Here is a 57,671-nt window from a genome sequence, read left to right on the forward strand (position 1 = left end):
CCCGACGACACCCCCCGCCTTCCCTTCGTCAGCACCCGGCGCTGGCCGAATGACCGGACGGTACCCACCCCTCGCCCTGCGGCTGCGTTGATGACGTGCATCGGGGGATATGTGGCGGCGGGCCAGTGAGTTCCCGGCCCCCACACGGCGTCTTCAAATACCAAAACGGCCAAGCCAAATACCCAAACATCCCGCGCCGCATACCGTTCGACCAAAAATGCGCTGATTCACAATTGATTTAGAAGTGAAATGAAATGGCCGACGCTTAATTTTTGTTGCCAAGTTAGCATAAAATAACGCCGGGTTAGACTGGTAAAGCGTTTTTTTGCTTTACGATTACGTGATTTACCAAAATAAAAGGAATTCTATCGTCATGGCGCGAATTATTGTGGTGACGTCTGGCAAAGGCGGCGTGGGGAAAACAACCACGAGTGCCAGTTTCTCATCCGGTTTGGCCATGCGTGGTCATAAAACAGCGGTTATCGATTTCGACGTCGGCCTGCGCAACCTGGATCTGATCATGGGTTGCGAACGTCGCGTGGTCTACGACTTCGTCAATGTCATACAAGGCGAAGCCACTCTCAACCAGGCGCTGATCCGCGACAAGCAGCTTGAAAACCTGTTTGTGCTGCCCGCGTCCCAAACGCGCGACAAAGACGCCCTGACGCAAGACGGCGTCGAAAAAGTGCTCAACGACCTCAAGGGAATGGATTTCGAATACATCGTCTGCGATTCGCCGGCCGGCATCGAAACGGGCGCCTTGATGGCCGCTTATTTTGCCGACGATGCGCTGGTGGTGACCAACCCCGAGGTGTCTTCGGTGCGCGATTCCGATCGCATACTGGGCATCCTGTCGGCCAAGTCGCAGCGCGCGGTCAAAGGCGACGACCCCATCAAAGAGTTCCTGCTCCTTACCCGCTACCACCCCAAACGTGTCGCCGACGGTGAAATGCTATCGCTGAAAGACATTGAAGACATTCTGCGCATCAAACTCATCGGCGTGATCCCCGAATCCGAATCGGTCCTGCAGGCGTCGAACCAGGGAATCCCGGCCATCCATATTCGCGACAGCGACGTATCCGCCGCCTACCAGGACGTGGTGGCGCGTTATCTGGGCGAAGACAAGGCGCTGCGCTTTGTCGACTACGAAAAACCAGGCCTGTTCAAACGCCTGTTTGGAGGGAAATAAGATGTCTTTTTTATCGTTTCTCCTCGGACAGAAAAAAACGTCGGCCAGCGTGGCCAAAGATCGTCTGCAACTCATACTGATCAACGAACGAGGCGGCGGGCGCAGCGGCGCACCCGACTTCCTGCCGCAGTTGCAACAGGAACTGGTGGCCGTCATTTCCAAATACGTGAAAATCAATCCTGAAGATATCCAGATAAATCTCGAACATCAGGGCTCTCTTGAAATTCTCGAGGTCAAGATTGAAATGCCACAGGTCGAAGCGCCGGTCTGAATGGGCTTTCCAACGACCTTCGCGGCCGTGATGATTGCGTAAAAAAATGGCACCCACAAGGGGTGCCGCTACATATAGCCGTGAATCCCGTAGCGGCAGCCCTCGTGGCTGCCATCTGCGCAAAAACAAACAGCCCCCATTGGCGACAATCGGGGCTGTTTGAATTCCGGCGTACCTGCTTCCAGGTACGCGGACCGGCGTTATTTATCTGGCGACCGCGTTGCCGATGACACCGCCTATGGCCGCACCGCCAACCGTGCCCAGAACGCCGCCGCCGGTAAGCACGGCGCCCGCCAAGCCGCCCAGGCCGGCGCCCGTTACCGTACTCTTTTGACGATGGCTCATGCTATCCCAGGACGAACAACCCGTCGTGGCAAGCGCCAGTAGGCCGACTGCGGCGAATTTACTGATTGAGCCCAATTTCATTTTTACCTCCAATGCCAATTAATTTTGCGAATTACTAGATGTAAGCTGTAAACGCAGTATTACAGAAGCCGTTGCTGGATACTGTGAGTAGAGGCAAAATTTGTATCAGACGCAAGCGAGAGCCCATTTATTCCATTTCCAAATCGTATTGATGGCAGCCACAAGGGCTGCCGCTACAAAATGACAGGCACAAGGCCTGTCGCTACAAATGCGTACCCGTCGCTCATGTAGCGGCAGCCCTTGTGGCTGCCATGTCAGTGACACGCACGCTTTTGTAGAAACGGATAGGCATCAATGCGATTTAATCAGCGCCAGCACCGCTTTGAAATGCTCGCTGTCCCCGATTTCCAGCCATTCGAACATCGCCATTTCCGACGTCACGACTTCCATTTGATAATGCGCGGCGCGATCGAGCGCCGCCTGCAGATCGGACTGGCGGCGCGAGCCCAGGCAATCGGCCACCAGAATGGGACGCAGCCCCAGCCTCAGCAGCCCGATCGCCGTTTGTAACACGCAGACATGTGCTTCGGTGCCAATTAACAACACCTTCGGGCGCGTCTTGGACAACCGCGCGGCGAAACCGGGCTCGCGGGTGGCATCGAAATGGGTTTTGTGAACGACATGCTGTATGAACGGCAACAGCTGCGGCGCGGTCGCACCGATTTTGTCGGCGCAATGCTCGGTGGCCAGGACCGGCACACCCAGTAGACACGCGGCCTGCGCGAGCGACTGAGCGCGGGCCAGCACGTGCTGGCCATCCCGTATGGCAGGCAGCAGCCGGGCCTGCATATCGACCACCAGCAAAAGCGAATCCGACACGGCCAGGCACGGCATGGTGTTCCCCCTGCTATTTCAGCGCTTTGTAGCGCAAGCGCTTCGGTTTGGCGCCTTCCTCACCCAAGCGGCGCCGTTTATCGGCCTCGTATTCCTGATAATTGCCATCGAAAAACACCACTTTTGAATCACCCTCGAAAGCCAATATGTGCGTTGCAATACGATCCAGGAACCAGCGATCGTGGCTGATGACCATGACGCAACCGGCAAATTCAAGCAACGCGTCTTCGAGGGCGCGCAAGGTTTCCACGTCCAGATCGTTTGACGGCTCATCGAGCAGCAGAAGGTTGCCGCCCGCAATCAGCGTTTTGGCCAGATGCAATCGGCCGCGCTCGCCGCCCGACAACTTGCCTACCAGCTTGTTCTGATCGCCGCCCTTGAAATTGAAATGCCCCAGGTAGGCGCGCGAACCCATTTCAAACTTGCCAACGGTGAGCAGATCGGCGCCATCGGAAATCGCATCGAAGACCGTTTTATCGTCCGGCAAGGATTCGCGCGATTGGCCGACGTAGGCCGTACGCACGGTTTTGCCGATAATGACGGAGCCCGAGTCGGCCTGTTCATGGCCGGCGATCATGCGAAACAGGGTGGACTTGCCGGCGCCGTTGGCGCCGATAACCCCCACAATGGCGCCTGGCGGCACCTTGAAGCTAAGTGAGTCTATCAACAGGCGATCGCCGTAGCCTTTGCTCACGTTATCGAACTCGATCACCTCGTTGCCCAGGCGTTCGGCCACCGGAATAAAGATTTCCTGCGTCTCGTTGCGCTTCTGATACTCGTGCGACGACAATTCTTCAAAGCGCGCCAGGCGCGCCTTGGCCTTGGCCTGCCGCCCCTTGGGGCTCTGGCGCACCCACTCCAGTTCTTTCTTGATGGTTTTCTGACGCGCCGACTCGGTCGCTTCTTCCTGCTCCAGACGAGCTTCCTTTTGCTCGAGCCAGGAGCTGTAATTCCCCTTCCAGGGGATGCCGTGGCCGCGATCCAGCTCCAATATCCATTGGGCGGCATTATCGAGAAAATAACGATCGTGGGTCACACCCACCACGGTGCCGGGGAATTTATGCAGAAACTGCTCCAGCCATTCGACGCTTTCCGCATCCAGGTGGTTGGTCGGCTCATCGAGCAAGAGCATGTCGGGCTTGGACAACAACAAACGGCACAAGGCCACACGGCGCTTCTCGCCGCCGGACAAATTGCCCACCACCGCATCCCAGGGCGGCAGCCGCAACGCATCGGCAGCGATTTCCATCTGATGCTCGATGTCGTCGGAGCCGCTGGAGGCTGCCGCTGAAATAATGGCTTCGAGCTCGGCCTGTTCGCTGGCCAGTTGATCGAAATCGGCATCCGCATCGGAATAGGCCGCATAGACTTCATCGAGCCGCTTGCGCGCCGTAAAAATTTCGCCCAGACCCGCTTCGACCGATTCGCGCACCGAATGGCCGGGATCGAGCATGGGCTCCTGCGGAAGGTAGCCGATTTTCAGGCCGGGCATAGGCACGGCTTCGCCTTCGATATCCTGATCGACGCCCGCCATGATCTTGAGCAGCGTGGATTTTCCCGAACCATTCAAACCCAGGACGCCGATCTTTGCACCGGGGAAAAAAGAAAGCGAAATGTCGCGCAGAATCTGCCGCTTGGGCGGCACGATCTTGCCGACGCGATTCATCGTGTATACGTATTGAGCCATGAGTAAAAGTCAGTAAAACCGTAAAGGCTTGATTGTAGGCGGTATCTACGAAACAGTCCGTGGCCGGCCCGAGCGCCGATGCGGCAGACCCTGCGCCACCAACACGCCGGCCAGAGCCAGGGCGCCGCCGACCACATGGTAGGAATGCAGTTCTTCTTTTAGAAACACGATGGCGATCGCGGCGGTCAGAACCGGCATGAGGTTCATGAACAGGGTGGCCCGGTTCGGCCCCAGCAATTGCACGCCGCGGATCCACAGCAGCGGCCCAAACAACGACGCGAAAACAGCCGCAAACAGAATCATGGACATGCTCTCAGGCGTCAGGGGCGAAGCCGGATAGAGGAAAAAAATCGGCAGTTGGAAGAGCACGCCAAACACAATCTGCATATACAAGGACAACCACGGCGACAAAGGGATCGACCAGTGGCGCAACAACACGCCGTACAAGGCATAGGCGAACACCGCCACCAGCATCAGGGCATCGCCCGCCCGGATGCCGTGCGTCAGCAGCCGGGAGGGCTCGCCCTGCGCAATCAGTATGAACAAACCCAGCAGCGACAGCACAGCGCCGGCCAGCATCATGCGGCTGGGGCGCTCGCGCAGAATCAGCGCAGCGCAGCCTATGGTCAGCACCGGCATCAGGGACACGATAATTCCCATATTGGTCGCGCTGGTGGTTTCGGCCGCCTTATAACCCAGGTCCTGATTGAGCACCATGGCCAGAAACCCAAGGACGGCCAGGCGTGGACAAAGCGGCCGGATACTCGCCCAGTTGCGCATGAACGACCGCCAGATGAAGGGCGTGAGGAGGAGCCACGCCAAAAACCAGCGATAGAACGAAATAGCGGTGGGTTCGATGACTCCCGCCGCCATCTTGGTAACGATGGTATTGACCGACCAGATCACAACGGCCACAAAGGGATAAAGGAAATAGCGCAGCGGCAACATGAGCGACATAGTAACGCTAGCCGGGCGGGCACAAGAGCCCGCGCTCGCTACAGCGTCGAGCGGCCTTCTTGAAATGTCGCGGCAATTTCGCTTGCCGCATGGCGCAACTGCGGCAGGAAAGTCAGCAGGCTCGCCACCGAGGTTCGTTCTATGGGCGACTGAATCGCCACGGCGGCGCAGGCCCGGGTTTTGTCGAGCATGACCGGCACCGCGATGGCAATCATGCCCGGCATGAATTCCTGGTTATTGAAGCTGACGCGCTTTTTGCGAATTTCGACGAGTTCCTGGCGCAATACATCCAGATTCGTAATGGTCTGAGTGGTATTGCCTCGCAGAGGCAGTTTTTTCAACAGTTTTTCACGCTGCTGCTTGGGCAGGAAGCTTAGGAACAGCTTGCCGCAAGATGTGCAGTGATAAGGCACCCGCGAACCAGGGCTTAACGTTTTACGCAAAGGCCAATTGGCTTCTACCCGGTCCAGATAAACGATATCGTCGCCGCTGGAAATGGCCAAATTGCAGGTTTCCCCGACGGTGTCGACCAATTGCTGAAGAATGGCGCGGCGCGCGGCGGCGGGGCCGGCGGTCATCAGCATATTGACGGCCGCACGGCGCAAGCGCGAAGAACACTCGTACTCGCGGCCAGGGGTATTACGTGTAATGATCCAGGCGCTTTCCAGCTGTTTCAGCAAGCGATGTACGGTCTGTTTGGGCAGCTCGATTTTTTCAACGATCTGCGTCAAGGACAAAGGCTGACGAGCCTCGGAAATAATCTCGATGATGCGAAACGACCGGATCGCGGCCGCGTTGGATTGTGTCGAAGACATACTGCCGCTCCCCCTGAGTCTACAGCGCCAATTTAGTCCCGAAAATTAACTTTTCATAGGTTGACGAACGCCAATAATGGAAAAAACATGAAAATTGAGACGCCGGCGGCTGCCGTCGGCGTAGATTTGTAGTCTCTCAGACTGCAAGGGCGGATGCAAATCGGCGATCTCGCGCATCGCCAGATATTCGGTCGATCATTTCCAGATAAAGGCTGTTCGATGACAACACAAGAATCACTTCGAAAAACGGATGCCGGCACGGTGTCCGAAGTGCAGGCACTGGTGCAGCGCGCACGCGCCGCGCAAGCCCGCCATGTCGAAATGGGCCAGGCGGCCATGGACGATGCCGCGGCCGCCGCGGGCTGGGCAATCATGGAGCCCACCCGCAATCGACAGCTGGCCGAATTGTCGGTGCGAGACACCGGAGTGGGCAATGTCGAGGACAAGGTACGTAAAAATTACCGGAAAACACTGGGCCTCCTGAGAGACCTGCAAGGCATCAGGACGACCGGTGTCATTTCCGAAAATGCGCAAACCGGCATTACCGAAATCGCCCGTGCAGTCGGGGTGGTGGCGGCGATTACGCCCTCGACCAACCCAGCGGCAACCCCCGTCAACAAGATCATCAATGCCCTGAAGTGCGGCAATGCGGTGATCCTGGCTCCATCGCCCAAAGGCTTGAGCACCGCTCGCCTGCTGCTCGATTTCATTCACGCCGAATTCAGAAAATGCGGGCTTTCTCCCGATCTGGTGCAAGCGCTGCCCTCGCCCATCAGCAAGGCCATGACCGCCGAACTAATGCGGCAGGCCGACCTGGTCGTCGCTACCGGATCGGCGGCGAACGTGCGCATGGCCTATACCTCCGGGACGCCGGCCTTTGGCGTCGGGGTCGGGAATGTCGCCTCGATGGTCGACGAATCCGCCGATCTGGCCGATGCCGCCCGAAAAATCGCGCAATCCAAGACCTTCGACAACGCCACCAGCTGCTCATCGGAAAACAGCCTGGTGGTGCTCGACAGCGTCTACGACGCCATGCTGCGCGAGCTCGAAACGTGCGGGGCAGTGCTCTTGAATGCGCAAGAGAAAGAGGTGTTGCAAGGCGTGATGTGGCCCGACGGCAAGTTATCGGGCGCCGTCACCGGCAAGGACGCTACAACGATCGCGCATATCGCCGGACTCGACCGGGTTGCAAAAATGCACCAGGGCCATCCCGCCATTCTGCTGGTGGAAGAACAGGGCTTTGGCAGGGAGCATCCCTTTTCGGGCGAAAAACTGTCTCCGGTCCTGACGGTGTATCGCGCCAAGACCTTCGACCAGGCATGCGCCACCGTCAGGCAAATATACGAATACATGGGAGCCGGCCATTCGGTCAGCCTGCACTCGAAAAACGCCGATCAGGCCATGGCCCTGGGACTGCACCTGCCGGTCGCGCGTGTCATCGTGAATCAGGCGCACTGCCTGGCCACAGGCGGCAATTTCGACAACGGCCTGCCCTTCTCGCTTTCCATGGGCTGCGGCACCTGGGGCGGGAATAATTTTTCGGAAAACATGAATTACCGCCACTATCTGAACATTACCCGCATCGCCCGCGTGATCGCCCCGAACGAGCCCAGCCAGGATCAGGTGCTGGGCGACTATTTCAAGAAATACGGACAATGATGGATTCCCGCAGCTTCCCCGAACTGCTGGCGCAACTGGCACGCAAGCACCCTGAAAAGCCCTATTTCATTTCCACGGATAACGGGCAGGCCTTGTCCTACGGGCAGCTTCACCAGCTATGCAGGAAGCTGGGCGAGCAACTTTCTTCGCTGGGCTTCAAACAAGGCGACAAAGTGTCCGTCTATATGCCCAACAGCGAGCGCACCGCCGTGCTCTTGCTGAGCATCATGGCCCGCGGCCTGGTTGCCAACCCGATCAACCTGCTGTGCCAGGTATCGCAGTTGCGCCATATTCTGCGGCACTCCGACACCCGGCTGATCTTCACGACAAACGAACTGGCCGGCGTCTTGCTGCCCCTATTGGCGGAAATCGATCGCCCCATTCAATTGGTGCTGGTCGATCCGCGTAGCCGCGAATTGCCCGTTTTTGCGGACAACGCTTTGACTGTCGACGATTCTGGCACCCCAGCACCCGTTACCCCGGATATGGACGCCTTGCTGATGTACACCTCCGGCACGACCGGCGTGCCCAAAGGCGTGCTCCTGACACAGGAAAATCTACTGGAAAACGCCCGAAATATCGTTCGCGAACATCGGCTCACGGCATCCGACCGGGTTTTGGGGTCTTTGCCGCTCTATCACATCAACGGCCTGGTGGTGACCATTATTGCGCCCCTGATCCACGAAGGCTCGGTGGCGATGACGGCGCGCTTCTCGGCGGCCAACTTCTGGCGGGACGCCAGCCGCTATCAGTGCACCTGGATCAACGTGGTTCCAACCATTATTGCGTATCTGCTCAATGACCAGACGGACTGCTCCACCCTCGATTTAAGCCGCCTGCGCTTTTGCCGTTCCGCGTCATCGGCTCTGCCGCCCGAACGACACAGGGACTTTGAAAAGCGGTTCGGAATCGGGATTATCGAAACCATGGGCCTGACGGAGACCGCCGCACCGTCCTTCAGCAATCCGTATCCCGCCGATGAAAGGCAAATAGGCAGCGTAGGAAAACCCTCGGGCACACAGGCCAAGGTGGTCGACGATCAAAACCACCAGGTGAAAAACGGCGAGCACGGCGAAATCATCCTGACCGGAAAAAATGTCATGCACGGCTACTACAAAGATCCCGTCAAGACAAAAGAAGCGTTTACACAAGATGGATGGTTGCGCACAGGCGATATCGGCTACCAGGATGACCGCGGTTTTTTCTACGTTACCGGCCGCGCCAAAGAACTGATTATCAAAGGCGGAGAAAACATCGCTCCGCGCGAAATCGACGAGGCCGTCATCAAGCATCCATGCGTGCTGGACGCCGCATCGGTCGGGGCGCCGCATCCCGACTACGGGCAGGACATCGCGGTGTATCTGGTGCTGCGCGAAAACACGACCTTCGACGAGCAGGATATGCGTCGGCATTGCCTCAAAGAGCTGGGTCAATACAAATCGCCCAGCAAATATGTCGTGGTCCAGGAACTGCCGCGCGGCCCGTCAGGCAAGGTACAGCGCCTGAAACTGCTCGATCTGTAGGCAAATCCTTTCAGACCACAAACAGCCACTCCCCACCCTTCACACTGTCCGCCGCCCTGTTGGATGTGGGTGCTCTCGCGGCTTTGTTCATCAATCCGAATCAGACCGTAGAGACACCGTAGCCATGCATTAAAATAGACGTCCTGTCTCTCGTCGGCCCTGACTTTATGCCACATAAACCCGATTCCACACCGTGCTTCACCCCCGACGAACTCGACCTTCTGGGGCGCACCGCCGACGCACTCAGCGCCTACATGGGCAAGGCCGTCCTGGCCGAAGTCATGGATGCCGAAGAAACAGGCTTCGAATGGGTACTGTTCGGCGCGCCGCTGGACGCCAAAGACGAGGCGGAAGACCTCGTCACCGTTCAAATAGGAGGCGCGGGCGCGCGGCTGCTGGGCAACAAAGGCGGCCTGGACATCGGCAGCGACGAGGTCTTCGACTGCGAATACCTCTGGGCGATACAACTATCCACGCTGGAAGGCGTGCGCTTCATCAAGGTCGACCAGCAAGGCGACGAAATCGCCTGGACGGACGACCTGCGCGAAATACTGCCCTTCCACTTAAGCGATGAACCTGTGCCGAACGACGGCGATGGCGACGAACCTGAAGACGATGACGAGGATGACCCTAACGGCGATGAAGGTGATGCCGAAGATTACCCGCCTGGCCCGTCGCGGCGGCTGCATTGACCGGATAGCAGCCCATTCACGGATGGCACCCACAAGGGGTGCCGCTACAAATACCTGCCGGCTGCTCATGTAGTGGCAGCCCTTGTGGCTGCCAAAACCGTTAAGAGCCGAGAGGCATTTATAAAACGACGCCATGCCACCCACAAGGGGTGGCGCTACTTAACGACGAACATCGCCCACGACGCAGGGCAAGAAGGTTTATGCGGCGTAGGGCGGTATATCAAAAGAATGCCGCCTTCAGCGAATGCCACCCACAAGGGGTGGCGCTACGGGGCTCCTACGAACGCCCCCGAAACCGATCGCGGCCATACAACAGCACCCCCACGGGCCACATCGCCACGACCAGCAGGCGCGAACCCAGCCCCGTCAGCGGACGATCCGCCGGCAGCGCCTGCCCCGCCCGCCTCATATGCATCGCAAAACGCGTATAACGCGCGCCCGCACTGAAAAACATCTGCGGCTGATAACGGAACCAGGGCAAACACTTCTCGACCGTATCGTAAGCCAACAGCCAAAGCCCCTGCGCGTGTTGCTGGCTGCTGCGGCCCTCGGCCGACAGCGAATCGGCGCTATCGTAATAAACCCGGAAAACCTGATTGACGAAACGCGTCACATAACCCGCCCGCGCCATCGCGCGCCACACCAGGCTCTCAGGCACGAAACCCGGAATATCTTCCGGAAACGGGAATTGGCGCAGCACCTCGGTCCGCATGCAACCGAACTTTTCACCCTTGACGCGATACTTGAACGTCATATCGAGCGTCGTCGTATCCACGACATCATCAGGAAACATATCGCCCACAATGCGCCCGTCCGGTCGCGCGCACAAGCCCGTAATGGCGACAAAGCGCGAGCGATCTTCGGACGGTATCCCCGACCAAACCCCCGCCATGGTGTCCAGCGCGTTGATATCCAGGCTGTCGTCGCTATCCAATGCAACAATTAGCTCGCCATTAGCCTGCCGAACACCGTGATTGAACGCGGACTTCTTGTGCTGATTGGCCTGCCAGACATAACGGATCGGAAAACTGGCTTCTTGCTGCCACCCCTGCACCAGCTCGCGTGTGCCATCGGTCGACCCATCGTCGACCACCAGCCATTCAAAATCCTGAAAGGATTGCTCGCGCAGCGACGCGTAAACGCGAGCCAGCGTATTGGCCCGGTTATAGGTCGGTGTGAGTACGGTGAAAAGATGGCGCCAGGGGCTGAATGACATACATGGCACCATAGTCATATAATCAATCTACTGTATAAAAAAACAGCTCATCGATTATGAAATGCTACGAACCCTTCAATTTCGGTTCAAGTCCGCGGCCATCCGCTGGCCGTCATGAACGCGATTACGCGCGCTTGACTTTTTCCAGCATTTTGAACACGCCCTTGGGGGCTTTTACGAAAAGACGCTTGAACGCCTTGCCCAAACAACGGCGCTCGAGCGTGTTGCGACGGGTACGTTTGACTTCTGCCATGATGATCTCCGACCTTTGCATAAGAGGTTGCAGTACAGGGGGCTGCAAAGCAAGCAAACCCGCCAATAATGCCACAGTGATTAAACGCACTAGAATGATGAATAGGGCGTTCACGTTTATTGAATTAACCTGCAATTTTACCTGAATATTACTTTTTTGCTTAGAGCCCCTCAGGCCAAAGCCACACCAGAAAGAATCGCGACCCACCCCCATGAGTTCACAAATCCGCATTTTCGGCGCCCGCCAGAACAATCTTAAAAACCTCGATATATCGATCAATACCGGCGAACTGCTGGTGCTGACAGGCGTATCGGGCTCCGGCAAAAGCTCGCTGGCCTTCGACACCCTGTATGCCGAAGGCCAGCGGCGTTATGTCGAGACCTTTTCTCCGTACGCGCGCCAATTTCTCGACCGCATGGACAAACCCCAGGTCGACCGCATAGAAGGGATACTGCCCGCCATCGCCATCGATCAGGTCAACCCCGTACGCAACTCGCGCAGCACGGTGGGCACCATGACCGAGCTCAACGATCACCTAAAGCTGTTTTATGCGCGCATGACCCGCCTGTATTGCCGCGGCTGCGCGGCGGAAGTCCAGCGCGACAACGCCGAGTCGATCCGGCAACAGCTGGCCCGGCGCACCGATCTACAGCAAAAACGCATGGCCATCACCTTTCCCGTGGTGATTCCGGCGAACTTCACCGAAGAGGAAGTGCGCTCCTATCTGGACCAGCAAGGCTACACGCGCATCCATCACGAGGACACCGTCAGCCGCACCGTGCCCGCCGTCAAGGGCAAGAATCGGCGCTCCGAAAAAACCGAAAAACTGCGTGTCCTGCATGTCACCCAGGATCGCTTCCGTTACGGCAATACCGATACGGCACGCCTTATGGAGGCTCTCGACGCGGCCCTCAAGCAAGGCGACGGGCATCTGGCCATCCACGCCTCCGACGACGATGGCCAAAACGAACAGACCCTGCGCTTCAGCAACCGCCTGCATTGCGCCCAATGCAATATCGAATACACCCCCACGCTGCCCAGCACCTTTTCATTCAACTCGCCGCTGGGCGCCTGCGACACCTGCCGCGGGTTCGGACGGATCATCGGCATCGACTACGGTCTGGTCGTGCCCGACGAAAACAAGACGCTACGCGAAGGCGCCATCAAGCCCTGGCAAACCAACAGCTACAAAGAATGCCAGACCGAAATGGAACGCTATGCGCCGGCGGCCGGGGTACGCCTGACCGTGCCATGGAAAGCCCTGAGCGACGCTGAAAGGCAGTGGGTCATCGACGGCACGCCCGACTGGAAAGGCGGCACCAACGCCTGGAAAACCCAGTGGTACGGCGCACAGCGGTTTTTCAACTGGCTGGAGTCGCGCGCCTACAAAATGCATGTGCGCGTACTGCTTTCCAAATACCGCAGCTACACGCCCTGCCCGGCCTGCGGCGGCGCGCGATTAAAGCCGGACGCCACGCTGTGGCGCCTGGGCGATGGCACGGGCGACGACGACAATCGCTATCCACGCTTCATGCCGGTCCATGCCCAATGGACGCGCGAACAGCTCAATGCCCTGCCCGGCCTGGGGGTGCACGACCTGATGCGCCTGCCCATTGATCAGGTGCAGCGTTTTTTTGCCGACATTCATCTGGGCGACTCACTGGATGCCGCGATCGATCTGCTCCTGGGCGAGGTGCGGGCCCGCCTGAAGTTTCTCTGCGACGTCGGTCTGGGCTATCTGTCGCTCGATCGCCAGAGCCGCACGCTTTCGGGCGGTGAGGTACAGCGCATCAACCTGACCACCGCCCTGGGCACCTCGCTGGTCAATACGCTATTCGTCCTGGACGAGCCCTCCATCGGCCTTCATCCGCGCGACATGCACCGCGTCGTTGAAGTCATGCACCGCTTGCGCGCCAATGGCAATACCCTGGTCGTCGTCGAACACGACCCCCAGGTCATGATTGCGGCCGACCGTATCCTGGACATGGGTCCGGGCCCGGGCGAGCGTGGCGGGCAAATTGTGTTTGACGGCACGCCCGGCGAACTGCGCCGCGCCAACAGCCTGACCGGCAATTACCTGGGGGGCCGCCTGCGCGTCGAGGCGCCGCGACCCATGCCCGTAGCGGCCAGCACGCCCAAGCTGGTGCTCGACGGCGTCAACGCCAACAACCTGAAAAACGTGTCGCTCACCATTCCCCTGGGCCGGCTGGTTTGCATCAGCGGCGTTTCAGGTTCGGGCAAATCCACCCTTATCCAGGATGTGCTGTATCCGGCCATACGCAAGCAAATGGGCAAACCCACCGAACCGCCCGGCACCTATGCCCATTTGCTCGGAACCGAGCAAATCGCCGACGTCGTCATGGTCAATCAGGCGCCCATAGGCAAAACCGCCCGCTCCAACCCGGCCAGCTACGTGGGCGCCTTCGACGCCATACGCAAGCTGTTCGCCCAAAGCGCGCTGGCCAAGGAACGGGGCTACACCGCCGGCACCTTCAGCTTCAATAGCGGCGACGGGCGCTGCCCCACCTGCGGCGGCACGGGGTTCGAGCACGTCGAAATGCAGTTCCTGTCGGACGTCTACATCCGCTGCCCCGACTGCGACGGCAAACGGTTTCGCCCCGAAACGCTGGAAGTGCGCGTCGAACACCTGGGCCGCAGCGCCTCCATCGACGAAGTGCTGAACATGACTGTGCACGAAGCGCTGGGGTTTTTCAGCGGCCTGCGCGATGTGCAAGCCGGACTGGCGCCGCTGGCCGATGTCGGGCTGGAGTACCTGCGCCTGGGCCAGCCCGTGCCCACCCTGTCGGGCGGCGAAGCCCAGCGGCTGAAGCTGGCGGGCCACCTGGCCGAGGCGGCGCGCAGCGGCATTTCCTCAGTCAAGCTGGCCAAGAAGGGCAGCCTGTTTTTATTCGACGAGCCCACCACCGGCCTGCACTTCGACGACGTAGCGCGCCTTATGCGCGCCTTCCGCAAGCTTCTGGCGGCCGGCCACTCGCTGCTCATCATCGAACACAATCTGGATGTCATTCGCGCCGCGGACTGGCTGATCGACCTGGGGCCGGAAGGCGGCGATGCCGGCGGCCGGGTGGTGGGATACGGAACCCCCCAAGAACTGATCGACAACCCCGATTCGCACACCGGCCAGGCCTTGCGCGATTACACCAGCGCCATTGTGTATGAAGAAAAATCGCAGCGCGCCCGCCTGCTTGCCGAGCCCCAGGCCGTTTACAAAAATGGCGCAGGAACTGCGCTGCAAGTCGCGGCCAGCCGGCAGCACCCCCACAGCATCGATATCCTCAATGCCCGCGAACATAATCTGAAGGGCATCAACGTCTCGATTCCGCGCGATACCTTCACCGTAATCACCGGCGTGTCGGGGTCGGGGAAATCCACGTTGGCGTTCGACATTCTGTTCAACGAGGGCCAGCGGCGCTATCTGGAATCGCTCAACGCCTACGCCCGCGCCATCGTCCAGCCGGCCGGGAAGCCGGATGTCGATGCCATATACGGCATTCCGCCCACCATCGCCATCGAACAGCGCACCAGCCGGGGCGGGCGCAAATCGACTGTCGCCACCATGACGGAAATCCAGCATTTCCTGCGCTTGTTGTATGTCAAGCTGGGCACCCAGATGTGTCCCACCTGCCATGTTGCGGTCGCGCCGCAAAAACCCGAGCAAATCGTGGCCCAGCTATTGCACGAACACAAGGGCGGACACGTGGGCATACTTGCTCCCCTGGTCTCGGCCCGCAAAGGCTATTACACCGACCTGGCCAAATGGGCCGCAGGCAAGGGCTACACACATTTACGCGTCGACGGCGAATTCATCGCCGTGTCACCCTGGCCCCGCCTGGACCGCTACAAAGAACACACCATCGAACTGCCGGTTGCCGACTTGCTGCTGGACCCGGCAAACGAGCCGGCGCTGCGCGAAGCCATACGCAGCGCGCTCGAGCACGGCCACGGTACCCTGAGCGTACTGCTGGCGCTCAGCAACGGCTCCTCGGGTCCGTTGGCCGAACGGCGCGCGGCAGGCCTGAACCCCGACACGCGCCAGCTGCATTTTTCGGTCAAGCGCGCCTGCCCAAGCTGCGGAACCAGCTTTCCCGAACCTGATCCCAGGATGTTCTCCTACAACTCCAAACACGGCTGGTGCACCAGCTGCTTTGGCACAGGCTTGCAGCTTAGCGGTTTCGACGCCGAGCAAACGGGCGAAGAAACGGCCTGGAACGCCTGGTACGAAGGCGAGGCCGAAGCCTGCCGCAGTTGCAATGGCGAACGCCTCAACCCGCTGGCTCGCGCCTTTCGCTGGCGCGACCGCTCCATCACCGCACTGACAGCCCTATCGGTCGGTGACGCGCAAACCTTTTTTACCGGCCTGATCAGCCAGGGGCGCGAGGCCGACATCACCCGCGACATTTTCACCGAGATACGCGGCCGGCTCGACTTCCTGCAAGAAGTCGGCCTGGGCTACCTGGCGCTCGACCGCGCCGCGCCCACGCTATCGGGCGGCGAAGCGCAGCGCATCCGTCTGGCAGCCCAGCTAGGCTCCAATCTGCAAGGCGTTTGCTATGTGCTCGACGAGCCCACCATCGGCCTGCATTCGCGCGACAACCAGATTCTGCTTAATGCCTTGGGCAAACTCGAAGGCCATGGCAACACCCTGGTGGTGGTCGAACACGACGAGGACACCATACGGCGCGCCTCGCACATCATCGACATAGGCCCGGGGGCCGGCGTGCGCGGCGGCAAGGTCGTGGCGCAAGGCAGCGCGCAAGACCTGATGGACAATCCCGACTCCGTCACCGGCCGATACCTGAAACACCCCCTGCATCATCCCCAGCAGGCGCGACGCCCGGTTGACGCCCACACGCCCATGGTGGAAATCCATGGCGCGCATCTGCACAATTTGCACAATGTGAATGCACGTATTCCCGTGGGCCGGCTGAGCGTGGTGACCGGTGTTTCGGGCTCGGGCAAGTCCACCCTGGCGCGCGACGTGCTGCTCGACAACCTGGCGCATGCCGTTTCCCAGCGTAAAGCACCTGACTGGCACGGCTGCGTCGACATAACCGGCTGGGAGCCCATCGATCGCGTGCTCGAGGTCGACCAGACGCCCATAGGCAAAACGCCGCGCTCCTGCCCGGCCACTTATGTGGGTTTCTGGAACGACGTGCGCCAGCTGTTTGCCAGCACCAGCGAAGCGCGCATGCGCGGCTGGGGCACCGCGCGCTTCTCGTTCAATACCGGCGAGGGGCGTTGCCCCATCTGCGAAGGCCAGGGCCTGCGCACGCTGGAGATGAGCTTCCTGCCCGACATCAAGGTGCCCTGCGACGCCTGCGGCGGAGCCCGCTTCAATAGCGACACCCTGGGGGTCGTCTGGCGTGGTAAAAGCGCCGGCGAGGTGCTCAAGCTCGAAGTCGACGAGGCCATCGGCTATTTCGCCGTCCACTCCAAAATCGCCCGCTCCCTGCAACTGATGCAGGACGTGGGGCTGGGTTACCTGACGCTGGGCCAGCCGTCGCCCACGCTGTCGGGCGGCGAAGCACAGCGCATCAAGCTCGTCACCGAGCTCGTCAAGGCCCGCCTGACCGACGGCGTGATCAAAACCGGGCGCGCATCGCGCATCCCGCATACCTTGTACGTGCTGGACGAACCTACGGTGGGCCTGTCCATGGCCGATGTGGAAAAACTGAACCACGTGCTGCATCGCCTGGTCGATGCCGGCAACACGGTCGTCGTGATCGAGCACAACCTGGATGTCATCGCCGAGGCCGACTGGGTGCTCGACCTGGGCCCGGAAGGCGGTACCGGCGGCGGCCGCCTGGTCATCGAGGGCACGCCCGAAGACGTCATATTGAAGAAGACCTCTCATACCGGCGCCGTCTTGAGCACCTTTATGAATGGTACCCACTGATGCTCTGCCGCTTTGAAAATCGCCTGTCGGGGCAGGCAATTGAACTGCTTGATTTTGTCGAGCGCATCGAAGCGTGTTCGGCGGCCGAACTGCCTGCGGCTTTCGAACAGATTTCAGCGGCACAGCAAAAAGGCTGCTGGGTAGCCCTGCTGCTGAATTACGAACTGGGCGAGTGGCTGGATCCGGCCTGCCTATCGCCCGTCCCGGCCCAACTCGCGAGCCTGGCCGCCATCGGGCGCAAGACGCCCCGTCTCACAGCCCTGGTTTACCGGCAAGCCAACCGTGAGCCGGTGTGGGATGCGCCCTCAAACAGCGAACCGATCCAGCTTGAGTCGCGCCCCCTGATCGCGAAAACCGATTACCTGAAAAACATCGACATCCTGCAAGCCTGCATACGCCGCGGCGAACTCTACCAGGCCAACTACACGTTCCCGATACAACTGCGCACCCAGGCTGCGTTGCGCGACCTGTACCGAACCATTGCCGCGCAGCACCCTACGGCCCACGCCGCCTATATCGAGGATGACGAACGCAGTATTTTGTCGTTTTCCCCCGAGCTGTTCGTTGCCCGCCAAGGCGCCACCCTGACCGTGCGCCCCATGAAAGGCACCGCGCCGCGCCATGGCGATCCAGCGCTGGATCAACGCAGCGGACAAGCGCTTTTACACAGCGAAAAAAATCGCGCCGAAAACCTGATGATCGTGGATTTATTAAGAAACGATCTCGGACGGCTGGCCATACCAGGCTCGGTCAAGGTCGAGGCGCTCTTTACACTGGAACGCTACCCCTCCGTCTGGACCTTGACCTCGACCATTACGGCGCAGGCCCCGAACAAAAGCCTGGAAGATATCCTGCGGGCACTCTTCCCCTGCGGGTCCATCACCGGAGCTCCCAAAATCGCCGCTATGAAAAAAATCCAGACCCTGGAAACCTCACCGCGCGGCATCTATTGCGGCAGCCTGGGGTGGCTGGCCCCCAACGGCGACCTATCCCTCAATGTCGCCATTCGAACCATGGAAATGCCGGCGTCCGGGCCAGGCCTGTTTGGCATAGGCGGGGGCATCGTCCACGACTCCGATCCCGAACTCGAATGGGAAGAGTGCCTGTGGAAAGCACGGATTCTGCGGCTGGGCTCGGCCTCTTCATGGTTGGGAGAATCTTTGTCATGAATACGCCGATCCAACTTATCGAAACCATGCGCGTCGAGCCCGGCCATCGCTTGCCGCTTCTACCCTGGCACCGGCAACGCCTGCAGCGGTCATGCAAGACTCTGGGCTACACCTGGCCTGGCGAAATGCTATTTGCAAGCATCAGCCAACACGTCGAGCGCCTGGATACCCACGTCAGCCATCGCCTGCGTCTGTTGCTCGGCCCAGACGGGCGCTACCTGCTCGAATCCAGCCAACTTCCCGCCACTTCCCCGCCCGTGCGGATACGCCTGAACCACTCGCCACTGCAGGCCGACCCACTCTGGCTGCAACACAAAACCACGCGCCGACCCTGGTATGCCGACGCGCAAAGCCTGCTTGCCCAAACTCCCGGCCTGTTCGACATCGTATTCTGCAACGCACTGGGAGAAATCTGCGAAGGCAGCCGCAGCAATGTGTACGTGCAGGATGCCCACAATGTGTGGCTAACCCCGCCCACCGCCTGCGGTCTGCTGCCCGGCGTACAGCGCCAGATCCTGCTCGATAGCGGTCAGGCAAGTGAAGCGCGCATTACCTGCGACGACCTGCAAAACGCCAGAGCCATCCGCGTCTCCAATGCCCTGCGCGGCTGGGTGGATGCTGTTTTGGATTAACGGCGATGCGAGGCCATTCGCCAGATTTCTGATTGCCGAGGTTTTGTGGCACCCACAAGGGGTGCCGCTACAAATACCAACCGGGAGGTTCTTTAGCGCAGCCGGAAGGTTCTGTAGCGCCACCCCTTGTGGGTGGCAAAACCTTTAACGATTACGACAGTATCCACAAAACGCACCAGCGATCCCCCAAACATCCACCACACGATGCGGGGCTAGAAGAAGGTTCTAGCGAAGGCCAGGATTTTCTAGTCACGATAGAAATAATGCGAAAGGATGGATGCCACCCACAAGGGGTGGCGCTACATGATTCACGAACACGTTTTTAAATCGCATGGCAGCCACAAGGGGTGCCGCTACAGGCTAGCGCTAAACCGGCCTTCAAGCACATAGTGCATGGCCTCGCTGGCGGCCGCCAGGCCCATCGCCGCCGTCACCGTCACCAACGATCCATAACCCGAACACGACAATCCCTGCAAGCCACCAGGCACCGCCTGCGCGTCGCTGTGCAAACCATCTGCTCCGCCCTCATCGGCACCTCCCCCCGCCTGCTCCATCCACAACGTCGGCAGGCGCGCCGGCTGATCGAACCACACAACCCTCACCCCCATCTTCGGAACCCGCCTGCGCGGCTTCCCCGCCTGATCCGAAGCTTTCGGATAACCGTGCTGACGCCGCAAACTATTGCGCAACTTGGCCAGCAACGCATCATTCAAGGCCTGCGACAAATCACTGGCGCGCAAGGCCAGCGGATTCGTTTTACCACCGGCCCCGCCGCACACCACCAGCGGCATACTCCTATCGCGGGCCTCGAGAACCATCGCAATCTTCGCGCTCACCTGATCGGTACAATCCACCAGGAGCGTCACATCGCGCGCCAGCAGTTCACCCACGTTTTCCGGCGTCACAAAATCATCGACCTGCCGCACGCGGCAGCCCGGATTGATCCCGGCGATCCGCCGCGCCATCGCCTCCGTCTTGGCCACGCCCAGCGTATCGGTCAGCGCATGCACCTGGCGATTGATATTGGACTCGGCAACATGATCCAGATCGATGAGCGTCAAAGCCCCCACGCCCGACCGGGCCAAGGCCTCGGCGCACCATGAACCCACACCGCCTATGCCCGCTACGGCAATATGCGCCGCCTGCAGTCCCGCCGCTCCAGGCGGGCCGTAAAGGCGCTCAATGCCGCCGAAGCGGCGCTGCGTATCGATGAAAGAGGTGTCCGGCATGGGATTCAAGGGAAAGATTCAAAAGAACGGCCCACTCCGCAGACCGACAGGCAAAAGTGTACACGCCACGCCATGAGCAACCGAATCCGCAAGCGCCGCGACGGCGCGAAATGGCGACACTCAGGTGCTTTGCAGACGCGCTTGTAGCTCGCCATTGGCAGCCACAAGGGCTGCCGCTACGGAAAGGCACCACCGCTATCGATCCAGGAAGACGCCGGCCTCCATCAATCAGAAATCAAGAGGCACCGACCGCCATCAACCAGAAAATCAGGACTGGCTTAAAATAAGACCCATTCTCACACTGCCGCAATGCCACATCATGAATAACCCGGGCGACCCCAAGCTCGCTTCTGTTCGCAGAAGCTTTCGGCTGCTCACCGACTCCGAGCGCCAGGCGTCGCTGGAACGCAGCCTGACCCACTGGGTTCCCGATCAGGACATCTGGATATTCGGCTATGGATCCCTGGTGTGGCGCCCCGAATTCAACTTCAGCGAACGCCGCCTGGCCGTCCTCCACGGCTATCACCGCGCACTGTGCCTGTGGTCGCGCGTCAATCGCGGCACGCCGGAACAGCCGGGACTGGTCTTCGGCCTGGACCTCGGCGGCTCGTGCAAAGGGATGGCATTCAGAATCGCGGCCAGCGAAGTTCCCGAAACGCTCAAAGCCCTATGGAAGCGCGAAATGCCCAGCGGCGCCTACCTGCCAAAGTGGCTGAATTGCCGTACCCGGGCCGGCCATATCCAGGCACTGGCCTTCATCATGGACCGCCACACCGACGCTTATGTCAACAGCCTGTCCAAAGACCAACTGGTGGCGATCGTGCAGCGTGCTCACGGACATTACGGCCCCTGCACCGAATACGTGCTCGAGACCGCGCAAGCGCTCAAGCACGCGGGCATTCGCGACCGGAAACTCGAAGCCATGGTGCTGCACCTGCAAAGCAGCATCGCCCGGAACAGTTAAACTCACATCCTGCCCCTTCTTTTATTTACCAACATGCCCGTCGCCGATATCCGCCAAAGTTACGAAAAAAATGTGCTGCTCGAGGCATCGCTGGCGGCCACGCCCCTGGAACAGTTCACGCGCTGGTTCAACGAAGCCCTGGCGGCCAAAGTCCTCGAGCCCACCGCTATGACGCTGGCGACCTGCTCGGCCAAGGGCCGGCCTTCGGCCCGCACGGTACTGCTCAAAGGCTACGACGAGCGCGGCTTCGTGTTTTTTACCAACTACGAATCGCGCAAAGGCCACGACCTGGCCGACAACCCCAACGCCTGCCTGCTGTTTTTCTGGCCCGAGCTGGAGCGCCAGGTCAGGCTGGAGGGGAGCATCGAAAAAGTGTCGGGCCAAGAGTCGGACGCCTATTTCAACAGCCGCCCGCTGGGCTCGCGCATAGGCGCGTGGGTTTCGCCGCAAAGCCAGCCCATCAGCCGCGCAGAGCTCGAGGCGCGCGACGTGGAATTAACACAATCGCTGGGCGATCATCCCCCACGGCCACCACACTGGGGCGGCTACCGCCTCAAGCCCGATTATGTCGAATTCTGGCAAGGGCGCCCCTCGCGCCTGCATGACCGCCTGGCTTTCCGGTTAAACGATCAAGCCCGGTGGGTCAGCACCCGCCTGGCACCGTGACAGCTCACCTCAACCCGATGCTGTCAATGACTGCCGAGCCTGCCGATTTCGACGCGCTGTACTTCCGCTCCGCCCTGGGCCGCTTTCCGACCGGGGTGACCGTGATTACGACCGAAGCCCGCGAGGACCACCAACCCATCGGCCTGACGATCAGTTCCTTCAATTCGGTTTCCCTCGATCCGCCCCTGGTGCTCTGGACCCTGACCAAAACCGCGTCGTCGCTGGTGCATTTCCAGCACAGCGAACGCTACGTCATTCATGTGCTTGCGGCCCAGCAGCGGGCACTCGCCAGGAAATTCGCGCGCGGCAGCCAGGCAAGCCGGTTCGAAGATGTCGAGTTGACCCATGCGCCCAATGGCGCGCTGATGCTGGACGACCCCCAGTGCACCGCCTGGTTCGAATGCTATAACCACAGCCAGGTCGAAGCGGGCGATCATTTCATTTTTATCGGGCAGGTAGAACGCTGCCACCGCGGCTCGGGCCAGCCCCTGGTTTATCACGCGGGCGACTTCGACCTGACGCCGTCGGCCAAACCCCTGTCGCGTTTATAACATCAAGGGCTTGCAGGCCTCACAACTTCAAACGGAGTGAACAGCGCGATGACGGCAGACATAGATTGCGTGATTTTGGGCGCCGGTGTGGTGGGCCTGGCGGTCGCCCGCGAAATGGCGCTGGCCGGCCATGAAGTGCTGCTGGTGGAGGCCGCCGAGGCGATCGGCACAGGCGCCAGTTCACGCAATTCGGAAGTGATCCACGCGGGCATCTACTACCCGCAGGGCAGCCTCAAAGCCAGGCTGTGCGTCGAAGGCAGGCAACGGCTCTACGCCTATTGCGTCGAACGCAACATCCCTCACAAGCGCCTGGGCAAGCTCATCGTCGCCACCACACCCGAACAAGCCAAGGGGCTGGCGGCGATCGCCGCGCGCGCCCAACGCAATGGCGTCGACGATCTCTATCAAATCGGCGGCAGTCAGGCACGTGAACTTGAGCCTGAACTGCGCTGCGACGCTGCACTCGTATCGCCATCCACCGGCATCATCGATAGTCATGCCCTGATGCTGGCGTTGCAGGGCGATGCCGAAAATCATGGCGCCCAATGCGTCTTTCATACCCCCTTTGCCAGCGGCGAAGTGCTGAAAAACGGCGAATTCCGCCTGCGTTTTGAAGGCGCCGAAGCCATGGAAATAACGGCGCGCTGCGTCATCAATGCCTGCGGCCTGTCAGCGCCCTCGGTCGCCCGCCGGCTGTCGGGCCAACCCCAGGAACACATCCCGAACGCCTACTTCTGCAAAGGCAGCTATTTCACCCTCTCGGGCAAGGCGCCATTTTCGAGACTGATCTATCCCATGCCTGACAATGCGGGACTGGGCGTACACCTGACTCTGGACCTGGGCGGCCAGGCCAAGTTCGGCCCCGACACGCAATGGATAGCCGACGAAGACTACACGCTGGACCCGCATCGCGGCGACTCCTTCTACGCGGCCGTCAGGCGTTACTGGCCCGCCCTGCCCGATGGCGCGCTAAGCCCCGGATATACAGGAATACGGCCCAAGATTACCGACGCCCATTCGGCCGCCGCCGATTTCGTCATTGCCGGGCCCGCCACGCACGGTGTCAACAATTTGCTCAATTTATTCGGCATCGAGTCGCCCGGCCTGACCTCCTGTCTGGCCATCGCCACCGCCGCGCGCGCCGCGCTTGAACAATCCGCCTCCTGAAGCCTTGCCCATGACCCAGCACGATTATGTACTGACCCTTTCCTGCCCGGACCGAACCGGCATCGTGCATAGCGTATCGGGCTGCCTGCTGGACCTTCACGGCAATATCGTCGAAGCCCAACAATTCGGCGACACGGAAACGCAGCGTTTCTTTCTGCGCGTGCACTTTACGCTGCCCGACCGCACCGACATCGCACAACTGCAAAACAGCTTTACGCCTGTCGCCGAAAAATTCGGCATGCAAGCCCGGTTTTATGACGCCCGGCAAAAATCCCGTGTACTGATCCTGGTCAGCCGCCAGGGGCATTGTCTGAACGACCTGCTATTTCGCACGCACAGCGGGCTATTGCCGATAGAAATCGCCGGCGTTGTGTCCAACCACAACGACTACGCCGACCTGGCCAATTCCTATCACGTGCCCTTCTTCCATCTGCCGGTCACACCCGACACAAAAACGGAACAAGAACAACGGATACTGCAACTCATCGATCGCGAACGCATCGACCTGGTCGTGCTGGCGCGCTACATGCAGGTACTGTCGCACGACATGTGCCAGGCTTTGGCCGGCCGCGCCATCAATATTCATCACAGCTTCCTGCCCGGCTTCAAAGGTGCGCGGCCTTATCACCAGGCCCACGCGCGCGGCGTCAAAATGATCGGTGCAACCGCGCACTATGTCACGGCCGAGCTGGACGAAGGCCCGATCATCGAGCAGGACATCGAACACGTCAATCACGCCCTGACTGCCCAGGACCTCGCACGCGTGGGCAGCGATATCGAATCCATGGTGCTGGCCCGCGCCGTGCGCGGCCACATCGAGCACCGCATCCTGCTGAACGGTCAGCGTACTGTTGTTTTCCGTTAAGGCAAACGGCTGGAGCGTGCCCGAGGAAAAAATGCCACCCACAAGGGGTGGCGCTACAAAAGCACAGTCATTCACCCACCCACAGCCTCCCCCTCACGGCGCGGATCAGCGCCGCCTTCCAGCCCCTGCGGCGTAAACACCACCCCCTGCAAACCGCTCGGGAAATCAACCTCCCGCACATCATGGCCCATCGCCCGCAACCCCGCCGCCAAACCATGCAAATCCGTATTCTTTTCCAGCTCCGTAAAACGATTCCTGCTACCCCGATTCGGCAAATCGATCGCCTGCTGAATATCCAGACCCCGATCAAGCACCCCGCGCAGCGTCTTGGCCACAAAATTGATAATCGCGCTGCCGCCCGGCGAACCTATCGCCATAAACGGCTTGCCATCTTTCAACACAATCATCGGCGACATCGAACTGCGTGGGCGCTTTAACGGCTCGACGCGATTGGCCACCGGCTTGCCCTGCGCATCGACATTGGACAAAGAAAAATCGGTCAGCTGATTATTCAACAAAAACCCGTCGACAAAAATCTTGCTCCCAAAAGCCGACTCGATCGTACTGGTCATCGACACTACATTCGATTGCGCATCCACCACCACAATATGCGTAGTCGACGGAATCTCGGGAGAATCGTCGCGGCCTCGCCGCGCCAGCATATGCGCTGGATCGCCCGGCGGCGCCACGCCAATACTGCGATCGGCGCGGATCAACCCGGCGCGCAAGGCCAAATATTTCGCATCCAGCATCGCATGCACCGGCACGTCCACAAAATCCGGATCAGCCACGTAAAAATCGCGATCCGCATAAGCCAGCTTTCCGGCTTCCGCAAAATAATGCACGGCCATCAAAGAATCGACCGGATAGTGGTCGATAGGCGTATGCGACAAAATCTTGAGCATCTGCATCACCGCCAGCGGACCCGAGCTGGGTGGCGGCATCCCGCACAACTCATACGACTTATACGGCGTGCAAACCGGCGCGCGCTCGACCGCGCGATAACCCGCCAGATCGGCCAGGGTCATATCGCCCGGCACTGGATGATGCGCGATCGCATCGACAATGTCCTGTGCAATCGGCCCAGTGTAAAAGGCATCGGGCCCTTGCTCGGCAATTTTCCGCAGCACCTGGGCCAGTGCCGGATTGCGCAAACGATGGCCGACCGGCCACGCATGCCCATCGGGCTGGTAGAAATAGGCCGCCGCGGCGGGCTGCTGGCGCAGTGCCGTATTCTGTTCCAGCAAGGCGTGCAGGCGCGGCGACACCTCGAACCCCTCTTCGGCCAATTGAATTGCCGGCGCAAACAAAGCCTTCCAGGGCAAATGCCCCTGCTGATTGTGCAGCAAGGCCAAGGCGCGCAGCACGCCCGGCGTACCGACCGAGCGCCCGCTATTGACGGCGTCCCAAAACGGCATCGCCTTATGGCCGCGCATGAATCGGTCGCTGCGGGCCGCCGCCGGCGCCGTTTCCCGGCCGTCGAAGGCGCGCACCCGGTGCTGCCGCGCGTCGTAGCTGACAATGAACGCCCCGCCCCCCAAGCCGGACGACTGCGGCTCGACCAGATTCAATACCCACTGTGCGGCAATCAAGGCGTCAACCGCGTTGCCGCCCTGCTTGAGCATCGCCAGCCCGGCCTCGCTGGCCAGGGGATTGGCGCTGGTCACCATAAAGTGCGCAGCGTGCACGACCTTGTGCTGCACACGCCCGGTGGCTGCCTCCGGATTGATATCCTCGGCCACCATGGCTTTTTGCAGCGGATCGAGCGGCCCTTTGGCCAGCGCAATGCCCGGCGCAAACGCCAGACCCAGCTCGATCGCCAGGCCCAGTACAAACGAACGGAAAAGCACCCGCTTTTTATTCATACCCGCTCTCCCTCCAGCCTGTTTTCCACAATGACATCGCGCAACCACGACTCGAAGGCCTGCAACGGTTCGGACCGCTCATTGTTATCCGGATAGCCAAAAAAATACGCCTCGCGCACCGTCAATCCACCCCCGAACGGCGCCTGCAGACGGCCCGCTTTCAAATCGTCCTGCACCAGAAACCGGGGCATCAGCGCCACCCCCATCCCGGCCTGCACCGCCGCCAGCGTCATGGTAAACAACTCATAACGCGGCCCGGCGCTGATCGACGGCGCATATTCCCGTTGATGCTCGCGATACCACTGGCGCCACGCATCGGGACGCGAAGTCATATGCAAGTGCGTAAGCACGGCAGGCCCTGCGCGCTCGGCCTCCAAGGCCAATCGGGGAATGCAGACCGGCAGGAGCTCGCCCTCATCGAACAGCTTGATGCCCTGAGTGTGCGGCCACATCTGCGCGGCATGATAGATGGCCGCGTCAAACGGATGATCGTTGAACTGGAAAGGCAAAGTGCGAACCGACAGGCTGACCGCAATATCTTCATGCCGTTTCTTGAAATCAGGCAAGCGCGGAATCAGCCAGGCGGTCGCCATCGTGGGCAAAACGGCAATGTGCAGGCTGCGGCCCATACCTGACCGCGACACCAGTCCGAAAGTGTCTTTTTCCAGCTGCTCCAGGTGATGCCGCACCCTGGCTGCATACTCGGCTCCGGCATCGGTGAGCGCAACCCGGCGGCGAACCCGGGAAAACAGCTGTACGCCCAGCCGGTCTTCCAGGCCGGCAACCTGCCGGTAGACAGCGCTGTGGGTCAAGGCCAGCTCTTCGGCAGCGCGCGAAAAAGACCCCAGGCGCGCGGTCGCCTCAAACGCCTGCAGGGCTCCGAGGTTAGGTATGCCGTTTCTCATTAACGCTCCCAGGCGAGTCCCTTGCGGGGGAAATAAGCCGCCGCTACCTCTAGCGGTAGAATCAAGCCACTCAAACTATAGTCCGTCATGCCGAATAGGCACGACATTGTGCAATTTTATCAATTGCGTTATGCACATAATGCACATTATTCTGGATAGATGATGAAATCTCAATCTCCCGCACCCCGCCTAGGCGGCCATATCCTGGTCGATCAGCTGGTTGCCCATGGCGTCCAGCACGTTTTTTGCGTTCCCGGAGAAAGCTACCTGGCCGTGCTCGACGGCCTGCACGACGTTGCGATCAACGTCACCGTATGCCGCCAGGAAGGCGGTGCCGCCATGATGGCCGATGCCCATGGAAAGCTGACCGGCCAGCCGGGAATCTGCATAGTGACCCGCGCGCCTGGCGCCTCCAACGCCATGGCGGGCATCCATATCGCCCACCAGGACTCGACTCCGCTCATCATGTTTGTCGGCCAGATCGGCCGGGGCATGCGCGAACGCGACGCGTTCCAGGAAATGGACTATCGCGCCGTATTCGGCACCCAGGCCAAGTGGGCCACCGAAATCGACCAGATCGAACGCATTCCTGAAATCGTCTCGCGCGCCTTTCACATCGCCACCTCGGGACGGCCCGGCCCCGTGGTCATCGCGCTTCCCGAAGATATGCTGACCGAATACGCCAGCGTTGCCGACGCGCCACACTACCAGCTAGTGGAAACCTCGCCCACCCAGGCACAGCTAACGCAGCTCGGCGAACAGCTGGCTCAGGCCAAACAACCCATCGCCATCCTCGGCGGATCGCGCTGGAACGCCCAGGCCGTCGAACAGTTCGGCGACTTTGCCAAACGCTACCAACTACCCGTTACCGTGCAGTTCAGGCGGCAAATGCTGTTTCCGACCAATCACCCGAACTTCGTGGGCGATCTGGGCCTGGGCAGCAACCCCGCGCTGATTCAATATATCCGCGACGCCGACCTGGTTCTGCTGGTGGGCGGGCGCATGTCGGAGATTGCCAGCCAAAGCTACACGCTGCTGGATATTCCCGTCCCCAAACAAAATCTGGTCCACGTTCATCCCGACAGCGCCGAACTCAATCGCGTCTATCGCGCCAACCTTGCCATTAACGTCTCGCCCATCGCGTTCGCGGACGCGGTAATGCACGTCAAACCCAGCCGTACACCGGCCTGGGCGGCAGCCGGACAGGCGCTGCGCGACAGCAACCTCAACTGGCGCGACCCCAGCCGCATCCAGCATCCCGGCGCGCTGCAGATGGGCCAGGTCATGAGCTATCTGGAATCGCATCTGCCCGAGGACGCCATCCTATGCAACGGGGCGGGCAACTACGCTACCTGGCTGCACCGCTTCCACCAGTTCAAACACTTCGGCACGCAGCTTGCTCCGACGTCGGGATCCATGGGCTACGGTCTGCCCGCCTCGGTGGGCGCAAAACGCATCTACCCCGACCGGACTGTCATCTGCTTTGCCGGCGACGGCTGCTTCATGATGCACGGACAGGAATTCGCCACCGCCGTGCAATACCAGTTGCCCATTGTGGTAATCCTAATCGACAACGGCATGTACGGCACCATCCGCATGCACCAGGAACGCCACTACCCTGCCCGCATTTCAGGCACTGCGCTGAACAACCCCGATTTCGCTGCTTACGCCGAGGCTTTTGGCGGCCATGGCGAACGTGTCGAAACCACTGAACAGTTCGCCCCGGCCTTTGAACGCGCGCTCGCAAGCGGCAAGCCGGCTATCGTGCATTGCCTGATCGATCCGGAAACCATCTCGCCCACCACCACGCTCGCCAAGATTCGCCAGCAGGCGCTGGCATCCAAGGCGTAATGCCGGAGCGGGTTCTGCGTTTTCTGTAAAAATATTTTAAACTTAAATCTCTTTTTCCCTACGGAGCAAACCATGTCTGCTGCCCCTTCCTTCCACTGGCAAGATCCCTTATTGCTGGACGCCCAGCTCACCGAAGAAGAGCGCATGGTGCGCGATGCCGCCCATGCGTACGCGCAAGACAAGCTGGCCTCGCGCGTGCTCGACAGCTTTCGCCATGAAAAAACCGATCCGGCCATTTTTGCCGAGATGGGCGACCTGGGCTTGCTGGGCGCGATGATCCCCGCCGAGTACGGCGGCGCCGGCCTCAATTACGTTTGCTACGGGCTGATTGCCCGCGAGGTCGAACGCGTCGATTCCGGCTACCGTTCCATGATGAGCGTGCAGTCGTCGCTGGTCATGGTGCCCATAAACGAATTCGGCAGCGATGCACAGAAAAAGAAATATCTGCCCAAACTGGCGAGCGGCCACTGGATAGGCTGCTTTGGCCTGACCGAGCCGAATCACGGCTCCGACCCCGGCAGCATGGAGACACGTGCCGTCAAAACCGCCGATGGCTACTCGCTGAGCGGCAATAAAATGTGGATCACCAACTCACCCATTGCCGACGTGTTCGTGGTCTGGGCCAAGTGCGTGGGCGGTGAATTCGACGGCAAGATCCGCGGCTTCATCCTGGAAAAAGGCATGGATGGCCTGTCGACCCCGGCCATCCATGGCAAGGTGGGCCTGCGCGCCTCGATTACCGGCGAAGTCGTGATGGACGAAGTCGAAGTGGCTGCCGAACAAATGATGCCCGGCGTCAGCGGCCTCAAAGGCCCCTTCACCTGCCTGAATTCGGCACGCTACGGCATCGCCTGGGGTGCATTGGGCGCCGCTGAATTCTGCTGGCACATGGCGCGCCAGTACACCCTGGACCGCAAACAATTCGGCCGCCCCCTGGCCGCCAACCAGCTTGTCCAGAAAAAGCTGGCCGATATGCAAACCGAAATCACCCTGGCGCTGCAAGGCTGCCTGCGCCTGGGCCGCATGAAGGACGAAGGCACGGCCGCCGTAGAAATCACCTCCATCATGAAGCGCAACTCCTGCGGCAAGTCGCTCGACATCGCCCGCATGGCCCGCGATATGCTGGGCGGCAACGGCATCTCGGACGAATTCGGCGTGGCGCGCCACCTGGTCAACCTGGAAGTCGTCAACACCTACGAAGGCACCCACGACGTCCACGCCCTGATTCTGGGACGTGCGCAAACCGGGATTCAGGCGTTTTTCTAAGATATGCCCGTGAATCTGTGATATGCCGTTGAATCTGTAGCGCCACCCCTTGTGGGTGGCATTTTTGCTAAACACGGTGCAGGTTATTGCGTAGATGGCAGCCACAAGGGCTGCCACTACATGGGTTCATGGCGCCCACCGCCGCACCTCTATCCGGCAAGCCGCCCAAAATTCTTCTTATTGAAAAAGGCTGACGCAAGATATACTGCCCACAAAGCCAACAGGAGGTGGGAAGCATGAAAGGGACCATTCTGGACGTTAATGCAGGCGCCGGCACGGGGCTTATTGCTGGCGACGACGGCAAGCGCTACACCTTTGTAACGGCCGAATGGCGCGGCCAAACTCTTGGCCAGGCAGGGCAGAAAGTCGATTTCGAAGCACAGGACGACACCTCCACGGCAACCGCCGTTTTCCCCGACCGGGCCGCCAGCACCGACGATTCCTCAAAAAAAATCGCCGCAGGGCTCCTGGCGCTGTTCCTGGGAGGCTTGGGCATACACAAGTTTTACCTGGGCTACACCAAAGAAGGCGTCATCATGCTGGTGGTGTTTCTGCTGGGATTCATTTTGCTCACCATCCCAACGGTCGTCGTCGGCGTGATCGCCTTTATTGAAGGCATCATCTACCTCACCAGGTCAAACGCAGACTTCGAACGAATCTACGTAACCGGGCGCAAGCCCTGGTTCTAGGCGGCGCGTAGGCACCCACGAGGGGTGCCGCTACAAAACATATTCATGAATCGGTACAAAAACATACCCGTGAATCATGTAGCGCCACCCCTTGTGGGTGGCACAACCCTGGCAATCAAGACGGCATCGATAACCTTGCGTTGATGGCAGCCACAAGGGCTGCCGCTACATGCGACCGCCACGTATTTGTAGCTGCAACCCTTGTGGCTGCCATCATGGCATCAAACAATGGCTACTCGCCAGCCGCCAGGTCGAACAGACTGGTGGCTTCAACCTCCAGCACCTGCTCGTCGCGCTGGTTGAATACGCGCCAGGTCCAGCGCATGATGCCCAGATCATCGCGGCTGGACGAAACGCGCACTGAATCGACCGTCGCTTCCAGCCGAAGAGCATCGCCCGGACGCACCGGCAGCAACCAGCGCAAGCGCTCCAGGCCTGGAGAACCGAAGGACTCGGAGCCGGCCAGGGCCGCATCGACAGCCATGCGCATGGCGATGCCGCAGGTCAGCCAGCCGCTGGCAATCAGACCCTCCCAGCGGCCACCTTTCGCCCGCTCGACGTCAGTATGAAACCACTGCGGATCATACGCCTTGGCAAAGCTCAGCATTTCATCCTGGTTGACGATTCTGGGAGGGTGCTTGATCACCATCCCGGCATGGAGTTCGCTAAATTTCATGATAAAACCCGTAAAAGCACTTAAGGCGGACTTTTAAGTGTAACCGGTTGAGTGCTCCTAACTAATATACTGGCCATATGGACATGACCTATCCCAGCCACCCGAATTTTCTGCACAATATTATGTTTAGCCCTTCTTCTTATTTAACACACTTAACCCCGTCTACCATATGTCAGCCTCCCGCATGATTGAGACCCGTTTCGCAAATTTGACTATCTGCGGCCGAGCAATTCAACTCGAATATCAATGGATTGCGCCCAATCTCGACGACAAACCACTTATTGTATTTCTGCACGAAGGGCTTGGGTCGATTGCCTTATGGAAGCACTGGCCCGAACAGCTATGCCGCGCAGTCAGTTGCCGCGGGCTGGTTTTTTCACGATACGGCTATGGCCAAAGCACACAAAGACCGGTTGGCGAAAATTATTCGGCTTCCTATTTACACGACGAAGCACGCCTGGTTCTACCTGCTCTATTCGAGCATTTGCATGTCGACACGGACACCACGCCCCCCGTACTGTTCGGGCATAGTGACGGCGCCACCATCGCCCTGCTTTATGCGGCAACCTATCCAAAAAAAACAGCAGGCGTCATCGTTGCCGCGCCGCATATTTTTGTCGAAGACATCATGATAGAAAACCTGCAAAACGCGCGCCGAACTTACCTGGATACCGACTGGGCCAAAAGGCTGGCTCCTTACCATCAGAACCCGGACTCTGTATTCTGGGCGTGGAACAATGCCTGGCTCAATCCCGCGTTTCGCCACTGGAGTATTGAGGCTGAGATCACCTCGATAGAATGCCCGATGTTAGCCCTTCAGGGAGAACAAGACGAATACGCCACGCTGGAACACATTTACGGCATAAAGAAACTTGTCCCGCAGACACAGATCCTAATCATTCCCCATTGCGGCCATTCGCCGCACAAAGACAAACCATCGGTTGTAGAGCACGCAGTCAAGCAGTTCCTGACAAATGCGCCACAAACCACAGCTTATCCAGACGGGTCAAAACAGAGTTAGAATAAGAGAGCCAATCCAGCGACTGTATGCAAAACAAACCCACAGGCGCACGAATATAGGATATAGGCAGCCCCCCTAGAACTGCATTGTCGTCGCGAACAATACAGTGTTCATAGGAGAAACGTTTAGTGTCGACCGCAATACGGGTTCTTCAAGGAAAATTTGGACGCGTCGCTCTGTTGAATATGGATCGCCCGCTTGTTAACCATGCGCATTCACAATGCCATGTATTGATCAAGATCAGTGGTACAGATACCTTTTTCTCCGTTAGAGACCGACGATATCCGCTTAATGACCACACCGCAGTGCTGGTCAACACGTGGGAACCACATGCCTACACGCACCACCATCCCAATGCGCCGCGCACACTTATCCTGGCGCTCTATATCGAACCGCTCTGGCTTGGTGAAATTGAAAATTCGCTAATTTCCAGCGAGCGTCCCGGTTTTTTTCCGAATACGTGCGTCGAAATTCCCAAGCCCGTCCGTACCCTCTCAAACTCGCTGGCAATGCAAATGTTGTGCGGAGAGCATTTTAGCGACGAGTATCTGAAGTCGCAGCTTTCAAATCTGATGATTTTGGTCATCGATGCTTTTTCCCAATGGCGCAGCTTCAACCACTGGAAAACGGAACATTTTATGCAAACGCAGGATTTCCGTATTCGACAAGCCATCTCATTCATGCGCGCCAATATCGGCGCTGAAATGGACATGGATAAGCTGGCCTCGGAAGTCTGTCTGTCGCGGGCGCATTTTTTTAAATTATTCCGGCAACACACTAACCTTACCCCCAACTTGTACAGCAATATCCTGCGTGTGGAAGCAGCGATTCACGGCCTGACACATACACAGCAATCAATGATGAGCCTGTCGGACAGCCTTGGATTCAGCGCGCAAAGCCACTTCACACGTTTTTTCCAGCAACATACGGGCGTCATCCCCAGCCAATACCGCAAAGTAGTCGATAACTACCGGCCCAGCGAAACATCCGCTTAATACCCTCTTATCGATCCTGGCTCCATGGCAACAACCAGGCTTCAATCTCATTGAGAATAACGGTCAGGCAAAAGCCCAGGATCGAAATGACTATCAGGCCTACGTACATGGTCTCTACCGACAGTACCTGCCAGGCGTCCCAGATCATGAAGCCAATGCCTGTTTTCGCTCCAACCATCTCGGCAATCACGATCAGAATCAGCCCCATTCCGATGCCCAGCTTTATTCCCGCCATAATGGAAGGCAAGGCACCTGGAAGAGCGATGGTTCGAAACATCTGCCCTTGAGTTGCGCGAAAATTCTTACCCACATCCAGATATATTTTGTCGATTTGTCGCACACCAATAATGGTGTTGATCACGACGGGGTAAAACATGCCCAGCGCCACCATTACAATCTTGGACATCTCCCCCAAACCGAACACCAGCAGAATCAAAGGCAGAATGGCGCTTTTGGGGATCGGATAAGTAGCCGAAATGAGGGGGTCGATCACAATGCGTAACGGCCGATACAGCCCCATGAGAAGGCCAAGAATCAACGCCGGGATTCCGCCCAACAGCGAGCCCCAGAATAGGCGCTGCAAGCTGGCCGACAAATTGACCCAAAGATCTCCCGATCTGGCCAATTCGAACAATTTTGCCAAAATGACTGTTGGCGCGGGAAAGAAACGCGTGTCGATCCAGCCCGCTCGCGCGCACAGCTCCCATAACAACAACAAGGCCAGAGGCGAAAAGAAACTGACCAAACGCTCCCGTGTCCGGCGGCCGAGCTTGACGTTCATGTGCGTGCCTCCTCTTGAGCCTTGGCCTGTTGCACTTCGTCGCGCAGATAGCCCCATATCTGGAACACCATTTCTCCATAGGCCGGCAGTGATCGCAACTCGAATACCTCGCGCGGACGTTCGAACGGAACATCGATCACCGCTTTCACTTTGCCTGGGTGCGCCGACATGACCATGATCTGATCGCCCAGAGTGACGGCCTCATCGACACTGTGCGTGATGAACACCACTGTTTTCTTGTCTTCTTCCCATATCCGCAAGATTTCCTCTTGCAGCAAGGTCTTGTTCTGCTCGTCCAAGGCCGAGAACGGCTCATCCATCAACAGGATTTCCGGATCGTTCGCAAACGCACGCGCAATCGACACGCGTTGCTTCATGCCGCCAGAGAGTTGATACGGATAGCGTTTGGCGAACTTTGTCAGCCCCGTTTTATCGAGATAATGCCCCACCGTTTCACGCACCTGGGCATCGGGTACGCCACGCAGCTTGAGCCCATACGCGGCGTTTTCCCATACCGTCATCCAGGGAAAAATGGAATCACCCTGGAACACCATGGAGTTGCCGGGCTTACCCGGATGTTCCGCATACACTTCCACACTACCGCTGCTGGGCGTTTCGAGATCGCCAAGAATGCGCAGCAGCGTAGTTTTACCGCAACCGCTCGGCCCCACAATCACGAAAAACGTGCCCGCGGCGATATCGATGGAAATATTGTCAATCGCCGTAAAAAGACCGTCTGCAGTCGGAAACTGCTTAGTCAGATTGGCAATGCGTATCTTCGGCGTGGCGAGAATATCCTTGTGGGCCTTAATTTGGTTCATGGCGGGTTTGAGCTGGTGAATGGTATAACGCTGACAACCGGAAGAATCAATCGCATCAATTAATCGGCTTATAGGGGCCTAGCTCCTTGACCGCCATATGGGCAAATGATTCGTCCACGACCTGATTGACCGTAGCGGAACCTTGCAGGTACCCCTGATCCTTATAAAACTGGAAATCCTTTCTCAAACTGGTCAAGTTCAACTTCCCATCCGGGTTAATGCCATTGGGAGTCATGCCCTTGTACAAGGCCGGATCCTTGACCCGGCTGTCGCGCACCAGAATCGCAATTACTTCGCCCGCATTGGGGCCCGCAAACCTGCCGTTTTTTAACGCACCGTTATAGAACCGGGCACCCTTCAGGTAGGCAACCATGAATTTCTTGGCCACCTGCGGCTTGTTTTTTATGAAATCGCCTCCATACAGCAACACTGCCACCTCCTGATTCGGGTAGGGGTTCTCATGGGGAAACCGTACCGCTATACCCTTCTCGATCGCCTGCGTAACCGAAGGCTCGGTGGACACGGCAGCATCGATCGCGCCGTTGGCCAACGCGGTGACTTGCTGTGGATAGCCCAGATACTCGTGCTGTACATCCTTGTAGCTCAAGCCTCCGATTTTAAGCGCTTCGTTCAATTTCGAGCCGGGCGAACCGCCCTTCCCGCCCTCCCCCACTTTCAATCCTTTGAAATCCTTCATGCTCTTGATTTTTCCAGAGTCGACGAGCGACTTGCGAACCAGGATCGGCATGTAGTCGTACAGAGGTGGAGTAGAGCCCTTATCCGCCACCACCTTGATGTTGATGCCACGCGAGGCCGCGTTGAAAAGCCCGGCCGACATCGCGCCGGCGGCAACGTCCAACTGACCGGCGCCAAGCGGCGCAATCATCATGGGCCCCGCATTGAATGAAACGAATGTGACCTTGATTCCTTCCTGCGCGAAATAACCTTTTTGCTGAGCGATGAAAAACGGCGCATCGCTCACCACGCCATTCGTGCCAACCCGAACTTCGACCAAACCGGCGGCGCTGGCATAGACGGGCATCGCGCCAACGGAAAGAATCAAACCGACGACGGTTAAACCAATGCGGCGGCGCAGAGGATTCGGTATCGCAGTAAAGTAAGTGCGCGTCTGTTTCATTTTGTGTCTCCTTCAGTTTCTTTTTTTAAATAATCGAATGCTCTTGGATGGCTCGAAATGCAAATTTCAGCTGCCCTTGAATTTCGCCTTGCGCTTCTGATGGAATGCTTCTACGCCCTCGCGGAAATCGTCCGACGAGCGAAGGCGACTGTAGCTATGCCCTTCGAGCTCGATGGCAATCGACAAGGTCGAGTCCTCAGTGTCGTTGAGCAGCTTTTTGGCCGTACGCTGTGCAAGCGGCGAGAAGCCGCACAATTCGTCGACCAGCGCATCGGTTGCCTTTTCCAGCTCGGCATCCGGCACGCATTGCGTTGCAATGCCCCAGTCAAAAGCCTGCTGGCCCGCGATGCGGCGCGAGCGCATTACCACGTCCTTGGTTCTGGTGATGCCAACCATCTTTTGCAAACGGGCCGACCCGCCCGACCCGGGAATCTGCCCAAGCTTTTGTTCCGGCAGCGCATATTGAGCGGTCTGCGACACGATGCGAAAATCGCACGCGAGTGAAATTTCAAAACCCACGCCAAAGCAATAACCTCGATTGGCCGCAATCACCGGCTTGCTGCAACGGGCCGGCGCTGCGATATTCCATGCCAGCCTGGACACATGCTCGGGCGTGGCCTCGAGAAATCCTTTGATATCACCGCCACTGGAAAAATTATCTCCGACGGCGCGCAAAACAATGACCCGCACCGATAAATCTTCATCCAGAGCCTCGAACACCAGCCGCAATTGGTCGCGCTGCGCCATCGAAATAATATTGAAGGGTGGGCGGTCGAGAACGATATCCGCACGTTGCCTGGCCGCATCGATAATCACTGAAAATCCGTCGAGCTTATCGAGCAGGCTATGGGCCGGGTGATGTATTGCTGTCATGTTTACTCCTGTGTAATCAAACTATTCATTTCAGATATCATGCGCGAACAAATCGAGAATGTCGGCGTCAATGCCGTCAGCCAGCACCGCGGAAAGGTCAACCTGGTCTTCTCCAGGAATTTTCACCTTGGTAAAGACGTGCCCCTCATATTTAACCGGGCGTGTCGCATCCAACCCCATCTTGGCGCTAATCCCCTGCAGGCGGCCAACGGAGGTGACCTCACCTTGAGTATGTGCGCCGGTAGTCGTCGATGGATCAAGCACCGAGCCCAACGCACCAGATATAAGCACCAGATCCCGGTCAGCCTGAAAACGCGTGGCGACCGCCCACTCGACCTGAGCCGGATCATGGACATCGACGTCGTCGTCAACCACAGTCACCTGTTTAATATCGTAGTGGCTACCGAATGCGCACAGGATCACATTCTTCGGTTCACCTTCGCGTTGTTTCCTGAATTTGACAAAAAGGTGGTAGCGGCACACACCGCCTACCGACAGGTGCACGTCGAGCACGCCTGGAAAGCTGCGTTGCAGGTGCCCAAGCAGCGTGGCCTCGCGCGGGATGGCGCCCAGCAATAGATGTTCCATCTCAGCCGGCACAATGGTATGGAAGATCGGCTTGCTGCGATGCGTGACCACATCAACCTGAATCACTTCCCGATTTTCGCGTGAACTATAGTATTTGGGAAATTCCCCGAACGGCCCCTCGGGCTCACGCACGGCAGGAAGCAGGTGACCCTCGATCACGATCTCGGCATTGGCCGGAACCCGCACATCGTTGGTAAGGCATTTGACTACCGCCAACGGCACGCCATGCAGCGCACCGGCAATCTCGAGTTCGTCGTGATCAATGGGCGCGATGGCCTGCGATGCCAGTAGGGTAAGGGGATCGACCCCAATCACGATCGCCACCGGTAACGGCAGCCCCTGCTCCTCGGCCATCCGAAAGAACGCTTGCAGGTGGCGCGGCAGCAGCAACACCGCCATCCGGTCCTTCGAGTTGACCTGAATACGGTTGATCGACACGTTCTGTATGCCCGTAACCGGATTGCGCGCAATCACCAGGCCAGCGGTAATATAGGGGCCGCTGTCATGCTCGCTATGCGTCGGTATCGGCAGCACGACGCGCATATCGGGGTCGCGATGGACGACCGTCTGGCATGGCGCGGAGCCGGCCGCCACTTCTCGCCATGGCAACGGGTTCTCGGCCGCGTGGCGAAACGAGGCCAGCAGATCGGACTCTTTGATGCCTATCGCCTCTGCTATCCAGCTGCGCCGCGCCATGAAGCCCGATACGATAGGAATGGCATGACCACCGGGCTGCGGGAAAAAAACCGCTTTGCTGGCATCCAGCCGTTTCGCAACGGCTGCCAACTGGTGCTTCAAGGCAACGCCCGAGCGCGCCACTACCAGGCGATCCGTATCGGCAAGATGACGCAGCCAGTGGCGCAGGGTCAATGGGGCGGCGGAATTTAATGATTCGGTCATTTCGTATCCCTTGCAAGTACCGATCAAACGGCAATGGCCTTCATCAAAGCGTCTCTATCAACACGCGAGCCTGCGTTACCCTGAGCGATGACTTGTCCACGCTCCAACGCGTAAAACCGGCTCGAAACATCAAGAGCCCTATGCACATTTTGCTCGACCATCAGAATCGTGATTCCGTCAGCACGCAAGCGTTCAATTATGGCGAAAATCTCGTCGGCGATGATAGGCGCCAGCCCCTCGCTGGGTTCATCCACCAGCAAAAGCTTGGGCGCACCGACCAAAACGCGGGCAATCGCAAGCATTTGCTGCTCGCCACCTGACAGGGTAGTGCCCATCTGCTTGCGCCGCTCTTTCAAACGCGGAAACTGGCCATAAACCTGTTCCAGAGCCCGTCGGGATTGAGCTGCAGGTCGGCGCGGGCACTGCAAAAAACCAAGCCTGATATTTTCTTCGACAGTCAGGCCGGGAAAAATCCGCCGATCCTCGGGCACCAGCCCGATGCCCAAACGGCAGATCCGATCCGGAGCCAGTCCATTCAACTCGACGCCATCGAAATAAATAGAACCCGATGTCGGGGCCACCCATCCCGCAATCGTTTTGATTACGGTCGTCTTGCCCACCCCGTTACGCCCGCATAACAGAACCACCTCACCCGCTCCGACTGTGATGTTCACACCTTGCAGCACGTGGCTCAGGCCGTAATGGGTATGTAATTGCTTTAGCTCAAGCATGTGCCGCTTCCCGCCCAAAATAGGCAGCCTGAACGTCGGGATTCGATCGAACGGCGGCGGGAGAGCCCTCGGCCAGTTTGGCCCCCTGCGCCATGACGACAACGTGATCGGACAAACCCATTACCAAGTCGACATCATGTTCCACCAGCAAAATCGAAATATCGCCGGCAAGATCTTTAATCAACCGCCCGGTTTCTTCTGTGTCGGCATGGGACATCCCCTGAGTAGGTTCATCAAGCAATAGCATTTTGGGTCTGCCCGCGAGCGCTACCGCAATCTCCAGGCGTCGCTGCTCTCCATGAGAAAGGTAACCAGCCAGATCATGCACCTTGTCGGCAAATTTAAATTGTTCGATCAATTCTTCAGTGCGCTGGCGAGCAAGCACATTACTGCGCAAAGGCATCAGCAATTTAGCGGGTCGCTCCAGAACCTGTGCGGCAAGCCGCAAATTTTCATACACCGAGATTTCGAAGAAAAGATTGGTGATCTGGAAAGAACGCGACAAGCCTTTACGCACCAGCGCGCCGGGCCTCTGACCGGTGACGTCGGCTCCCTCAAACCATACCTTGCCACCACTTGGGGTCAAAGCGCCGCTAATCAGATTGAACAGCGTGCTCTTGCCCGCGCCATTAGGACCGATAATCGACGTAATATGACCGCGTTGTGCCACAAAACTTACCGCGTTCACAGCAAGCAAAGCGCCGAACCGTACTGAAATGTCTCTCACCTTCAGAATAGACGAACCCTCGTTGTCCTGAGCCATTTCCATGTGGCCGGAATTCATGGCTTTACCTCCCGTCGCAAGAGCCAAACATTAAGGCGCGGCCGCAAATATCCAATCAGTCCGCCGGGCAGGAAGATAACGGTCAACATGAACAAGGCGCCCACCACAATCAGGTGATGTTCCGTATAAGTGCCTATGACAGATTTCAGGCCAGTCAGAATCACGCTACCGTATAAAGGACCGATCAACGTACCGACGCCTCCCAGCACCACGGTGATGACGGCATTGCCTGAAGCATGGAAAAACATCAGCTCAGGCGAAACAAAGCCGCGCAACATGGGGTAAAGCGCTCCGGATAACGCCGCCACGTTGGCCGCCAGAATAAAGACATACAGCTTGGCGCGCTGGGAGCTGAATCCAAGAAATGGCACACGGCTATCGTTTGCCTTGATCGCTTTTATAAGCCGTCCAAAAGGAGTCTGAAGCACCGCTTCCAACAGGAAATACAAACCCATGATCAGTGCCAGCACCAGCAGAAAGAAAGAAAGCCCCTGATCAGTGCTGATCGAGAAAAATAAGAAATTTATGTGAATCACGGGAATTCCAATGATGCCGTCCGAGCCGCCAATTTCTCGAGTGTTGTAGACAATCTTCGATACGACTTCGGCCATGCCGAACGTTATCAGCGCAAAGTACACGCCGCGTGCACGAATCGCAATAATTCCCGCTACGGCCCCTGCCGCACTGGCCACCAGCAATGCGGCACCCAACGCCAGCCAGAAAGACGGGTTTAATTCTTTCAGAACCAGACCGGAGGTATAGGCTCCAAGCCCAAAAAACAGCGCATGACCCAGCGACAACAGGCCGGTAAAACCAAGCAGCAAATCGACGCTCATCGCAAAACCGCCGAATATCAGCGCCTCGGTCGCAAGGCGGTAATAAAACACATCGTGGTTGACGCCGGCGGCAACCGCAAATACAAGCGCCAGCGCTATGAACAAAAGAGCAAAATACCGTAAGGCATTGCGCGCCGTTTTTTCGTGCTGCTGAACAGTCAGACGGAGTGAGCCGGCAGTCTGATTTGAAGGAGACCGCTCAAGCATGGCCCAGCCTCCCGAACAGTCCTTGCGGACGCACCATGAGCACCGCCACCATAATGCTGAATACCAAGGGGTCTGTCCATGATGGCGAAATATATAAACTGGAGATCGACTGGATCTGCGACAAGACCAGACCGGCAATAACCGTACCCTTGATGCTCCCCAAACCGCCTGCAATCACCACGCAAAATGCCAACAAAAGAAAATCATTCCCCATGGTGGGGAATACTGAATAAATCGGCGCGAGCAACACTCCAGACAAACCGGCCAGCGCCACGCCAAATGCGAAAGTCCCCGCGTACATCCGACCCACAGGCACGCCCAGCGAAGCGGCCATGTCCTTGTCGAACGCGGCCGCCCGCACCATGGCCCCGAAACGACTCCGATAAACGATCAGCCAGACAGCAAGGATAATCACCACGCCTATCACCATCAGAAACAAGCGATAATTGGGTAGAAACATTCCGGCCACTTCGGTTGCGCCGCTAATGGGCATTTCGGTACTGATTGACTGAGATCCATACACAAGCCCATAGGTGTCTTGCAAAATAATGGCTAGTCCAAACGTCAGTAGCAGGGTAAGGGTATGCCTGTCCTTCTGATGGAATACCCTCTGGATCAGCAAACGCTCTACCGCAAAGCCCAACGGCGCCATGACCAACGGCACCAGCACCAATAGCCACCCAAAGCTCACCCCCAACGCCGCCAGACTAACGCCGAGATAGGCGCCCAACGCATAGAATTCCCCATGGGCCATGTTAATGACATCGAGCAGCCCGAAAATAATCGTCAGGCCCAATGCCATCAGGATGACGGCAATTCCAATGGATAAGCCATTGATGATTTGCGGCGCAAAAACATACTGCAGCGACTCAATGAATCCGCTCATGCAACAGCTCTCCGATCAATGCCGGCATTACCGGCAGCAAGCCCAAGACGACTTCCGTGACGCAAGCGCACATGCCCTTAAAATCGCTTGCAGGTATCCGGGCCAATTGCATCAGGACCGGCTATCTTGCTTTCGATCTGGAATTTACCGTGGGTGAGTTTAACCACGTACATATCCTGGATCGCCTGGTGGTCACCGGCCCGCATTTTCTTCTCGCCTTGCGGGGTCATCCACTCAAGACCACTCATTGCGGCCCTGACCTTTGCGGTATCGGTACTTTGCGCCTTTTCGACAGCCGCCTTGTAAAAATACATCACCCCGTAAGAATCGGCGCCATATAGATCCGGACTGTGCTTATAAGCCTTTTCGAATGCCGCAACGAATTTCTTGTTTTCGGCCGTATTGATTTCCGGCGAATAGCCAACGCCAGTGAGAAACCCTTCCGTCGCCTTCGCTATGGCCGTCATGTTCTGCGAGGTGACGGTGCCGGACGCGCCCATTATCGTCAGATTCTTGAGGAGGCCAAATTCACTCAGTTGGGAAAACAGGCGTACCGTATCGTTCCCCGCTACCGAGGTATACAGAACATTAGGATGTGCGGCCCTAAGCTGCCCGAAGAACGGTGAATAATCCTTGTTTCCCAGCGGGGCGAATACTTCGCCGACTGTTTTTGCGCCCGTGCTTTCTGCTGCGCTCTTGAAAGCCGCAACGGTGCTTCGCCCCATCTCATAGTCGGGCCCCAGATAAAATATCTTGGCATCAGGCTTATTTTTCTTCAGCCATTGCGCCAAGGCAGCCGACTGCTGCCCAGCCTTGGCATTGACGCGAAACACATTGGGCGAGCATTTATCGCCGGTGATCGCATCCGAAAACGACACTGAGGTCGCCATCAGACGGTCATTGCGCTCGGCGATCTGGCCGATGGCAAGCGTGGATCCGGAATTGACGGTGCCGGTGAGAAAATCCACCTTGGCGGATTGAAACAATTTTTCGGCCTTCTGAGTACCCACGGAGGGGTTCGCCTCGCCATCTTCGAATGTCAAGTCAACCTGGCGCCCCATAATGCCGCCTGCGGCATTGATTTCTTTTGTCGCAAGCTCGACACCCCACTTTACCTGCTGGCCAATGGGGGCAAACGTGCCAGAAAGCGGCGTGAGTACGCCGATCTTGATTGGGCCTGGATTTTGAGCCGATGCGACACCTGCAAAACCGCCAATAATGGCCATCGCAATCGCATTGCGCACAAACGATACTTTAATCATGATGTCTCCTTTTTATATAATAGTTGTCCCGGCGTTATGCACCAGGCACTTCAAACTGCCAAAAAAACTCTACTTTTCGTACTCACCCACAGCGATCTTGCGCCGCAGGATTTTGCCTACCGGAGACTTCGGGAGCCCACTCACAAACACATACTCGCGTGGCCTCTTGAAATCCGGCAAACTGGATTCGCGACAATATTTGTCCAGCGCCGCCGCATCTGCCTTGCCTTTAAGCTTTACAAACGCCGCCACTCTCTGGCCCCAGCGTTCATCGGGCAGCCCCACCACCGCCACCTCATCGACCGCGGGGTGCAAAGACAGCAAGCTTTCTATATCAGTCGGTGAAATATTTTCGCCGCCACTGATAATCATGTCATCGATCCGGCCGGTAACGAACAAATCGCCCTGCTGATCGAAATAGCCAAGGTCCCCCGTAAAATACCACCCTCCACATAACGATTTCGCATCCGCGTCAGGCCGCTTCCAGTACCCTTCGAATGCTTCATCGCCCTGCAGATCGGCGACGATCTGTCCTTCCTCCCCTACCTCAGCCAGGTCATCGCCACTTTCGGCGCCCAGATGCACGACGCGGATACGCTGATTGATACCTGACTTTCCCGCACTGCCTGGCTTGCCGGGCGCGTTGGGTTCAATCGTGCAGGTATAAACCTCCGACGAGCCGTAATGATTGACGAACAATTCCGGTTTGAATATGGCATCGAGCCGCTTTAACAAGCCATCATTCATTGACGCACCGGCAAAGCCCAATTTACGCACTGACGATATATCTGTCCGCTCCAGATTCGGATGTCCTATCATGTCGTGATACAGCGTGGGCACCAGATACAGATTCGTGATGCGCTCAGAATCGATTGCGGCCAGCACCAGGGCCGGATCGAATTTATGTATGCAAACAAAACGGCCATTCAACAGTGCCATGGAAAGCAGGGATCGTATGCCCATCGTATGGTAGAGCGGCATCACTCCCAGAGTACGCTCGCCACGGCGATATAAATTTTGCGCGACGTGGGCCAATGCCGCAGCACGCTCGTGACGATGGCGACGTGGAACCCCTTTGGGCTTTCCGGTCGTACCGGAGGTGAACAACATCAAAGACCAATCGTCAGCATCGGCGTTAAGCAATTGCTGTGTCGGCCCGGCTTGCAATAAAGCCTCAAATGATTGCGTGCCGCCTGGCGCAGCCTGAACCGCAACACGCGGCAGGCGCTGCGCAACGGCCGATTCAGAAACCGCTTGCGCCGACACATCCTGAAAGACAAGCAGGCTGGCTTGAGAGTCGGTAGCACAATAATCTATTTCTTCAGGCGTGGCACGCCAATTAAGCGGTGTCATGACAGCGCCCAGAAACTGGCAAGCCCAGTGCAAGGTCGCCATTTCCCAACTATTTTGCAACACCGTCAACAAATGATCGCCATGACGCAGCCCCATATCGTACAGGCCACCTGCGACACTGCTTACACGCTCAAACCACTGGGCGTAGGTCAAGCGCAAGTCTCCGTCCACGATGGCAATCTGGTCGGGGCATCTTTCTACCGATGCCACGAAGCTGCGGCCTAAATCAAGCATGTTTCACCTTCTCTTTGGCGTTTTCCAGACGTTGCGCGGCGACATCCAGCACCGCATCGACAATAGTGGCGTAGCCTGTGCAGCGACACAAATGCCCAGACAGCATTTCGCGCACTTGATCACGGGTCGGCATACTGACGCGGCCAAGGTAATCGCTACAAGACATCAAAATTCCAGCAGTGCAGTAACCGCACTGCAACGCATGATGACGCTTGAATGCCTGCTGCAAATCGTTGAGATCGTCCGGGCAGCCCTGGTTCAAACCCTCCACCGTCTCGATATTGCAGCCTTCAGCTTGCACCGCCAGCTGCAGGCAGGAACGCATCGCTATGCCATCTATTCGAACCGTACAGGCGCCGCAAACGCCATGCTCGCAGCCTACATGAGTGCCCGTGGCGCCCAGTTCGTGCCGGAGAAAATCCGACAGCAACATGCGCGACTCGGCGCGAGCGCTACGCGCCACTCCGTTCAGCGTCAGCGTAATTGAATGCTCGATATTTTTATCGTAGCGTTTCATTCCTGGCCTCGATAATTAATTTTCGCCCCAGATGGCGCACGAGATGGCGGCGATACTCAGCGCTGGCATGGGTATCGTGCTGTGCTTGAAGCTCCCACGCAAAATCATTCAAGGCCGCGTCCATATCCGACACAGACAACAATGGCCATGTCTTACGCACAGGCCGATCCGCAACACCTCCTACGGCCAGCGTAATCCGGGTATCGGTTACAGCTACTGCCAACGCCGCAATCGCGAAGTCGCCGTGGCGCATAGCCACCTCTTCAAAGGCGTAGCGACTCTCTTTTCCACCCAATGGAAAACGCACCTCTTCCACGAACTCTCCAGGCTGAATTGCCGTCATTAGCATGCCCACAAAAAAGTCTTCCGCTTTCAATACGCGACGGCCACTTCGGGCGCGCAGCACAACCTCGCCGCCAAGGGCGACCAGGCACAGCGGCAATTCAGCGCTGGGATCGGCATGCGCAACCGAACCGCATACCGTGCCGCGATTACGAATCTGAAAATGCGATATCGACGGAAACACCCTCTTTAACAGCGGCACTTCTCGCGCCAGATCCGGGCGCCATTCAACACTCGCCTGAGTCGCCGCAGCGCCGACGGCCAGATGACCGTCCTTGATCCGGGAATAATCGAGATCAACACATCGGGATATATCGACAAGAACTTTCGGCTGCGCCAGACGGAAATTAAGCATCGCCATCAACGATTGCCCGCCTGCCAGAATTCTGGCGTCCTGGCCATACTGCGCAAGCATGTCGGTAATTTCATCGGCGTGATCGATGCGGATATAGTCCAAGGCTGCCGGCTTCATTTGGCCACCCCCAAGAACCTTAGCAAGCGCCGCCATAAGGATAGCGGCAAGGCTGCCACCTCGCCCGCCGCCTGCCGCCCAAGCCGTTCGAACATTTGCCGCAAAATAATCTTGGCCGCTCCTTGCAGCATGCGGCCACCCACCGCCGCCACCTTGCCGCTGACGGACACGGCGTAGTCGTAACTTAAGCGTGTACCCCCGGCAATGGATTCGAGACGAACGCGGCCGGAGCCCTGAGCCGAGCCCAAGGAACTGATGCCGCTGCCTCCCAACGATAATTCGTGCGGCGGCTTCAAATCGCTTAACTGAATTTGCGCCGCGTAGCGGGCCTTGACCAATCCGATGCCAATGGTCACATCGGCACGATAGCGGTTGTCGCCGACTCGCGTAAGCGCATGACATCCGGGTATGACTTTGGCCAGGGCATCAGGATCAAGCAGCACTGCATAAACCTGCTCTGGCGTGGCGGCCAGATCAATCGAACCCGCCATATTGAGCGTCGATCCGCCCTCGTCCGGCTTCAACAGCGGCACGGCGCTTGTCGGGCCGGGCGCGGGATCGCTCATATTCAATAAGGCATGCACTTTGGAAGGTGTTACGGGGAGAACAATATCTGCGACGCCCAACGCATCGGCAATCGCATTGGCAATGCAAACAGGCGTACTCATGTTATTGCCTTCTCCCAGGCCCTTCGCCCCCAAAGGCGTAAACGGCGACAAAGTCTCCATATGAAGAATCACAGGCTCGGGCACTTCACACGCCGTAGGCACCAGATAGTCGGCAAAAGTTCCAGAAAGAAAGCTGCCATCGCTCCCATACGCAAACTCTTCCATCAGGGCCGCACCAAGCCCCTGTGCAAAACCGCCACGTATTTGCCCATCGGCCAGCGCCGTGTTCAGAATCTTCCCGGCATCATGAGACGTCACGTAGCGATCAATACGAATTTTCCCCGTTGCGGGATCGATTTCTACCGCACAGATATCAAATACAAAGCCATAAGCAGCAGAGCTGTTGATTACATCGTTTTCGTCTGGCTCGGCCAGTTGCGGGGGCGACCAAAACACCGTTTCCCGCAGCCCTGAGGTCAGGCCCGGCGGCAAATTTCCAGGCGACCAATGCGTAGCCCCGGCAACACGATGAAAGCGTAATTTCTGCTCTGGATTGTCACGCGCATATATCCTCCCTTGCGAAAACATGATCTGCTCGGGCTGTGCATTCAGCAGGTCGGCAGCAATGATGGCCAGTTTTTCGCGTATGTTGACAGCAGCCAGATGGACGCTTCCCGCCACAGCGCCGGCAAAACGGCTGGAATAATTTCCAGCCGCAATGGACCACGCGTCCTTTTGCGTATCGAGCTCGGTATTGACGACAATGTCGCTGGGCGCCAATCCCAAAACATCGGCCACCACTTGCGCGGCCACTGTCCGATGTCCCTGCCCCTGCGGCACCGAATCGATAATTACGCTAACACTGCCCAGCGCATCTACGCTGACTGTCGCACTGGCATTGGCACCATTTTTCGGGCCCGCCTTGGCGCGCTCACCGGCCGTCAGCACAGTGGTGATATAGCCCATATTGGAAATCGACGGCTCGACAATGGCGGCGTAACCAATGCCGTACAAACGCCCTTGCGCGCGCGCCTCGTCGCGCCGTACCCGCAACTCAGCCAATCCGCCCTGCTCTTGCGCCAAGTCAATCGCTTTCTGATAGTCTCCCGAATCAAGCAGCGCCCCCGCAGGCGCCCGGTAGGGGAAAGCGTCAGCTGCAATCAGATTACGCCGGATCACCGTTAGAGGATCAAGGTTCAACTCCACGGCAATGCGCTGCATCAGGCGTTCAAGCGCGAAATACATTTGCGGGCCACCAAAGCCACGCACCAGCCCCGAGGGCATCTTATTGGTCAATACGACGCGATTGCGCACCTCGAGGTTCTGGACCTTATAGGCACCGGTCAATATGCCATGCATGCGATACAAGGTTGCCGGCTCCGGCGCGCGCAGATAAGCGCCGCAATCGTCAAGTTGGTGGTAGCGCAATGCCGTGATTTGCCCATCGGACTGCACTGCAGCTTCGATGGTCGTAACCCGGCTTGGCGAGCAAGCTGATCCCTGCAAATGCTCCAGCCTATCCTCGACCCATTTCACCGGCGCACCGGCTTTGCGCGACGCCAGACACAACAAGGCAATATAGGTCGCCACGGCCTGCTTGACGCCAAAGCTGCCGCCCGAATCACGTACGGCGCGAAGCCGCAATCGAGCACCCGACACGTTAAGTGCGCGCGCTAACACCGGGTGCAGTGCGAAAGGCCCCTGAAAGTTCGATAAAACATCATAGCCTTCATTACCGGCCAGATATTCCGCCACCACCACAAAACATTCAATGGGGGTACAGGAATTACGCGGATAGCGCACCTTGAGCGAAACGCTATGCGGTGCCGCTGCGAATGCCGCAGAGGGATCTCCATAACAGAAATGCCGATCACTGACGACATTGGAGCCGACAGCAGGATGAAGGACGGGTGCATCAGCGCGAGTCGCCTCTTCGGAATCCACCACAACAGGCAGCTGCTTATACTCGACCTTGATCAAATCAAGCGCATCCTCGGCCAGATAGCGATTCTCCGCCATGACCACGGCGACCGGCTCACCAACATAGCGCGCCCGCTCAACAGCCATGGGCCAATGCTCCATCGGCTGCTTGACACCCACGGCAAAGGGAGACGACCACTGTTTGACGTCGATACCTGTCAGTACTGCCCGCACGCCAGCCAGATCAAGCGCTGCAGAGGCGTCAATCGACAGGATCTCGGCGTGCCCATACGGAGAACGCAAAATGGCGGCGTACAGGGTACCGGGCTTGACGCCCATATCGTCCGCAAACGAACCACGCCCGGAAAGCAGGGCAGCATCCTCCACTCGGGCCAGCGGGCGACCAATATAGGGCAATTGATCAGCTTCCGCAGGCATTGAACGATCGCTTGTCGATACCAAAGAAGACTGATTCAAGTAGCGGGCCTCATTGCATAAACTTATGTAATGATTTTATACAGACTGCCCGGCAAAGCGATTACCCAATAGTGCGTGAATTTACCCTTGAGTCTCTTTTTTCGATGGCTTGTGGAAGAGGTTCACTGGGGTTCCACGCAACCCCCGTCTGATATTGGCTGGCTTGCCTAGCAAAATTGCTGAATCTCGGACATGTTCCTCACGTCAGATTCAGTCCGCCATCGGAGAGCAGGATTTCACCTGTGAGGTATTCCGAGGCGATCAGCATTGCGACAGCTTGGGCAATGTCGTCCGGGCTGGCGGCCCGGCGCATCGGCGCACGCTCTTTCCAAAGCTGTTGCGCCTGCGTCCATCCTGCCGTAAGAGGTGTGTCTACTAGGCCTGGGGCAACGGCGTTCACGCGAATATCCGGTGCCAGCGACAGCGCGAGCAGACGGGTGACGTGGTTCAACGCCGCCTTGGTTGCGGCATACGGGATCGAGGCCCCCTTGGGACGAATGCCGGCATGAGAGCTGACGTTGACAACACAGCCAGGGCGGCCTCGACGCGCTGCTTCGCGTAGCGCAGATTCTGCCTCCGCCACCAGGCGGAACGGGGCCACGACATTGACCTCGTGCAGCTCCTGCCAGATTGCCGGCGTCGCAGCGGCGAGATCCGAATGAGGAATCACGCGGCTGATCCCCGCGTTGTTGACGAGCACATCGAGCCGCCCCCAGGCCGCAACTGCTTCCCGAACAAGCATTGCTCTATCAGCATCATGAGCCAGGTCGGCCTGTACATAGACCGCTGTCCCGAGTTCGTCCGCCAGATCGTGCCCCGCCTGCGCCGAACTGCGCGAGTGCAGGACAATCGCGTACCCCTCTCGCGAGAGCCGCCGCGCGATGGCGGCGCCGATACCAGAGGTCGAGCCCGTTACGAGGGCGACAGGGGAAGAGTTCTTCATGATTTGCCCTTACTCAATCCTTCGGCAATAACTGCGGGTTCCACGCGACCTCCCACAGATGGCCATCAGGGTCTTGAAAATAGCCCGCATAACCGCCCCAAAAAGTATCCTGAGCCGACTTTACGATCATCGCACCGGCATTCCTGGCCTGCTCCATGACAGTATCGACCTCCTCTCTGGACGAGACGTTATGTCCAAGCGCGAACTCGGTGACGCTTGGGCTACTTGGCGCAATGCCCGAATCGTGAGAAAGACTTTTGCGAGGCCAGATGGCCAGTTTCAGCCCTGCCTGCAGATCAAAAAACGCCACTGCACCGTGCTCGAACTCTTTGCCAACAATTCCTTTGGTCGCCAGGCCGAGGCCATCGCGATAGAACCGAAGCGATCGGTCCAGGTCGTCCACACCTATAGTGATCATAGTAATGCGAGGCTTCATGACATACCCCTTACAAGACAGTTCTAAATTGGCATAATAATAAAAGCAGATAAAAGCTAATAAAAGCAGATAAAAGCGATAGTTCGAAGATTGAAATCAAAACAGTCGGTAATCGGCTCCAAACAAAGCGGCTGACGTAGCAAAAATTGGTCAGAGGTGCTTGTAATAGAACGTCGTCGCGCAAAATCCGCCATCGGGCATCAGTGCATATTTGGGCACCGTTCCTGCTCTAAGCCAACCGGCCCGCTGGTAGAGCCGCTCGGCGTCGCCGCCGGTCACGGTGTCAAGCACAAGCACCGTCTTGCCTTCCTCGCGCGCCACGTCGTCGATAGCGTCCATCAAGCGCCGGGCGATGCCGCGGCGTCGGGCCTTGCGGTGCACCAACATCTTGGCGATATCGGCGCGATGTGGCTGGTTGTCGGGCTGCGACACTATCATCTGCACCGTGCCAAGAACTTCGCCGGCATGGTCTTCGGCGATGAGCAATACACGTTCGTTGCGTGCCACACCCTCGGCGACACTACGCCAAAACGCTACAGCTTTCTCGCGCGGGAGCGGCAGCATGAAGCTCACAGACGCGCCACCTTCAACGCAATCAATTAGTACATCTGAGAGAGCATCCACATAGCCAACGACCTCGCTGGCACGGACGCGCCGCACTCTTACATCCTCAAGCATGCAACTCTCCAAGTATTCATAAACCTCACGGACGAGCCATATGATAGCGTTTCAAAAATCGCCGTTCATCTTGCGCATAACCTTGTTTCTGATAAAAAAGATGAGCTTGCGGCCGATGATCCCCACTCGTCACCTCAGCCCTGACGCAGCCGCTTCGCCTGAAAAAATTGTCGGCTTCCAATACAAGCAGAGAACCTACGCCCTCGCCTCTCGAGGCCTCATCAACAACCAGGGACGTAATACGCCCCAAACGACCGTCTTGATGAAACATCTCTTGTACATGCAGACTTACAACGCCTTTTACCACCCCTTTGTCGTCGGCGACCAGCACCAAATCCGTGGCCTGTCCACTCAAGGCGAGCAGCTTGTGTTTGATCAAAGAGGGAGAAGCTTCATAACCAAGCTGGCGCATGAGCACAGATATCCGTTCTGAATCGTCCGGCTTGGCTTTTCTTACTTGCATCTAACTTCCCCTCATTGGTGTTCAGTGAAAGAGCAGCGCCCTCTTTCTCCTACAGATGTCTTGTCTCGGCTGGCGACACACCCCAGTTATTATTACCACCATCGGCAAATCAAACGGCACCGCAATGGCAACTTCCAATATAAGTTTTGATCATTGTGATTTCCAAAAATATTGCCGTCCGCAAAGGATATGGATTTCTACGGCCATATGGCAGCCACAAGGGCTGCCGCCACATATTGGCACCTCATCAAACCCGCCCCTGCACCATCATGCCAGCAGCGCCGACGGCCCGGGTGGGGCGGGCGAGCTTCGAGTCCGCCGCGTTCAGGGCCGGGTGCGGGGAGGCAAGGGCGCAACTGTTTGAGCGCCACGGGTGCGCACAGCATGCTGTGCGCGGCGCGAGTTTTGCGACCGCCCCGCACCCGGCCCTGAACGCGGGCAGTCCTGGCAAAGCCAGGACCGGACGAGGCGAGCGCCGACCTGCCCGGGCCGCCGGCGCTGCGACTCAAGAACGCGACACTCACGCCAGCACCCAACGCACCCAAAACCAAGAACCTTATTCGAACGCCGCCGCCGCCCGCCCAATCCGGTCGTTCACCGCCTGCCAAGCTCCGCCACGAGGCGGCCTCTCCAGCAATATCCGCGCATACCCGCCTTCATCCAGGCGCCGCAACAAGGCATACAAATCGCGTGCATAAACATCCGGATCCACAGAAGCCAAATGCCAATCCACCCGCGAATACCCCGAATCCTCGGGAACCTCAAACACCACAGCCGCCACCTTCCCGTCCCGCGAATCCAGCCGTTCCAGTTCCCGCATCAACGCCTCTTTCGGCAACAACAACAAAGGCGTGCGCGGCGCATAATGCGCCTTCAAAGAACCCGAAACGCGCGGCGCAGAGGCATCAGGGCGACCCATCTCACGCCCCAGCACCGCCGCAATCTGCTCAGAAGAAATATGCCCCGGGCGCAACAAAACCGGCCCCACGCCCCGATCCAGCCGCGACAAATCCACAATCGTCGACTCAATGCCAACTTCGGAGGATCCGCCCTCCAGTACAAACAGTTCAGCCTCGCTCAGTTCAGAAAACTCCGCACGCACATGCGCCGCCTGAGTCGACGAAACCTGGCCGAACTTATTGGCCGAAGGCCCCGCCACGCCGCCATGTCCATTGGGCTTCAAGGCCGCAAACTGACGCAGCAACGCTTGCGCTACAGGATGCGAAGGACAGCGCAAGCCCACACTATCCTGACCGCCGCTGACCGCGGCCGGTACATGATCGGCCCGCGGCAATATCAAGGTCAAAGGTCCCGGCCAGAAGGCCTCTATCAAGGCACGAGCCTCCGCGGGAATCGTCCTGGCCCAATAGCCCAGATCGGCCTCGGGCGATACATGGACAATAACCGGGTGACTGGACGGGCGCCCCTTGACCGCGTAAATCCGTGCAATCGCATCGGAATTCTCCGCGTCTCCCCCCAGGCCATAGACCGTTTCCGTCGGAAACGCGACCAGACCACCTGCCGCAAGGCGTTCCGCGGCCAAACGCAGCGCCTGGGCCATATCGGATTGACGTGACGGCGTCATAGCGAAAACGGCATATGAAGTGCGCCCGCCACCGCCGCCGCCGCGTCGCGGGCGGCCGAAAGCGTCGGTGCCACCAGATTGATGTGGCCCATTTTCCGTCCGCGCCGGGCCTCCTGCTTGCCATACAAATGCAATTTGGCATTGGGCGTGCGCAATACCGCGGACCAATCGGGCTCGCGCTTCTCGCCCGTGGCCGGATCAAACCAGACATCGCCCAAAATATTCAACATCAACGCCGGGCACAGGCTATCGGTGCTGCCCAGCGGCAAACCGGCCATCACACGAACCTGCTGCTCGAACTGACTGGTAACGCAGGCATCCATGGTGTAGTGGCCGCTATTGTGCGGGCGCGGCGCAATCTCATTGGCCACCAAAGCGCCATCTCGCAAAACAAAAAACTCCACGCACAACACGCCGTAATAGCCCAGGCCTTGTGCAATATTCAGCGCCGCTTGCCCGGCTTGCCGGTGCAAGGCGGCTTCAGCAGCCGAAAACTCGGTCGCCACGGTCGACACCGCCAGGATGCCATCATGATGTTCATTGCGAGCGCAGGGGTAGGTGACGGCCCGGCCATCGAACCCGCGGGCCAGCACCACCGAAAACTCAGACTCGAGCGGCATCAAGGCTTCCAGCACACAGGCGGCCCCGCCGAAAGAGTCAAAGGCTTCAAGCGCCTGCTCGCGGCTGGCGATACGCGCCTGCCCCTTTCCGTCATAGCCAAAACGGGCCGCCTTGAGTATGCCGGGAAACAAGGTTGAAGGCGCCCGCTCGATATCGTCGCGGCCATGTATAGCGGCATAAGGCGCAAGCGGCACGCCCATTTTGCCGATAAAGGCTTTCTCCAGAATGCGGTCCTGCACAATGGCGACGGCTTCGGCCGCCGGGCTGACCCGGGAATGCGCGGCGAGCTTTTGCAGGCTTAGCGCCGGCACATTCTCAAACTCGGTCGAAATCGCGGCGCAGCGCTCGGACAAACGGGCCAGTCCGGCCTGATCGTCATACGCCGTCTGAATATGCAGATCGGCCACGGCGCCCGCCGGGCACCGCTCAATAGGATCGAGCACCGCCACCTTGTAGCCCATGCTTTGCGCCGCCTGGCAAAACATGCGTCCCAGCTGTCCTCCGCCAATCATACCCAACCAGTTTCCCGGCGCTATAGGCAAAACAGGTGGAACCGCATTCGTAGCCATATTCTGAAAAATAAAAAAATAATGAAATTAAAAAAGCCGGCTGCTTTGGAGCCGGCCTATGCGCCGCCGTCTAAAACAGTCTGCGAAGAGAGCCCACCCTACATGGTGACATGCGGGGGAACCGCCATAGCTTGTGCCGCCTCGGTTTGGCGTGCGCGGAATTCCTGCAGCTTCCTGCGCAAGTCGACATCGGTCGTGGCCAGACAGGCAATGACATGCAAGGCTGCATTGGCGGCTCCCGCCTCGCCGATGGCAAAGGTGGCAACCGGTATGCCTTTGGGCATCTGTACGATGGACAGCAGGGAGTCCTGGCCTTGCAGATACTTGGAGGGGATGGGCACGCCAAACACCGGAACCGGCGTCAGGGCCGCCATCATGCCCGGCAAGTGCGCTGCGCCTCCGGCGCCGGCAATAATGGCGCGTAAACCACGCTCAGTCGCCCGCGCGCCGTACTCAACCATTTGATGCGGCATGCGGTGCGCCGAAACAACACGCATCTCGAGAGGCACGCCGAACTCTTCCAGCACGGCCACGGCGTGTTTCATGACATCCCAGTCACTGGACGAGCCCATGATGACACCGACCAGCGGGCCTCCGGATTCGGATTCGGTCGAAGAAGTCAAAGTAAACTCGGTCATAAGCACCCTCGCCTAAGTCGTCAAACGTGTCATGGCTTCGCGATATTTGGCCGCCGTTTTCTCCAGCACACTGGCCGGCAGGCGTGGAGCGGGCGGAGTTTTATCCCACACCTGGGTCTCGAGCCAATCGCGCACAAACTGCTTGTCGAACGACGGTGGACTCATGCCCGGCCGGTATTGCGCGGCGGGCCAGAAACGCGATGAATCCGGTGTAAGCACCTCATCCATCAAATGCAGTTGGCCTTGCGCATCGAGCCCGAATTCGAATTTGGTGTCGGCAATAATAATGCCTTTGCCGGCGGCGAACTCGGCCGCTTCAGAATAAAGCTTGAGGGTCACGTCGCGGATTTTTTCCGCCATGGCCAAGCCCACCTGACCCACCACGAAATCAAAATCCACATTCTCGTCATGCGTGCCGAATTCGGCCTTGGCCGCCGGCGTGAACAGCGGCGTAGGGAGCTTGCCGGCCTGTTGCAAACCTTCAGGCAGCACAATACCGCAAATCGATCCGTGCGCCTGATAGTCTTTCCAGCCCGAGCCGATAAGATAACCCCGGGCAACGGCCTCGACCAGTATGGGCTTGAGCCGCTTGACCACCATCGCGCGCCCGCGCACCTGATCACGCTCGTCCGCGGTGACCACGTCTTCGGGCGCAATGCCGGTCACATGCGTCGGCAGCACATGGCCCAGCTTTTTCAGCCAGAATTCGGTCAGCTCGGTCAGCACCTGACCCTTGCCCGGAATGGGATCGTCAAGAATAACGTCAAACGCCGAGATCCGGTCGCTGGCCACTATCAGTAGTTTATCGTCGCCCACCGCATACATATCGCGCACCTTGCCGCGCGCCAGCAAAGGCAACGATTTAATAGTCGATTGATGAAGTGCCTGCACCACGATCCGTCCTTGGAACAAAAACATTAGGCGTCTGGCTCGTGCCGAACGCCACCGATGGAAAAAGAACGCATCGAGCCAGCCTGACGCCGGCGGCGATGCATTTCTGCACAGCCGCGGCCGTTTACTGGACTTTCTGCGCCAATTGCCCCGCCGCGTACTGCTGCGCGATCTGCGACAGAGGTATGGGCTTGATCTTGCTGGCATGCCCGGCCGTGCCGAATTGTTCGTAGCGCTGCTTGCATACTTTTTTTGCCGCCTGGCGCGCGGGTTTCAGATAATCGCGCGGATCGAACTTGCCCGGATTTTCTGCCATGAAACGCCGGATTGCGCCGGTCATGGCCAAACGAATGTCGGTATCGATATTGACCTTGCGCACGCCGAACTTGATGGCCTCTTGAATTTCTTCGACCGGCACGCCGTAGGTTTCTTTCATGTCGCCGCCAAACTCGCGAATCTCGGCCAGCAGATCTTGCGGCACGCTGGAGCTGCCATGCATGACCAGATGCGTATTGGGCAAACGGCGGTGTATGTCCTTGATGCGTGATATCGACAAAATGTCGCCGGTAGGCTTGCGTGTGAATTTGTACGCGCCGTGGCTGGTACCGATGGCGATGGCCAGCGCGTCCAGCTGCGTGTGGCGTACAAAGTCGGCGGCCTGCTCGGGGTCGGTCAGCAATTGATCCATGGTCATGGAGCCGTCGGCGCCGTGGCCGTCTTCCTTGTCGCCCTTCATGGTTTCCAGTGACCCCAGGCAGCCCAGCTCGCCCTCGACGGTAACGCCCAGCTTGTGGGCCATTTCGACCACGCGGCGGGTCACGTCCTGGTTGTATTCGTAATCGGCAATGGTTTTACCGTCTTCTTTCAAAGACCCGTCCATCATGACGCTGGAAAAGCCCAGCTCAATCGCCCCCTTGCATATGGCGGGCGACTGGCCGTGGTCTTGATGCATGACAACCGGAATGTGCGGGAAGGATTCGACCGCCGCCTGGATCAGGTATTTCAGGAACCCTTCGCCCGCATATTTACGAGCACCGGCCGAGGCCTGCATGATGACCGGACTGTTGGTTTCATCGGCCGCTTCCATAATCGCTTGAACCTGCTCCAGGTTATTAACGTTGAAAGCCGGAATGCCATAGCCGTTTTCGGCCGCATGATCGAGCAACT

At 58.4% G+C, this 57,671-nt stretch carries 52 protein-coding genes (1 of these 52 running past the window's edge); 18 read left to right on the forward strand and 34 right to left on the reverse strand.

The genetic code is table 11. The features are described from left to right. The first annotated feature begins 373 nt into the window (after window positions 1-373). Together minD and minE are read left to right on the forward strand one after the other, a co-directional pair. A complete protein-coding gene (gene minD, locus EDC26_RS12995) occupies window positions 374-1,189 on the forward strand; it encodes a septum site-determining protein MinD (protein ID WP_132583281.1) in 816 nt (271 codons plus the stop codon). Window position 1,190: 1 nt separating this feature from the next. Continuing rightward, on the forward strand, window positions 1,191-1,460 hold the full coding sequence (gene minE, locus EDC26_RS13000) for a cell division topological specificity factor MinE (RefSeq protein WP_132583283.1): 270 nt from the start codon (window positions 1,191-1,193) through the stop codon (window positions 1,458-1,460). A 204-nt stretch (window positions 1,461-1,664) separates the two neighbouring features. Here minE and EDC26_RS13005 read toward each other — a convergent pair whose 3' ends face one another. The 5 genes from EDC26_RS13005 to EDC26_RS13025 form a co-directional block, all read right to left on the reverse strand. Continuing rightward, complete coding sequence (locus EDC26_RS13005; protein ID WP_132583285.1) at window positions 1,665-1,886, reverse strand: glycine zipper 2TM domain-containing protein; 222 nt, start codon at window positions 1,884-1,886, stop codon at window positions 1,665-1,667. 291 nt (window positions 1,887-2,177) lie between these two features. Beyond that, window positions 2,178-2,720 carry an isochorismatase family protein gene (locus EDC26_RS13010; protein ID WP_132583287.1) on the reverse strand — a complete coding sequence of 181 codons (543 nt, stop codon included), beginning with the start codon at window positions 2,718-2,720 and terminating at the stop codon, window positions 2,178-2,180. Between the two features lie 13 nt (window positions 2,721-2,733). After that, complete coding sequence (gene ettA, locus EDC26_RS13015; protein ID WP_132583289.1) at window positions 2,734-4,407, reverse strand: energy-dependent translational throttle protein EttA; 1,674 nt, start codon at window positions 4,405-4,407, stop codon at window positions 2,734-2,736. A 45-nt stretch (window positions 4,408-4,452) separates the two neighbouring features. Further along, entirely contained in the window at window positions 4,453-5,364 is a 912-nt protein-coding gene (locus EDC26_RS13020) for a DMT family transporter (RefSeq protein WP_132583291.1), read from the reverse strand. A 38-nt stretch (window positions 5,365-5,402) separates the two neighbouring features. Next, on the reverse strand, window positions 5,403-6,179 hold the full coding sequence (locus EDC26_RS13025) for an IclR family transcriptional regulator (RefSeq protein ID WP_132583293.1): 777 nt from the start codon (window positions 6,177-6,179) through the stop codon (window positions 5,403-5,405). A 153-nt stretch (window positions 6,180-6,332) separates the two neighbouring features. Between EDC26_RS13025 and sauS the strand changes: the two genes are divergently transcribed. From sauS to EDC26_RS13040, 3 genes are all read left to right on the forward strand, one after another. Continuing rightward, complete coding sequence (gene sauS, locus EDC26_RS13030; protein WP_425012657.1) at window positions 6,333-7,838, forward strand: acylating sulfoacetaldehyde dehydrogenase; 1,506 nt, start codon at window positions 6,333-6,335, stop codon at window positions 7,836-7,838. Further along, a complete protein-coding gene (locus tag EDC26_RS13035; protein ID WP_341802617.1) occupies window positions 7,835-9,361 on the forward strand; it encodes an AMP-binding protein in 1,527 nt (508 codons plus the stop codon). The genes sauS and EDC26_RS13035 overlap by 4 nt, the downstream gene beginning before the upstream one ends. A gap of 167 nt (window positions 9,362-9,528) precedes the next feature. After that, window positions 9,529-10,053, forward strand: coding sequence for a hypothetical protein (locus tag EDC26_RS13040; protein ID WP_132583297.1), 525 nt, complete (start codon window positions 9,529-9,531; stop codon window positions 10,051-10,053). Window positions 10,054-10,330: 277 nt separating this feature from the next. Here the strand turns inward: EDC26_RS13040 and EDC26_RS13045 are convergent, their stop codons facing one another. Both EDC26_RS13045 and EDC26_RS20475 read right to left on the reverse strand, forming a co-directional pair. Continuing rightward, complete coding sequence (locus tag EDC26_RS13045; RefSeq protein WP_132583299.1) at window positions 10,331-11,269, reverse strand: glycosyltransferase family 2 protein; 939 nt, start codon at window positions 11,267-11,269, stop codon at window positions 10,331-10,333. Window positions 11,270-11,393: 124 nt separating this feature from the next. Further along, window positions 11,394-11,522: a hypothetical protein gene (locus tag EDC26_RS20475; RefSeq protein ID WP_279432683.1), complete on the reverse strand. Its 129-nt coding sequence runs from the start codon at window positions 11,520-11,522 to the stop codon at window positions 11,394-11,396. 211 nt (window positions 11,523-11,733) lie between these two features. Between EDC26_RS20475 and uvrA the strand changes: the two genes are divergently transcribed. Genes uvrA through EDC26_RS13060 form a run of 3 tightly spaced genes read left to right on the forward strand, consistent with a single transcriptional unit; the run spans window position 11,734 to window position 19,240 of the window. Next, window positions 11,734-17,439, forward strand: coding sequence for an excinuclease ABC subunit UvrA (gene uvrA, locus EDC26_RS13050; RefSeq protein WP_132583301.1), 5,706 nt, complete (start codon window positions 11,734-11,736; stop codon window positions 17,437-17,439). Continuing rightward, window positions 17,439-18,608 carry an aminodeoxychorismate synthase component I gene (locus tag EDC26_RS13055; RefSeq protein WP_132583303.1) on the forward strand — a complete coding sequence of 390 codons (1,170 nt, stop codon included), beginning with the start codon at window positions 17,439-17,441 and terminating at the stop codon, window positions 18,606-18,608. Before uvrA ends, EDC26_RS13055 begins: the two co-directional genes overlap by 1 nt. Further along, window positions 18,605-19,240: an aminotransferase class IV gene (locus EDC26_RS13060; protein WP_165931028.1), complete on the forward strand. Its 636-nt coding sequence runs from the start codon at window positions 18,605-18,607 to the stop codon at window positions 19,238-19,240. Before EDC26_RS13055 ends, EDC26_RS13060 begins: the two co-directional genes overlap by 4 nt. Before the next feature lie 353 nt (window positions 19,241-19,593). Here EDC26_RS13060 and EDC26_RS13065 read toward each other — a convergent pair whose 3' ends face one another. Further along, window positions 19,594-20,469, reverse strand: coding sequence for a tRNA threonylcarbamoyladenosine dehydratase (locus tag EDC26_RS13065; protein ID WP_132583307.1), 876 nt, complete (start codon window positions 20,467-20,469; stop codon window positions 19,594-19,596). Window positions 20,470-20,788: 319 nt separating this feature from the next. On the opposite strand from EDC26_RS13065, the gene EDC26_RS13070 reads away from it, so the two are divergent. The 5 genes from EDC26_RS13070 to purU are packed head-to-tail and all read left to right on the forward strand — an operon-like array spanning window position 20,789 to window position 24,682. Beyond that, a complete protein-coding gene (locus EDC26_RS13070; protein WP_132583309.1) occupies window positions 20,789-21,433 on the forward strand; it encodes a gamma-glutamylcyclotransferase in 645 nt (214 codons plus the stop codon). A 33-nt stretch (window positions 21,434-21,466) separates the two neighbouring features. Next, on the forward strand, window positions 21,467-22,099 hold the full coding sequence (gene pdxH / locus EDC26_RS13075) for a pyridoxamine 5'-phosphate oxidase (protein WP_132583311.1): 633 nt from the start codon (window positions 21,467-21,469) through the stop codon (window positions 22,097-22,099). Between the two features lie 26 nt (window positions 22,100-22,125). Beyond that, window positions 22,126-22,650 (forward strand): flavin reductase family protein, encoded by a 525-nt coding sequence (locus EDC26_RS13080; RefSeq protein WP_132583313.1) that lies wholly within the window; start codon window positions 22,126-22,128, stop codon window positions 22,648-22,650. Between the two features lie 48 nt (window positions 22,651-22,698). Then, window positions 22,699-23,817, forward strand: coding sequence for an NAD(P)/FAD-dependent oxidoreductase (locus EDC26_RS13085; RefSeq protein ID WP_132583315.1), 1,119 nt, complete (start codon window positions 22,699-22,701; stop codon window positions 23,815-23,817). 10 nt (window positions 23,818-23,827) lie between these two features. Then, window positions 23,828-24,682, forward strand: coding sequence for a formyltetrahydrofolate deformylase (purU, locus tag EDC26_RS13090; protein WP_132583489.1), 855 nt, complete (start codon window positions 23,828-23,830; stop codon window positions 24,680-24,682). Window positions 24,683-24,753: 71 nt separating this feature from the next. On the opposite strand, the gene ggt is transcribed toward purU, so the two are convergent. After that, the gene (ggt, locus tag EDC26_RS13095; protein WP_243700917.1) at window positions 24,754-26,427 is read right to left on the reverse strand and encodes a gamma-glutamyltransferase; all 1,674 of its coding nucleotides are present in this window, start codon (window positions 26,425-26,427) and stop codon (window positions 24,754-24,756) included. Between the two features lie 116 nt (window positions 26,428-26,543). Next, a complete protein-coding gene (locus EDC26_RS13100; protein ID WP_132583319.1) occupies window positions 26,544-27,452 on the reverse strand; it encodes a LysR substrate-binding domain-containing protein in 909 nt (302 codons plus the stop codon). 159 nt (window positions 27,453-27,611) lie between these two features. On the opposite strand from EDC26_RS13100, the gene EDC26_RS13105 reads away from it, so the two are divergent. The 3 genes from EDC26_RS13105 (at window position 27,612) to EDC26_RS13115 (ending at window position 31,258) form a co-directional block, all read left to right on the forward strand. Continuing rightward, window positions 27,612-29,303 (forward strand): thiamine pyrophosphate-binding protein, encoded by a 1,692-nt coding sequence (locus EDC26_RS13105; protein WP_132583321.1) that lies wholly within the window; start codon window positions 27,612-27,614, stop codon window positions 29,301-29,303. A 72-nt stretch (window positions 29,304-29,375) separates the two neighbouring features. Continuing rightward, window positions 29,376-30,569, forward strand: a complete 1,194-nt coding sequence (locus EDC26_RS13110) for an acyl-CoA dehydrogenase (protein WP_132583323.1) — start codon at window positions 29,376-29,378, stop codon at window positions 30,567-30,569. 236 nt (window positions 30,570-30,805) lie between these two features. After that, the gene (locus tag EDC26_RS13115) at window positions 30,806-31,258 is read left to right on the forward strand and encodes a TM2 domain-containing protein (protein WP_132583325.1); all 453 of its coding nucleotides are present in this window, start codon (window positions 30,806-30,808) and stop codon (window positions 31,256-31,258) included. Between the two features lie 232 nt (window positions 31,259-31,490). On the opposite strand, the gene EDC26_RS13120 is transcribed toward EDC26_RS13115, so the two are convergent. Further along, complete coding sequence (locus EDC26_RS13120; protein WP_132583327.1) at window positions 31,491-31,934, reverse strand: MaoC family dehydratase; 444 nt, start codon at window positions 31,932-31,934, stop codon at window positions 31,491-31,493. A gap of 184 nt (window positions 31,935-32,118) precedes the next feature. Between EDC26_RS13120 and EDC26_RS13125 the strand changes: the two genes are divergently transcribed. Together EDC26_RS13125 and EDC26_RS13130 are read left to right on the forward strand one after the other, a co-directional pair. Further along, window positions 32,119-32,955: an alpha/beta fold hydrolase gene (locus EDC26_RS13125; protein ID WP_243700913.1), complete on the forward strand. Its 837-nt coding sequence runs from the start codon at window positions 32,119-32,121 to the stop codon at window positions 32,953-32,955. Between the two features lie 128 nt (window positions 32,956-33,083). Beyond that, window positions 33,084-33,950 (forward strand): AraC family transcriptional regulator, encoded by an 867-nt coding sequence (locus EDC26_RS13130; RefSeq protein ID WP_132583331.1) that lies wholly within the window; start codon window positions 33,084-33,086, stop codon window positions 33,948-33,950. Window positions 33,951-33,957: 7 nt separating this feature from the next. Here EDC26_RS13130 and EDC26_RS13135 read toward each other — a convergent pair whose 3' ends face one another. The 23 genes from EDC26_RS13135 to fba all read right to left on the reverse strand — a co-directional run. Then, a complete protein-coding gene (locus tag EDC26_RS13135; protein WP_132583333.1) occupies window positions 33,958-34,731 on the reverse strand; it encodes an ABC transporter permease in 774 nt (257 codons plus the stop codon). Then, complete coding sequence (locus tag EDC26_RS13140; RefSeq protein ID WP_132583335.1) at window positions 34,728-35,552, reverse strand: ABC transporter ATP-binding protein; 825 nt, start codon at window positions 35,550-35,552, stop codon at window positions 34,728-34,730. The genes EDC26_RS13135 and EDC26_RS13140 overlap by 4 nt, the downstream gene beginning before the upstream one ends. 55 nt (window positions 35,553-35,607) lie before the next feature. Then, the gene (locus EDC26_RS13145) at window positions 35,608-36,690 is read right to left on the reverse strand and encodes an ABC transporter substrate-binding protein (RefSeq protein ID WP_132583337.1); all 1,083 of its coding nucleotides are present in this window, start codon (window positions 36,688-36,690) and stop codon (window positions 35,608-35,610) included. A gap of 66 nt (window positions 36,691-36,756) precedes the next feature. Continuing rightward, entirely contained in the window at window positions 36,757-37,563 is an 807-nt protein-coding gene (locus EDC26_RS13150) for an enoyl-CoA hydratase/isomerase family protein (protein ID WP_132583339.1), read from the reverse strand. Window positions 37,564-37,593: 30 nt separating this feature from the next. Continuing rightward, window positions 37,594-39,051 (reverse strand): UbiD family decarboxylase, encoded by a 1,458-nt coding sequence (locus EDC26_RS13155; RefSeq protein WP_132583341.1) that lies wholly within the window; start codon window positions 39,049-39,051, stop codon window positions 37,594-37,596. Window positions 39,052-39,074: 23 nt separating this feature from the next. Further along, window positions 39,075-39,782: an ABC transporter ATP-binding protein gene (locus EDC26_RS13160; RefSeq protein WP_132583343.1), complete on the reverse strand. Its 708-nt coding sequence runs from the start codon at window positions 39,780-39,782 to the stop codon at window positions 39,075-39,077. Next, on the reverse strand, window positions 39,775-40,566 hold the full coding sequence (locus tag EDC26_RS13165; RefSeq protein ID WP_243700914.1) for an ABC transporter ATP-binding protein: 792 nt from the start codon (window positions 40,564-40,566) through the stop codon (window positions 39,775-39,777). The genes EDC26_RS13160 and EDC26_RS13165 overlap by 8 nt, the downstream gene beginning before the upstream one ends. Then, entirely contained in the window at window positions 40,563-41,609 is a 1,047-nt protein-coding gene (locus EDC26_RS13170) for a branched-chain amino acid ABC transporter permease (protein WP_132583345.1), read from the reverse strand. Before EDC26_RS13170 ends, EDC26_RS13165 begins: the two co-directional genes overlap by 4 nt. Beyond that, window positions 41,602-42,495 (reverse strand): branched-chain amino acid ABC transporter permease, encoded by an 894-nt coding sequence (locus EDC26_RS13175; protein ID WP_132583347.1) that lies wholly within the window; start codon window positions 42,493-42,495, stop codon window positions 41,602-41,604. Before EDC26_RS13175 ends, EDC26_RS13170 begins: the two co-directional genes overlap by 8 nt. A gap of 77 nt (window positions 42,496-42,572) precedes the next feature. Beyond that, entirely contained in the window at window positions 42,573-43,757 is a 1,185-nt protein-coding gene (locus tag EDC26_RS13180; RefSeq protein WP_243700915.1) for an ABC transporter substrate-binding protein, read from the reverse strand. Between the two features lie 69 nt (window positions 43,758-43,826). Beyond that, window positions 43,827-45,344: an AMP-binding protein gene (locus EDC26_RS13185; RefSeq protein ID WP_132583349.1), complete on the reverse strand. Its 1,518-nt coding sequence runs from the start codon at window positions 45,342-45,344 to the stop codon at window positions 43,827-43,829. Then, the gene (locus EDC26_RS13190) at window positions 45,337-45,861 is read right to left on the reverse strand and encodes a (2Fe-2S)-binding protein (RefSeq protein ID WP_132583351.1); all 525 of its coding nucleotides are present in this window, start codon (window positions 45,859-45,861) and stop codon (window positions 45,337-45,339) included. Before EDC26_RS13190 ends, EDC26_RS13185 begins: the two co-directional genes overlap by 8 nt. Next, window positions 45,845-46,675, reverse strand: coding sequence for an FAD binding domain-containing protein (locus tag EDC26_RS13195; protein ID WP_132583353.1), 831 nt, complete (start codon window positions 46,673-46,675; stop codon window positions 45,845-45,847). Before EDC26_RS13195 ends, EDC26_RS13190 begins: the two co-directional genes overlap by 17 nt. Next, on the reverse strand, window positions 46,672-49,641 hold the full coding sequence (locus tag EDC26_RS13200; protein ID WP_132583355.1) for a xanthine dehydrogenase family protein molybdopterin-binding subunit: 2,970 nt from the start codon (window positions 49,639-49,641) through the stop codon (window positions 46,672-46,674). Before EDC26_RS13200 ends, EDC26_RS13195 begins: the two co-directional genes overlap by 4 nt. 238 nt (window positions 49,642-49,879) lie before the next feature. Continuing rightward, window positions 49,880-50,623: an SDR family NAD(P)-dependent oxidoreductase gene (locus EDC26_RS13205; protein WP_132583357.1), complete on the reverse strand. Its 744-nt coding sequence runs from the start codon at window positions 50,621-50,623 to the stop codon at window positions 49,880-49,882. 13 nt (window positions 50,624-50,636) lie between these two features. Further along, window positions 50,637-51,059, reverse strand: coding sequence for a VOC family protein (locus EDC26_RS13210; protein WP_132583359.1), 423 nt, complete (start codon window positions 51,057-51,059; stop codon window positions 50,637-50,639). Between the two features lie 150 nt (window positions 51,060-51,209). Further along, window positions 51,210-51,737: a GNAT family N-acetyltransferase gene (locus EDC26_RS13215; RefSeq protein ID WP_132583361.1), complete on the reverse strand. Its 528-nt coding sequence runs from the start codon at window positions 51,735-51,737 to the stop codon at window positions 51,210-51,212. A gap of 25 nt (window positions 51,738-51,762) precedes the next feature. Next, window positions 51,763-52,200: a GNAT family N-acetyltransferase gene (locus tag EDC26_RS13220; RefSeq protein ID WP_132583363.1), complete on the reverse strand. Its 438-nt coding sequence runs from the start codon at window positions 52,198-52,200 to the stop codon at window positions 51,763-51,765. Between the two features lie 556 nt (window positions 52,201-52,756). Then, on the reverse strand, window positions 52,757-53,785 hold the full coding sequence (locus tag EDC26_RS13225; protein ID WP_132583365.1) for an L-threonylcarbamoyladenylate synthase: 1,029 nt from the start codon (window positions 53,783-53,785) through the stop codon (window positions 52,757-52,759). Then, window positions 53,782-54,975, reverse strand: a complete 1,194-nt coding sequence (locus EDC26_RS13230) for a 5-(carboxyamino)imidazole ribonucleotide synthase (RefSeq protein WP_132583367.1) — start codon at window positions 54,973-54,975, stop codon at window positions 53,782-53,784. The genes EDC26_RS13225 and EDC26_RS13230 overlap by 4 nt, the downstream gene beginning before the upstream one ends. A gap of 98 nt (window positions 54,976-55,073) precedes the next feature. Further along, the gene (gene purE, locus EDC26_RS13235) at window positions 55,074-55,613 is read right to left on the reverse strand and encodes a 5-(carboxyamino)imidazole ribonucleotide mutase (RefSeq protein WP_132583369.1); all 540 of its coding nucleotides are present in this window, start codon (window positions 55,611-55,613) and stop codon (window positions 55,074-55,076) included. Window positions 55,614-55,625: 12 nt separating this feature from the next. Further along, a complete protein-coding gene (locus tag EDC26_RS13240; RefSeq protein WP_132583371.1) occupies window positions 55,626-56,507 on the reverse strand; it encodes a phosphoribosylaminoimidazolesuccinocarboxamide synthase in 882 nt (293 codons plus the stop codon). A 121-nt stretch (window positions 56,508-56,628) separates the two neighbouring features. After that, a protein-coding gene (fba, locus tag EDC26_RS13245) for a class II fructose-bisphosphate aldolase (protein ID WP_132583373.1) crosses the window boundary here: on the reverse strand, window positions 56,629-57,671 show its 3' portion. 22 nt of this gene lie beyond the right edge of the window; 1,043 of the gene's 1,065 nt are visible here — the last part of the coding sequence; its start codon lies off the right edge, out of view; the stop codon is at window positions 56,629-56,631.

It is taken from the genome of Paralcaligenes ureilyticus, from assembly GCF_004346225.1.
Classification (GTDB): domain Bacteria; phylum Pseudomonadota; class Gammaproteobacteria; order Burkholderiales; family Burkholderiaceae_B; genus Paralcaligenes; species Paralcaligenes ureilyticus.

Coding starts and splice junctions, on each gene's coding strand:
- minD (WP_132583281.1), top strand. CDS start 374: ATGGCGCGAATTATTGTGGTGACGTCTGGCAAAGGCGGCGTGGGGAAA.
- minE (WP_132583283.1), top strand. CDS start 1,191: ATGTCTTTTTTATCGTTTCTCCTCGGACAGAAAAAAACGTCGGCCAGC.
- EDC26_RS13005 (WP_132583285.1), bottom strand. CDS start 1,886: ATGAAATTGGGCTCAATCAGTAAATTCGCCGCAGTCGGCCTACTGGCG.
- EDC26_RS13010 (WP_132583287.1), bottom strand. CDS start 2,720: ATGCCGTGCCTGGCCGTGTCGGATTCGCTTTTGCTGGTGGTCGATATG.
- ettA (WP_132583289.1), bottom strand. CDS start 4,407: ATGGCTCAATACGTATACACGATGAATCGCGTCGGCAAGATCGTGCCG.
- EDC26_RS13020 (WP_132583291.1), bottom strand. CDS start 5,364: ATGTCGCTCATGTTGCCGCTGCGCTATTTCCTTTATCCCTTTGTGGCC.
- EDC26_RS13025 (WP_132583293.1), bottom strand. CDS start 6,179: ATGTCTTCGACACAATCCAACGCGGCCGCGATCCGGTCGTTTCGCATC.
- sauS (WP_425012657.1), top strand. CDS start 6,333: ATGCAAATCGGCGATCTCGCGCATCGCCAGATATTCGGTCGATCATTT.
- EDC26_RS13035 (WP_341802617.1), top strand. CDS start 7,835: ATGATGGATTCCCGCAGCTTCCCCGAACTGCTGGCGCAACTGGCACGC.
- EDC26_RS13040 (WP_132583297.1), top strand. CDS start 9,529: ATGCCACATAAACCCGATTCCACACCGTGCTTCACCCCCGACGAACTC.
- EDC26_RS13045 (WP_132583299.1), bottom strand. CDS start 11,269: ATGTCATTCAGCCCCTGGCGCCATCTTTTCACCGTACTCACACCGACC.
- EDC26_RS20475 (WP_279432683.1), bottom strand. CDS start 11,522: ATGGCAGAAGTCAAACGTACCCGTCGCAACACGCTCGAGCGCCGTTGT.
- uvrA (WP_132583301.1), top strand. CDS start 11,734: ATGAGTTCACAAATCCGCATTTTCGGCGCCCGCCAGAACAATCTTAAA.
- EDC26_RS13055 (WP_132583303.1), top strand. CDS start 17,439: ATGCTCTGCCGCTTTGAAAATCGCCTGTCGGGGCAGGCAATTGAACTG.
- EDC26_RS13060 (WP_165931028.1), top strand. CDS start 18,605: ATGAATACGCCGATCCAACTTATCGAAACCATGCGCGTCGAGCCCGGC.
- EDC26_RS13065 (WP_132583307.1), bottom strand. CDS start 20,469: ATGCCGGACACCTCTTTCATCGATACGCAGCGCCGCTTCGGCGGCATT.
- EDC26_RS13070 (WP_132583309.1), top strand. CDS start 20,789: ATGAATAACCCGGGCGACCCCAAGCTCGCTTCTGTTCGCAGAAGCTTT.
- pdxH (WP_132583311.1), top strand. CDS start 21,467: ATGCCCGTCGCCGATATCCGCCAAAGTTACGAAAAAAATGTGCTGCTC.
- EDC26_RS13080 (WP_132583313.1), top strand. CDS start 22,126: ATGACTGCCGAGCCTGCCGATTTCGACGCGCTGTACTTCCGCTCCGCC.
- EDC26_RS13085 (WP_132583315.1), top strand. CDS start 22,699: ATGACGGCAGACATAGATTGCGTGATTTTGGGCGCCGGTGTGGTGGGC.
- purU (WP_132583489.1), top strand. CDS start 23,828: ATGACCCAGCACGATTATGTACTGACCCTTTCCTGCCCGGACCGAACC.
- ggt (WP_243700917.1), bottom strand. CDS start 26,427: ATGGTGGCCGAGGATATCAATCCGGAGGCAGCCACCGGGCGTGTGCAG.
- EDC26_RS13100 (WP_132583319.1), bottom strand. CDS start 27,452: ATGAGAAACGGCATACCTAACCTCGGAGCCCTGCAGGCGTTTGAGGCG.
- EDC26_RS13105 (WP_132583321.1), top strand. CDS start 27,612: ATGATGAAATCTCAATCTCCCGCACCCCGCCTAGGCGGCCATATCCTG.
- EDC26_RS13110 (WP_132583323.1), top strand. CDS start 29,376: ATGTCTGCTGCCCCTTCCTTCCACTGGCAAGATCCCTTATTGCTGGAC.
- EDC26_RS13115 (WP_132583325.1), top strand. CDS start 30,806: ATGAAAGGGACCATTCTGGACGTTAATGCAGGCGCCGGCACGGGGCTT.
- EDC26_RS13120 (WP_132583327.1), bottom strand. CDS start 31,934: ATGAAATTTAGCGAACTCCATGCCGGGATGGTGATCAAGCACCCTCCC.
- EDC26_RS13125 (WP_243700913.1), top strand. CDS start 32,119: ATGATTGAGACCCGTTTCGCAAATTTGACTATCTGCGGCCGAGCAATT.
- EDC26_RS13135 (WP_132583333.1), bottom strand. CDS start 34,731: ATGAACGTCAAGCTCGGCCGCCGGACACGGGAGCGTTTGGTCAGTTTC.
- EDC26_RS13140 (WP_132583335.1), bottom strand. CDS start 35,552: ATGAACCAAATTAAGGCCCACAAGGATATTCTCGCCACGCCGAAGATA.
- EDC26_RS13145 (WP_132583337.1), bottom strand. CDS start 36,690: ATGAAACAGACGCGCACTTACTTTACTGCGATACCGAATCCTCTGCGC.
- EDC26_RS13150 (WP_132583339.1), bottom strand. CDS start 37,563: ATGACAGCAATACATCACCCGGCCCATAGCCTGCTCGATAAGCTCGAC.
- EDC26_RS13155 (WP_132583341.1), bottom strand. CDS start 39,051: ATGACCGAATCATTAAATTCCGCCGCCCCATTGACCCTGCGCCACTGG.
- EDC26_RS13160 (WP_132583343.1), bottom strand. CDS start 39,782: ATGCTTGAGCTAAAGCAATTACATACCCATTACGGCCTGAGCCACGTG.
- EDC26_RS13165 (WP_243700914.1), bottom strand. CDS start 40,566: ATGAATTCCGGCCACATGGAAATGGCTCAGGACAACGAGGGTTCGTCT.
- EDC26_RS13170 (WP_132583345.1), bottom strand. CDS start 41,609: ATGCTTGAGCGGTCTCCTTCAAATCAGACTGCCGGCTCACTCCGTCTG.
- EDC26_RS13175 (WP_132583347.1), bottom strand. CDS start 42,495: ATGAGCGGATTCATTGAGTCGCTGCAGTATGTTTTTGCGCCGCAAATC.
- EDC26_RS13180 (WP_243700915.1), bottom strand. CDS start 43,757: ATGATTAAAGTATCGTTTGTGCGCAATGCGATTGCGATGGCCATTATT.
- EDC26_RS13185 (WP_132583349.1), bottom strand. CDS start 45,344: ATGCTTGATTTAGGCCGCAGCTTCGTGGCATCGGTAGAAAGATGCCCC.
- EDC26_RS13190 (WP_132583351.1), bottom strand. CDS start 45,861: ATGAAACGCTACGATAAAAATATCGAGCATTCAATTACGCTGACGCTG.
- EDC26_RS13195 (WP_132583353.1), bottom strand. CDS start 46,675: ATGAAGCCGGCAGCCTTGGACTATATCCGCATCGATCACGCCGATGAA.
- EDC26_RS13200 (WP_132583355.1), bottom strand. CDS start 49,641: ATGCCTGCGGAAGCTGATCAATTGCCCTATATTGGTCGCCCGCTGGCC.
- EDC26_RS13205 (WP_132583357.1), bottom strand. CDS start 50,623: ATGAAGAACTCTTCCCCTGTCGCCCTCGTAACGGGCTCGACCTCTGGT.
- EDC26_RS13210 (WP_132583359.1), bottom strand. CDS start 51,059: ATGAAGCCTCGCATTACTATGATCACTATAGGTGTGGACGACCTGGAC.
- EDC26_RS13215 (WP_132583361.1), bottom strand. CDS start 51,737: ATGCTTGAGGATGTAAGAGTGCGGCGCGTCCGTGCCAGCGAGGTCGTT.
- EDC26_RS13220 (WP_132583363.1), bottom strand. CDS start 52,200: ATGCAAGTAAGAAAAGCCAAGCCGGACGATTCAGAACGGATATCTGTG.
- EDC26_RS13225 (WP_132583365.1), bottom strand. CDS start 53,785: ATGACGCCGTCACGTCAATCCGATATGGCCCAGGCGCTGCGTTTGGCC.
- EDC26_RS13230 (WP_132583367.1), bottom strand. CDS start 54,975: ATGGCTACGAATGCGGTTCCACCTGTTTTGCCTATAGCGCCGGGAAAC.
- purE (WP_132583369.1), bottom strand. CDS start 55,613: ATGACCGAGTTTACTTTGACTTCTTCGACCGAATCCGAATCCGGAGGC.